Annotated in this window: 60 protein-coding genes and 1 pseudogene (2 of these 61 only partly in view); 9 read left to right on the forward strand and 52 right to left on the reverse strand. The window is 51.7% G+C overall.

Annotated elements, in window-relative coordinates; genetic code table 11:
* The 16 genes from fliJ to sucC all read right to left on the reverse strand — a co-directional run.
* On the reverse strand, positions 1–445 hold the 5' portion of the coding sequence (gene fliJ, locus NNL21_RS04275; RefSeq protein WP_204816186.1) for a flagellar export protein FliJ. Its footprint begins 2 nt before the window's first position; the window shows 445 of its 447 coding nt (coding positions 1–445); the start codon lies at positions 443–445; its stop codon straddles the left edge of the window (only 1 of its three bases is visible, at position 1).
* A gap of 8 nt (positions 446–453) precedes the next feature.
* Positions 454–1,779 carry a flagellar protein export ATPase FliI gene (gene fliI / locus NNL21_RS04280; RefSeq protein ID WP_204816187.1) on the reverse strand — a complete coding sequence of 442 codons (1,326 nt, stop codon included), beginning with the start codon at positions 1,777–1,779 and terminating at the stop codon, positions 454–456.
* Positions 1,766–2,590 (reverse strand): FliH/SctL family protein, encoded by an 825-nt coding sequence (locus NNL21_RS04285; protein WP_204816188.1) that lies wholly within the window; start codon positions 2,588–2,590, stop codon positions 1,766–1,768. The genes fliI and NNL21_RS04285 overlap by 14 nt, the downstream gene beginning before the upstream one ends.
* A complete protein-coding gene (gene fliG / locus NNL21_RS04290) occupies positions 2,583–3,596 on the reverse strand; it encodes a flagellar motor switch protein FliG (RefSeq protein WP_204816189.1) in 1,014 nt (337 codons plus the stop codon). Before fliG ends, NNL21_RS04285 begins: the two co-directional genes overlap by 8 nt.
* Positions 3,597–3,607: 11 nt before the next feature.
* Positions 3,608–5,176 (reverse strand): flagellar basal-body MS-ring/collar protein FliF, encoded by a 1,569-nt coding sequence (fliF, locus tag NNL21_RS04295; RefSeq protein WP_204816190.1) that lies wholly within the window; start codon positions 5,174–5,176, stop codon positions 3,608–3,610.
* 43 nt (positions 5,177–5,219) lie between these two features.
* Positions 5,220–5,525 (reverse strand): flagellar hook-basal body complex protein FliE, encoded by a 306-nt coding sequence (fliE, locus tag NNL21_RS04300; RefSeq protein ID WP_204816191.1) that lies wholly within the window; start codon positions 5,523–5,525, stop codon positions 5,220–5,222.
* 23 nt (positions 5,526–5,548) lie between these two features.
* On the reverse strand, positions 5,549–5,998 hold the full coding sequence (flgC, locus tag NNL21_RS04305) for a flagellar basal body rod protein FlgC (RefSeq protein ID WP_204816192.1): 450 nt from the start codon (positions 5,996–5,998) through the stop codon (positions 5,549–5,551).
* A 3-nt stretch (positions 5,999–6,001) separates the two neighbouring features.
* Complete coding sequence (gene flgB / locus NNL21_RS04310; protein WP_204816193.1) at positions 6,002–6,412, reverse strand: flagellar basal body rod protein FlgB; 411 nt, start codon at positions 6,410–6,412, stop codon at positions 6,002–6,004.
* A 224-nt stretch (positions 6,413–6,636) separates the two neighbouring features.
* Positions 6,637–7,407, reverse strand: a complete 771-nt coding sequence (gene codY, locus NNL21_RS04315) for a GTP-sensing pleiotropic transcriptional regulator CodY (protein WP_204816194.1) — start codon at positions 7,405–7,407, stop codon at positions 6,637–6,639.
* A gap of 31 nt (positions 7,408–7,438) precedes the next feature.
* Positions 7,439–8,842: an ATP-dependent protease ATPase subunit HslU gene (hslU, locus tag NNL21_RS04320; protein ID WP_204816195.1), complete on the reverse strand. Its 1,404-nt coding sequence runs from the start codon at positions 8,840–8,842 to the stop codon at positions 7,439–7,441.
* Between the two features lie 29 nt (positions 8,843–8,871).
* Entirely contained in the window at positions 8,872–9,417 is a 546-nt protein-coding gene (hslV, locus tag NNL21_RS04325; protein WP_204816196.1) for an ATP-dependent protease subunit HslV, read from the reverse strand.
* A gap of 100 nt (positions 9,418–9,517) precedes the next feature.
* Positions 9,518–10,858 carry an FADH(2)-oxidizing methylenetetrahydrofolate--tRNA-(uracil(54)-C(5))-methyltransferase TrmFO gene (trmFO, locus tag NNL21_RS04330; protein WP_204816766.1) on the reverse strand — a complete coding sequence of 447 codons (1,341 nt, stop codon included), beginning with the start codon at positions 10,856–10,858 and terminating at the stop codon, positions 9,518–9,520.
* 38 nt (positions 10,859–10,896) lie between these two features.
* Positions 10,897–12,999: a type I DNA topoisomerase gene (gene topA, locus NNL21_RS04335; RefSeq protein WP_204816197.1), complete on the reverse strand. Its 2,103-nt coding sequence runs from the start codon at positions 12,997–12,999 to the stop codon at positions 10,897–10,899.
* Between the two features lie 28 nt (positions 13,000–13,027).
* On the reverse strand, positions 13,028–14,140 hold the full coding sequence (gene dprA / locus NNL21_RS04340; protein WP_204816198.1) for a DNA-processing protein DprA: 1,113 nt from the start codon (positions 14,138–14,140) through the stop codon (positions 13,028–13,030).
* Positions 14,141–14,326: 186 nt separating this feature from the next.
* A complete protein-coding gene (sucD, locus tag NNL21_RS04345; RefSeq protein ID WP_204816199.1) occupies positions 14,327–15,256 on the reverse strand; it encodes a succinate--CoA ligase subunit alpha in 930 nt (309 codons plus the stop codon).
* A 69-nt stretch (positions 15,257–15,325) separates the two neighbouring features.
* Complete coding sequence (gene sucC, locus NNL21_RS04350; RefSeq protein ID WP_204816200.1) at positions 15,326–16,486, reverse strand: ADP-forming succinate--CoA ligase subunit beta; 1,161 nt, start codon at positions 16,484–16,486, stop codon at positions 15,326–15,328.
* Positions 16,487–16,865: 379 nt separating this feature from the next.
* Between sucC and NNL21_RS04355 the strand changes: the two genes are divergently transcribed.
* Entirely contained in the window at positions 16,866–18,425 is a 1,560-nt protein-coding gene (locus NNL21_RS04355; RefSeq protein WP_204816201.1) for a YifB family Mg chelatase-like AAA ATPase, read from the forward strand.
* A 191-nt stretch (positions 18,426–18,616) separates the two neighbouring features.
* Here NNL21_RS04355 and NNL21_RS36735 read toward each other — a convergent pair whose 3' ends face one another.
* The 27 genes from NNL21_RS36735 to NNL21_RS04485 all read right to left on the reverse strand — a co-directional run bounded on the left by NNL21_RS36735 (position 18,617) and on the right by NNL21_RS04485 (position 42,780).
* Positions 18,617–18,823, reverse strand: coding sequence for a cysteine-rich CWC family protein (locus NNL21_RS36735; protein WP_373567520.1), 207 nt, complete (start codon positions 18,821–18,823; stop codon positions 18,617–18,619).
* Positions 18,824–19,109: 286 nt separating this feature from the next.
* On the reverse strand, positions 19,110–19,502 hold the full coding sequence (locus tag NNL21_RS04360; RefSeq protein ID WP_204816203.1) for a YraN family protein: 393 nt from the start codon (positions 19,500–19,502) through the stop codon (positions 19,110–19,112).
* Positions 19,499–19,816: an EscU/YscU/HrcU family type III secretion system export apparatus switch protein gene (locus tag NNL21_RS04365; protein WP_204816204.1), complete on the reverse strand. Its 318-nt coding sequence runs from the start codon at positions 19,814–19,816 to the stop codon at positions 19,499–19,501. Before NNL21_RS04365 ends, NNL21_RS04360 begins: the two co-directional genes overlap by 4 nt.
* Positions 19,813–21,768 (reverse strand): TP0910 N-terminal domain-containing protein, encoded by a 1,956-nt coding sequence (locus NNL21_RS04370; RefSeq protein ID WP_204816205.1) that lies wholly within the window; start codon positions 21,766–21,768, stop codon positions 19,813–19,815. The genes NNL21_RS04365 and NNL21_RS04370 overlap by 4 nt, the downstream gene beginning before the upstream one ends.
* 309 nt (positions 21,769–22,077) lie before the next feature.
* A complete protein-coding gene (gene rnhB / locus NNL21_RS04375; protein ID WP_204816206.1) occupies positions 22,078–22,689 on the reverse strand; it encodes a ribonuclease HII in 612 nt (203 codons plus the stop codon).
* Positions 22,690–22,745: 56 nt separating this feature from the next.
* Positions 22,746–23,618, reverse strand: coding sequence for a ribosome biogenesis GTPase YlqF (gene ylqF / locus NNL21_RS04380; RefSeq protein WP_204816207.1), 873 nt, complete (start codon positions 23,616–23,618; stop codon positions 22,746–22,748).
* A gap of 13 nt (positions 23,619–23,631) precedes the next feature.
* Entirely contained in the window at positions 23,632–24,330 is a 699-nt protein-coding gene (gene lepB, locus NNL21_RS04385) for a signal peptidase I (protein ID WP_204816208.1), read from the reverse strand.
* A gap of 85 nt (positions 24,331–24,415) precedes the next feature.
* On the reverse strand, positions 24,416–24,760 hold the full coding sequence (gene rplS, locus NNL21_RS04390) for a 50S ribosomal protein L19 (RefSeq protein WP_204816209.1): 345 nt from the start codon (positions 24,758–24,760) through the stop codon (positions 24,416–24,418).
* Between the two features lie 177 nt (positions 24,761–24,937).
* Complete coding sequence (gene trmD / locus NNL21_RS04395; RefSeq protein WP_204816210.1) at positions 24,938–25,681, reverse strand: tRNA (guanosine(37)-N1)-methyltransferase TrmD; 744 nt, start codon at positions 25,679–25,681, stop codon at positions 24,938–24,940.
* A 3-nt stretch (positions 25,682–25,684) separates the two neighbouring features.
* On the reverse strand, positions 25,685–26,203 hold the full coding sequence (gene rimM, locus NNL21_RS04400) for a ribosome maturation factor RimM (protein ID WP_204816211.1): 519 nt from the start codon (positions 26,201–26,203) through the stop codon (positions 25,685–25,687).
* Positions 26,204–26,288: 85 nt separating this feature from the next.
* A complete protein-coding gene (locus NNL21_RS04405; protein ID WP_204816212.1) occupies positions 26,289–26,519 on the reverse strand; it encodes a KH domain-containing protein in 231 nt (76 codons plus the stop codon).
* Between the two features lie 26 nt (positions 26,520–26,545).
* The gene (gene rpsP / locus NNL21_RS04410) at positions 26,546–26,818 is read right to left on the reverse strand and encodes a 30S ribosomal protein S16 (protein ID WP_204816213.1); all 273 of its coding nucleotides are present in this window, start codon (positions 26,816–26,818) and stop codon (positions 26,546–26,548) included.
* A gap of 75 nt (positions 26,819–26,893) precedes the next feature.
* A complete protein-coding gene (ffh, locus tag NNL21_RS04415) occupies positions 26,894–28,267 on the reverse strand; it encodes a signal recognition particle protein (RefSeq protein ID WP_204816214.1) in 1,374 nt (457 codons plus the stop codon).
* A 41-nt stretch (positions 28,268–28,308) separates the two neighbouring features.
* The gene (gene ylxM / locus NNL21_RS04420; protein ID WP_373567533.1) at positions 28,309–28,644 is read right to left on the reverse strand and encodes a YlxM family DNA-binding protein; all 336 of its coding nucleotides are present in this window, start codon (positions 28,642–28,644) and stop codon (positions 28,309–28,311) included.
* Positions 28,645–28,800: 156 nt separating this feature from the next.
* Positions 28,801–29,802, reverse strand: a complete 1,002-nt coding sequence (gene ftsY, locus NNL21_RS04425) for a signal recognition particle-docking protein FtsY (protein WP_204816216.1) — start codon at positions 29,800–29,802, stop codon at positions 28,801–28,803.
* A gap of 95 nt (positions 29,803–29,897) precedes the next feature.
* The gene (gene smc, locus NNL21_RS04430; protein ID WP_204816217.1) at positions 29,898–33,473 is read right to left on the reverse strand and encodes a chromosome segregation protein SMC; all 3,576 of its coding nucleotides are present in this window, start codon (positions 33,471–33,473) and stop codon (positions 29,898–29,900) included.
* Positions 33,474–33,656: 183 nt separating this feature from the next.
* The gene (gene rnc, locus NNL21_RS04435) at positions 33,657–34,364 is read right to left on the reverse strand and encodes a ribonuclease III (protein ID WP_204816218.1); all 708 of its coding nucleotides are present in this window, start codon (positions 34,362–34,364) and stop codon (positions 33,657–33,659) included.
* On the reverse strand, positions 34,354–35,595 hold the full coding sequence (gene fabF / locus NNL21_RS04440) for a beta-ketoacyl-ACP synthase II (protein WP_204816219.1): 1,242 nt from the start codon (positions 35,593–35,595) through the stop codon (positions 34,354–34,356). Before fabF ends, rnc begins: the two co-directional genes overlap by 11 nt.
* 142 nt (positions 35,596–35,737) lie before the next feature.
* Complete coding sequence (gene acpP, locus NNL21_RS04445) at positions 35,738–35,971, reverse strand: acyl carrier protein (protein WP_204816220.1); 234 nt, start codon at positions 35,969–35,971, stop codon at positions 35,738–35,740.
* 127 nt (positions 35,972–36,098) lie between these two features.
* Positions 36,099–36,848 carry a 3-oxoacyl-[acyl-carrier-protein] reductase gene (gene fabG, locus NNL21_RS04450; protein WP_204816221.1) on the reverse strand — a complete coding sequence of 250 codons (750 nt, stop codon included), beginning with the start codon at positions 36,846–36,848 and terminating at the stop codon, positions 36,099–36,101.
* A gap of 90 nt (positions 36,849–36,938) precedes the next feature.
* Complete coding sequence (fabD, locus tag NNL21_RS04455; protein WP_204816222.1) at positions 36,939–37,868, reverse strand: ACP S-malonyltransferase; 930 nt, start codon at positions 37,866–37,868, stop codon at positions 36,939–36,941.
* Between the two features lie 33 nt (positions 37,869–37,901).
* Positions 37,902–38,888, reverse strand: coding sequence for a beta-ketoacyl-ACP synthase III (locus NNL21_RS04460; RefSeq protein ID WP_204816223.1), 987 nt, complete (start codon positions 38,886–38,888; stop codon positions 37,902–37,904).
* A gap of 9 nt (positions 38,889–38,897) precedes the next feature.
* Positions 38,898–39,887 (reverse strand): phosphate acyltransferase PlsX, encoded by a 990-nt coding sequence (gene plsX, locus NNL21_RS04465; protein ID WP_204816224.1) that lies wholly within the window; start codon positions 39,885–39,887, stop codon positions 38,898–38,900.
* Positions 39,871–40,497, reverse strand: a complete 627-nt coding sequence (gene fapR / locus NNL21_RS04470; RefSeq protein WP_204816225.1) for a transcription factor FapR — start codon at positions 40,495–40,497, stop codon at positions 39,871–39,873. The genes plsX and fapR overlap by 17 nt, the downstream gene beginning before the upstream one ends.
* A gap of 266 nt (positions 40,498–40,763) precedes the next feature.
* A complete protein-coding gene (gene rpmF, locus NNL21_RS04475; protein WP_204816226.1) occupies positions 40,764–40,937 on the reverse strand; it encodes a 50S ribosomal protein L32 in 174 nt (57 codons plus the stop codon).
* A gap of 41 nt (positions 40,938–40,978) precedes the next feature.
* Positions 40,979–41,494 (reverse strand): YceD family protein, encoded by a 516-nt coding sequence (locus NNL21_RS04480; RefSeq protein ID WP_204816227.1) that lies wholly within the window; start codon positions 41,492–41,494, stop codon positions 40,979–40,981.
* A 224-nt stretch (positions 41,495–41,718) separates the two neighbouring features.
* Positions 41,719–42,780 carry a YlbL family protein gene (locus NNL21_RS04485; protein ID WP_204816228.1) on the reverse strand — a complete coding sequence of 354 codons (1,062 nt, stop codon included), beginning with the start codon at positions 42,778–42,780 and terminating at the stop codon, positions 41,719–41,721.
* A 108-nt stretch (positions 42,781–42,888) separates the two neighbouring features.
* On the opposite strand from NNL21_RS04485, the gene NNL21_RS04490 reads away from it, so the two are divergent.
* Positions 42,889–44,073, forward strand: a complete 1,185-nt coding sequence (locus NNL21_RS04490) for a nucleoside recognition domain-containing protein (protein WP_204816229.1) — start codon at positions 42,889–42,891, stop codon at positions 44,071–44,073.
* Between the two features lie 7 nt (positions 44,074–44,080).
* On the opposite strand, the gene coaD is transcribed toward NNL21_RS04490, so the two are convergent.
* Together coaD and rsmD are read right to left on the reverse strand one after the other, a co-directional pair.
* The gene (gene coaD, locus NNL21_RS04495; protein WP_204816230.1) at positions 44,081–44,593 is read right to left on the reverse strand and encodes a pantetheine-phosphate adenylyltransferase; all 513 of its coding nucleotides are present in this window, start codon (positions 44,591–44,593) and stop codon (positions 44,081–44,083) included.
* Positions 44,594–44,596: 3 nt separating this feature from the next.
* Positions 44,597–45,184: a 16S rRNA (guanine(966)-N(2))-methyltransferase RsmD gene (gene rsmD / locus NNL21_RS04500; protein WP_204816231.1), complete on the reverse strand. Its 588-nt coding sequence runs from the start codon at positions 45,182–45,184 to the stop codon at positions 44,597–44,599.
* 269 nt (positions 45,185–45,453) lie between these two features.
* Between rsmD and NNL21_RS04505 the strand changes: the two genes are divergently transcribed.
* A complete protein-coding gene (locus NNL21_RS04505) occupies positions 45,454–46,386 on the forward strand; it encodes a proline dehydrogenase family protein (RefSeq protein ID WP_204816232.1) in 933 nt (310 codons plus the stop codon).
* Between the two features lie 77 nt (positions 46,387–46,463).
* On the opposite strand, the gene NNL21_RS04510 is transcribed toward NNL21_RS04505, so the two are convergent.
* From NNL21_RS04510 to NNL21_RS04535, 6 genes are all read right to left on the reverse strand, one after another.
* Entirely contained in the window at positions 46,464–47,681 is a 1,218-nt protein-coding gene (locus tag NNL21_RS04510) for a peptidylprolyl isomerase (protein WP_256555045.1), read from the reverse strand.
* 110 nt (positions 47,682–47,791) lie between these two features.
* Positions 47,792–48,484, reverse strand: a complete 693-nt coding sequence (locus NNL21_RS04515) for an LrgB family protein (RefSeq protein WP_204816233.1) — start codon at positions 48,482–48,484, stop codon at positions 47,792–47,794.
* Positions 48,459–48,836: a CidA/LrgA family protein gene (locus NNL21_RS04520; protein ID WP_204816234.1), complete on the reverse strand. Its 378-nt coding sequence runs from the start codon at positions 48,834–48,836 to the stop codon at positions 48,459–48,461. Before NNL21_RS04520 ends, NNL21_RS04515 begins: the two co-directional genes overlap by 26 nt.
* Positions 48,837–48,886: 50 nt before the next feature.
* Entirely contained in the window at positions 48,887–49,843 is a 957-nt protein-coding gene (locus NNL21_RS04525; RefSeq protein WP_204816235.1) for a D-2-hydroxyacid dehydrogenase, read from the reverse strand.
* Positions 49,844–49,873: 30 nt separating this feature from the next.
* Positions 49,874–50,092, reverse strand: coding sequence for a hypothetical protein (locus tag NNL21_RS04530; protein ID WP_204816835.1), 219 nt, complete (start codon positions 50,090–50,092; stop codon positions 49,874–49,876).
* 192 nt (positions 50,093–50,284) lie between these two features.
* Positions 50,285–50,839: a helix-turn-helix domain-containing protein gene (locus NNL21_RS04535; RefSeq protein ID WP_204816236.1), complete on the reverse strand. Its 555-nt coding sequence runs from the start codon at positions 50,837–50,839 to the stop codon at positions 50,285–50,287.
* A gap of 107 nt (positions 50,840–50,946) precedes the next feature.
* Here NNL21_RS04535 and NNL21_RS04540 point away from each other — a divergent pair, with 107 nt between their 5' ends.
* The 5 genes and pseudogenes from NNL21_RS04540 (at position 50,947) to NNL21_RS04560 (ending at position 55,409) form a co-directional block, all read left to right on the forward strand.
* Positions 50,947–51,543, forward strand: a complete 597-nt coding sequence (locus NNL21_RS04540) for a LysE family transporter (RefSeq protein WP_204816237.1) — start codon at positions 50,947–50,949, stop codon at positions 51,541–51,543.
* Positions 51,544–52,295: 752 nt separating this feature from the next.
* Entirely contained in the window at positions 52,296–52,610 is a 315-nt protein-coding gene (locus tag NNL21_RS04545) for an ArsR/SmtB family transcription factor (RefSeq protein ID WP_204816238.1), read from the forward strand.
* A 12-nt stretch (positions 52,611–52,622) separates the two neighbouring features.
* Positions 52,623–54,027 (forward strand): annotated as a pseudogene (locus tag NNL21_RS04550) (arsenic transporter).
* A 44-nt stretch (positions 54,028–54,071) separates the two neighbouring features.
* The gene (locus NNL21_RS04555) at positions 54,072–54,503 is read left to right on the forward strand and encodes a protein-tyrosine phosphatase family protein (RefSeq protein ID WP_204816239.1); all 432 of its coding nucleotides are present in this window, start codon (positions 54,072–54,074) and stop codon (positions 54,501–54,503) included.
* Positions 54,504–54,803: 300 nt separating this feature from the next.
* Complete coding sequence (locus NNL21_RS04560; protein ID WP_309145303.1) at positions 54,804–55,409, forward strand: C40 family peptidase; 606 nt, start codon at positions 54,804–54,806, stop codon at positions 55,407–55,409.
* A gap of 172 nt (positions 55,410–55,581) precedes the next feature.
* Here NNL21_RS04560 and NNL21_RS04565 read toward each other — a convergent pair whose 3' ends face one another.
* Entirely contained in the window at positions 55,582–56,661 is a 1,080-nt protein-coding gene (locus tag NNL21_RS04565) for a glycoside hydrolase family 172 protein (RefSeq protein ID WP_204816240.1), read from the reverse strand.
* 259 nt (positions 56,662–56,920) lie between these two features.
* On the opposite strand from NNL21_RS04565, the gene NNL21_RS04570 reads away from it, so the two are divergent.
* A protein-coding gene (locus NNL21_RS04570) for an AraC family transcriptional regulator (RefSeq protein ID WP_204816241.1) crosses the window boundary here: on the forward strand, positions 56,921–57,671 show its 5' portion. It continues 131 nt past the right edge of the window; 751 of the gene's 882 nt are visible here — the first part of the coding sequence; the start codon lies at positions 56,921–56,923; its stop codon lies beyond the right edge, outside the window.

Genomic DNA, 57,671 nt, shown 5'->3' on the forward strand with positions numbered 1-57,671 from the left:
ACCGTGCCGGAGCGACGAAACGAACAGTTGCCATTTCATCCAGCTCATTCTGTTCCTTCGCCAGCGCGACGAAGCGGAATCGGTCCCGAGCATGATCCTTCGCTTTCAACCAGACCTTCTCATCCATCATCCGGTCCGTTAAGTGAGATCTGCTGGACTCGACTTCCTGCTTCGCCAGCCTTACATCGGAACGTTTCTGCGCAATGCTGCTCTCGATAAATTCCAAATACAGCTGTACGACGCGAATGCTTGAAAGCGAGACAACCTTCTCAGAGGCTTCCTGAAGCTTCTCCAGCCAATCGGATCGTTCCTTCAACAAATTTTCCAGCGTCATCTCTTCGGCATTCAACTTGCTTACCGCCGAGGATAGCAGCCATTCGGCTTGCGTCTTCTCGCTGGACTTCAAATCTACGATTTTTTGATAGGTATACTGAAACTTGGCCACGAGTGGAATCAACTCCAATGAAAATCGTTAACGAGCTTTTCTTGCGCTTCCTGATAATCAACCTTTTCTGACGTCTTTTGCCTTGTAAATGCTCGAATATGATCGATTTGTTCGATAGCGCGATCAATTTCTGTATTTGAACCCCGTTGATACGCCCCTATATTTATCAAGTCTTCCGAATCTTTATAAATAGCAAGCAATCGTTTCAATTCGTTAGCCGCATCCTGCTGTTCTTCGGAAACAATTTCTTTCATAACCCGGCTAACCGAAGAAAGAACATCAATCGCTGGAAAATGGCCTTTGTGCGCTAAATCGCGACTAAGCACAATATGTCCGTCCAAGATTCCGCGAACGGCGTCCGCGATGGGCTCGTTCATATCGTCTCCGTCGACGAGCACCGTGTAGAATGCGGTGATGGAGCCTCTGAGCCCCGTGCCTGCTCGCTCGAGCAGCTTGGGCAAATTGGCGAATACAGATGGTGTGTAGCCTCGTGTAGCCGGCGGCTCTCCAATCGCGAGTCCTACTTCGCGGAGTGCCATGGCGTACCTCGTTACCGAGTCCATCATGAGCATGACATTCAAGCCGCGATCACGAAAATATTCAGCAATCGTCGTGGCGATCAGGGCACCCTTCATTCGGATAAGAGCCGGCTGATCGGATGTTGCGACGATCACAACGGAACGGGCAAGTCCTTCCGGACCGAGATCCTTCTCGATGAATTCGAGAACTTCGCGTCCCCGTTCACCAATGAGTGCGATCACATTCACATCGGCTGATGTGTTCCGGGCCACCATGCCAAGCAGTGTACTCTTGCCGACGCCAGAGCCTGCAAAGATGCCGACGCGTTGGCCTTGACCGACTGTGAGCAGACCGTCTATGGCACGTACGCCTATGCTTAACGGCTCCGTAACCCTAGGTCTCATCAGTGGATTGCTCGGTGCGCTTTGAGTTGAATAGTGCGGCATGCGGCTTGGAATGAAGGAACCGTCCAACGGTTGGCCAAGCCCATCAAGCACTTTACCGAGCAGCTCGGATCCGACCTGTACCGTGAGCGGTTTGCCTGTCCCGACAACGTCGCATCCCGGACCGATCGAGGTCAGCTCGCCAAGAGGCATTAGTATGACTTTGTTATTTCGAAATCCGACAACTTCCGCCTTTAACGGCTTGGACGCTTTTACCGGATAGATATAGCAAAGGTCTCCAATGCTGGCATCCGGTCCTTCGGATTCGACGGTCAATCCGATGACCTGCGTCACTTTTCCGTTCACACGAACGGGATCGATCGGGCGAAGATGCTCGATATATTTTTGAGCATCCAGCTTATTGACTGTCATCGGTTTTCCCTCGCTCTTCAGCTTGCAGCGCTAGTTGAATCAGTTCCCGTTTGATTTCGGAGAGCTGTGTGTCAATTCGAGCATCAATGCTCCCGAAGACCGAGCGGATGACACAACCGCTATCCTTGACGGACACATCGGGTACGATCTGCAGTTCAGCCTGTGAATCGATCGCGAGGCTTAGTTCCTCTCGGGCTGCCTGTACGAATGTTAGCTGCTGAGGAGCGACGCATAGTGTAATGACACCCTGCTCGCGTCTGCGTTCAAGCGATTTGCGTATCAGATCAAGCGACCACTCTGGTGAAACATTCAGCTGCTTGCCAATTATTTTCTCAGCTATTGCGGCACTGAGCTCAACCAGAAACGGTTCCGCTTCTTGGATGATTTGTTCTTTCGTTTGATAGGCCGAATCGAGAATCGCTTTGGCTTCGGTTAACGCCGATTCCCATTGCTGCCATACTTCCTGCTCGGATTCGGTCTTTCCTTCCGTATATCCCTGCTGGTAGCCTTCGCTTCGGATTTGCTCGAAATGCTGCAGATCCTGCTCGCGACGCTCCTGCCACCATAGATTGATTTGCTCGTTCGCATCTGCGATCATCGCTTCGATCTGCTGACCGGTTTCTTCTAATCGCTGTTTAGCGACCAGCTCGGCGTCATTCAGTATCTGCTGCTGCAGCGAAATCGTCTCTTCATCCGGGCCGGCAGGCTCCGGTTCAGGCGCTGCGGTTTGAAAAGCGTGCTGGTTATACCATTCCAGCCGTTTCAAATCCTGTGCAGAGATTACTTCAGAAGACTTGTACAGTCTAGACAATGATATCGTCACCTCCACCACGTGCGATAATGATCTCTCCAGACTCTTCGAGTCTGCGGATCGTCGCTACGATGCGTGTCTGAGCTTCCTCAACATCACGCAGGCGGACAGGTCCCATGTATTCCATTTCTTCCTTGAAGGTCTCTGCCATCCGTTTGGACATATTGCGGAAGATCGCTTCTCGGACTTCTTCGCTTGCCACCTTAAGCGCAAGCTGCAAATCGGCATTCTCGATATCGCGGATAATGCGCTGTATGGAACGGTTGTCGATGTTGACGATATCTTCGAAAACGAACATCCGTTTCTTGATTTCTTCGGCCAATTCAGGATCCTGAATTTCCAAAGCGTCGAGGATCGTACGTTCGGTTCCACGGTCAACACCATTTAATATTTGAACAATTGATTCAATACCACCCGCACTGGTGTAATCTTGAGTAACGGTAGCAGAAAGCTTCTGTTCAAGTATACGTTCTACCTGTGAAATAACTTCAGGTGACGTGCTATCCATCAGTGCAACACGACGAGCGACATCCGCCTGCTTTTCCTGTGGCAGGGAAGATAAGATTTGAGCGGATTGCTCGGCTTGCAAGTAAGATAGCACGAGTGCAATCGTTTGTGAGTTCTCATTCTGGATAAAGTTCAGAATCTGACTGGCATCCGCTTTGCGGGCAAAGTCGAATGGACGCACTTGTAAGGTAGCTGTCAAGCGGTTGATGACTTCAACTGCTTTCTGCTCACCGAGTGCTTTCTCCAAAATTTCTTTAGCGTAAGCTATACCGCCCTGCGAAATATATTCTTGGGCGAGACATATTTGATGGAATTCGCTTAAAATCATTTCCTTGTCGGTGTTTTCCACTTTACGCACATTGGCGATCTCAAGCGTCAATTGCTCGATTTCTTCTTCTCTCAAATGTTTGAAGATTTGAGCGGAAACTTCGGGACCAAGCGAAATCAACAATATGGCTGCTTTCTGACGTCCGCTGTAACCTTGAGCACCTTTTGCCATTCGCTTCTCCTCTATTCATCGACAAGCCATGTGCGAAGAAGATTAACGAATTCTTCTGGCTTGCGTTTAGCTAGTGTTTCGAGCTGTTTACGCACTTGGCTTTCGTTATTTGCACTGTCGAGGTCGATCGTCGGATATTCCAGTTTTCCTGGTACGGCAAGCTCTTCCTCTTGTTTCGCTTGTTTGCGTCTGCGAAGCACGACAAAACCGAGGCCGCCGATCAGAGCGAGTGCCGCAAGTCCGATTCCGATTAGCCATGGAGTGGACAATCCTGAAACTGCGGTTGCTCCGCTTCCTTCTGCGAAAGTTTGCGCGATGATCGCAACTTTTTTGGCTACTGCTGCGTCATCATTAACATTCTGGCCTGATTCGACTAACTGCGAACGTACGAGAGAAGTCAAGTAAGCGTTAATGTCATTCTTAGCTTCATCGCTTAACCTGGACTTTTCGACCGCGACGCTAATGGACAAATCTTTAATGACATATGGACCGGATTGAATCTGGTTCTTGATTCGATTTACGTCATAATTCGTAGTACGCGAATTCTCTTCGGTATTCGTGTTACCGCTGCCGTCTGCTGCCTGATAGCCAGGCACGTCCGTCTCGCCGGTTCCCACTACACCGCCAGCGCCGCTCGAACCGGTTGCGGTTTTGGAATTCGTCTGTTCGCTGATGATAATACCGTTGTTGTTGTTGTCGGTGAGGGGTGCTACTAAGTTCTCGTCAGTCACTTTCTTGTCAAAATTAATGGCGCTTGAGACGCTGACGACCAAGTTGTTCATGCCGACCATCGGGCTTAGAAACTGTTGAATATTCCGTTTCAGGTCGTTTTCGTATTTGCGTTGGATTTGAAAATGCGTTTCTAACGCCATTGCGCTGCCGGCACCGTTACCGCCGACTTCGTTCGAAGCGATGAGCTCGCCTTCCGCGCTAGAAATGGTAATATTGTCCACGCTCAGCTTAGGAACGGCCGTCTTAACTAGGTTGTAATACCCATCTACTTCTTTTTGCGTAGGCCGATATCCCGGTTTGAACGTAATCATGATCGAGGCAGAAGCTTGTTCTTGCTCCTCTGTGGATAGAAAGACGCTTTCTTCAGGCAGTGTAACAAGAACGTTAGATTTTTGTACGCCCTGCATACCGTTCAGCAATTGTTGAATTTCACCGTTGAGCGCACTGCGGTATTTAACATCGAATTCCCGGTCGGTTGCGCCAAAGGGCGATGAACCTTCATTGAAGACTGAAAATCCCATTGAACCATTCTGGACAAGGCCTTGTGATCCAGCTTCGACCTTTGCTTTGGCGGCGTCCGCAGCCGGGACCGATATGCTCGTGCCCGCTTCCGATAACTTGTAAGGAATTCCACTGCTATCCAGGTAACCCATGACTGCTGCAGCATCGGTACTATCCAAATCGCGAAACGCTAGTTCGTATTCCGTTTTGGAGAAGATTACTGTTAGCAAGATGACAGACAATAGTAATACGCCTGCCGTTGCCGCAAGCCATATTCTTTGTTTCTTTCCTACTCCGCTCCAATACTGAGATAATCTTCCTCTGTATTGGTTTAATTTCTCGTTCACGATTTCACCTCACTTTATAGCTTTGCTGTGTCTAGGAGTATAATTACAGCTGCATCCGCATGATTTCATGATACGCATCGATCACTTTGTTGCGGATTTGTGAGGTTAACTGCAGACTCAGTTGTGCTTGCTCAGAGGCGATCATAACCTTCGTAACGTCAACCTGCCCTAGAAAAAATTGATCGGTCAGCGCATGTACGTTTTTTTCTTGGGCATCAACACTGTTCAGCGCCTTATTTAAATAATCGCCGAAACTTTGTGTCAATTCCGCTGGCGTTTTGTCGGCAGGCTTTCCTAGTTCAATGGACCGTAACGCCTGTACCGGATTTATCGTGGTTTGCTGTATCACTCGTATCCCTCCGCGTAAGTTAACTACCTTCCGATCTCAAGCGCCTTTACAAACATGGCTTTGGTCGCATTCAAGGCTGTTACATTAGCCTCATACGACCGTGTAGCAGATATCATATCCACCATTTCTTTCATGACGTCAACATTAGGTAATTTGACATAGCCTGCTTCATCCGCATCCGGGTGTGTGGGGTTATAGAGCAGCTTGGATGGCGAGCTATCTTCGATAATCCGCGTCGCTTTTACGCCGGAGGCTCTCTCTGAACCGTTGATTTGATTGTTTAGAACGTCAGAAAAAGAAGGCTGCATCGGTTCGATGACAACCATCTTCCGTTTGTAAGGTTCATATTTTCCATCAACGAATTTGGCTCGAGTCGTATCGGCGTTGGCAATGTTGGATGAGATGACATCCATTCTGAGACGCTGTGCCGTCAAAGCCGATGCGCTGACATTAAATCCGTTTGTAAGCTTCACTATTTAAGCTCTCCCTTCTATCGCTGTGCGCATCATTTTCATCTCATGATTGACCTGTTGGATGTAATAATTGTAAGTCAATTGATTCTTGGCAAGAAGCGTCATTTCTCGCTCAATATCGACATTGTTCGAGTTGTTATTCATGACTGTATTTTCATCCGTAACGATCTCCGCCCCTGGAACCGATCCGGACTGTCCGATAACGAAATGTCTAGTATCCGTTCGTTTTCCATTGATTTGGGAAGCATTATTTCCCATTTGCTGTTCCAAAAGCTGTTCAAAAATGACTTCAGACCGCTTGAAATTCGGCGTGTCGACGTTAGCCACATTGTTAGATGCGACCTTCTGACGCAACTCCGCAGCACTGATGGCTCCCTCCAGTCGTTTAAATACCGGGCCATTCAGCAGGTTCATTGAAATCCCCACCTTCGTTCTTGATCCATCTAGTTATTCAACAGAATTTTCCTCATTCCTTCTTTGTTCGACAAAAGATTATTAAAAAAATGAGAGAACTGTGTCGAAATTCACTTAGTTTTATAATCCGCAACTTACTAATATATTACAATAAGAAAAAAGCCCTATCTTTTGGTCAGATAGGACTAGTAAAGAGGAAAATGGTACTGTTTTTGTATCATTTATTAAATTTTTTTCTTATTAAGCTCCATAATCAGCTGTGAATTTAAAATTTTGATATATGTCCCCTTCATGCCCAGAGAACGTGTTTCGATGACTCCCGCACTCTCAAGTTTGCGGAGCGCATTCACGATGACGGACCTCGTAATCCCGACACGATCGGCAATTTTCGAAGCAATCAATAAACCTTCCTTACCATCCAGCTCATCAAAGATATGCTCAACCGCTTCCTGCTCGCTGAAAGAGAGTGATCCTACCGCAACGGCCACTACAGCGCGGCTTCTCGCTTCCTGCTCGATCTCATCCGTACGTTCCCGCAGGATCTCCATCCCGACGATTGTAGAGCCGTATTCGGCCAAAATGAGATCATCGTCACCAAACGGATCCTCGCTGCGAAGAAGGACTAAAGTCCCTAATCGGTCTCGGCCTCCGACGATCGGCACGACCGTCATCATTTCTTGTTCGGCCATCGACGGAAACGCATCATGAATGCCTGAATCAGGCTTCACATTGGTAACCGTTTCCTGCATGTTCATAAAACGTTCATTGCATTCCACCGAAAAGCGCAGTTCGTCACCGGACATAGCCCGGAGCTGTTCATGCTGAAAAGGGCCTACGGCTGCACAACCAAGCACCTTTCCCCGACGGCTGACGACAAAGATATCCGCTTGTATCGTTGTGCACAGCACCTCCGCCATATCCCTAAAATTGAGCGCTCCCCCGGCTGCACGCTGCAGCAGCCGATTAAGCGTTCTTGTCTTTGCAAGTAAAATCATTTTTAAGCCTCCTACTTTCCACTCCATACCTCTACAAGATATATTGACTTAAATCTCGGTTCTTAGCAATATTGCCGAGTTTATCCCTAACATATTCCGGTGTGATCGTCATCCGTTCAAGCGATAATTCCGGTGCTTCAAACGATAAATCCTCAAGCAGCTTTTCCAAAATGGTATGGAGACGTCTAGCTCCGATATTTTCGGTGTTTTTGTTCACATCAGCTGCTATAGAAGCGAGCTCGCGTATCGCGTCCTCGGTAAAGTCGATTTCAATGCCTTCTGTCTCCAGCAGTGCCGTATATTGCTTCGTCAGCGCGTTTTTCGGTTCCGTTAATATTTTGACAAAGTCGTCTAAACTGAGATTCGTCAATTCGACCCGAATTGGAAACCTGCCCTGCAGCTCCGGAATCAGGTCGGACGGCTTTGCCACATGGAACGCTCCCGCGGCAATAAACAAGGTGTAGTCTGTTTTGACAGGACCGTATTTGGTCATGACAACCGAGCCTTCCACAATCGGAAGAATATCGCGCTGTACGCCCTCACGCGAAACATCAGGTCCAGAGCCGCGCGAAGGACTCGCGATCTTGTCGATTTCGTCGATGAAGATAATGCCCGATTGTTCAGCGCGGCTGACAGACTCCGATATGACATCGTCCATATCGATTAGTTTATTCGCTTCCTCCTGCGTCAGCACCTTGCGCGCTTCTTTCACGGGAAGCTTGCGCTTCTTCGCACGTTTTGGCATCAGTTGGCCGAACATCTCCTGCATGTTCATCCCCATGCCCATTCCTTCGCCGCCTTGACCCGATAACATATCCAGCATGTTCGGCGAAGTATCCTCAACCTCAATCTCGATCAAGTCCTGCTCCAGCTTACCGGTTTCAAGCTGCTCCTTGACCTGCTTCCGGCGATCGACGATAGAAGCATCCGGTTCCGGCTCTTCCTCTGCCTCTTTCGTGTTTTGGCCGCCAAACAGCATTTCCAACGGATTTTTACCTGTTTTGGGTTTAGCAGCTGACGGTACCAGAATCGCAACAATGCGATCATTCGCCATTTTCTCGGCTTTATCCTTTACCTTCTCGGTCCGTTCAGCCTTGACCATCCGGATCGCAGTCTCCACCAAATCCCTTACCATCGATTCAACATCACGGCCGACATAGCCGACTTCTGTAAATTTCGTCGCTTCCACTTTTACGAAAGGCGCATTGACCAGCTTGGCAAGACGGCGGGCAATTTCGGTTTTTCCGACACCGGTCGGTCCGATCATGAGAATGTTCTTCGGTACGATCTCGTCCCGCAGCGTCTCATCTAAACGGCTTCGGCGGTAACGATTGCGAAGCGCAATCGCTACCGAGCGCTTCGCTTGCTTCTGGCCTACGATATATTTATCCAATTCCGTGACGATCTGCCGCGGTGTCAAATCTTCATTCTTCATCGTATATCCCTCCACTCATGTAAGAGACGTTATTCAATTTCTTCCACAATGATGTTGTGGTTGGTAAACACGCAAATATCGGCAGCGATTTCAAGCGACGACCTTGCCATTTCTTTTGCTTCCAAACCGGTAGCATGCTGTTTCAGCGCCCTTGCCGCGGCCAATGCGAAGCTGCCGCCAGAGCCGATCGCAAGCACGCCGTCATCCGGCTCGATAATTTCGCCGCCCCCTGAGATAAGCAGCATTCCACTGCTATCCATAACGATCATCATGGCTTCCAGCTTGCGGAGAACGCGGTCTGAACGCCAGTCCTTAGCCAGCTCGACTGCGGCACGCTGCAAATTGCCGTGATGCTCCTCCAGCTTGTTTTCAAACTTCTCGAACAAGGATATCGCATCAGCTACCGAGCCCGCAAAGCCAGCTACGACTTGCCCCCGATATAACCGGCGAACCTTCTTGGCTTGATGCTTCATCACCATACTATTGCCGAAGGTCACTTGACCGTCACCTGCGATCGCCCCCTTGCCATTATGGCGGATGGCACAAATCGTCGTGGCGTGAAATTGCATTTCCATGAACGCGTCCTCCTTCATATCCTTCATACGTTGCTATGTAAAAAAGGAAACAGCGGCCGTATATCTAATGCCGCCGCACCTGTTGTGTCCTTAACTAGCGTTACTTGGTCGTGGAATCCAGCACCGCACCGTATTCCGCACGGAATCGGTCCAATTGATCCAACGAGCGGTTTGCAATCGCCTCATTCTTGTCCTTCTTGCTCCGAAAGCGGTTCTCGAAAGGCGGGAACAAACCGAAGTTTGCATTCATCGGTTGGAAATGCTTGAAATCTGCGGTCGTAATATACTGCGCCATACTCCCAAGCGTCGTGTCAGGCGGAAAGATGAGCGGATCAAGCCCACGAGCGAGTCTACCTGCATTCATCCCCGCAATTAATCCAGATGCCGCAGACTCCACGTACCCTTCCACGCCAGTCATCTGCCCGGCAAAGAATAGCGTATCGCGATTAGCGGACTGATAGGTTGATTTAAGCAGCTTCGGTGAATTGATGAACGTATTGCGGTGCATAACGCCATAACGGACAAACTCCGCTTGTTCCAGGCCCGGGATGAGGGAAAACACCCGTTTCTGCTCGCCCCATTTGAGATGAGTCTGGAAGCCCACGAGATTGTACAAGGTTCCGGCAGCGTTATCCTGTCGTAGCTGGACAACGGCATAAGGCAGCTTGCCGGTATGCGGATTAATCAGCCCTACTGGTTTCATCGGTCCGAACAAGGCCGTTTGTTTGCCGCGCTGCATCATAACCTCGATTGGCATACAGCCCTCGAAGTATTGTTCCTTCTCGAAATCCTTCATGGCCGCTGTCTCTGCCGTAATGATGGCGTCATAGAAAATATTAAATTCCTCTTCGGTCATCGGGCAGTTCAAATAAGCGGCCTCTCCCTTGTCATAGCGGGATGCAAGATAGACCTTATTCATATCGATCGAGTCTTTCTCTACGATCGGTGCCGCCGCATCATAGAAGTAGAAATACTCCTGGCCTAGCAGTGACTGGATCTGCTGGGAAAGCCTCGGTGCAGTCAATGGACCTGTTGCAATAATGACAATGCCGTCCTCCGGAATGTCGGTAACTTCCTCGCACCGGATCTCTACAAGCGGGTGTTCCTTCAGCAAACGAGTTACATCGCCAGAAAAGCCATCACGATCGACGGCTAAGGCTCCTCCCGCCGGCACAGCGTTGCGGTCCGCGCAATCCAGGATAATGGAATTCAACCTTCTCATCTCTTCTTTCAAGACACCTACTGCGTTCGTCAGGCCATTGGCCCGGAGGCTGTTGCTGCATACGAGCTCAGCGAATTGATTCGTATGATGCGCAGGTGTTTTGGTCTCAGGGCGCATCTCGTATAATGTTACGGGCACACCCTGCGACGCGATTTGCCATGCCGCCTCACTGCCGGCCAAGCCGGCGCCGATAACGGTCACTCGTTGTTGATCGGACAATGTCATTCCCTACCTTTCCCCATAAAGCGAATACGCCGTTAAATATCTGCCTGTTCCGGTTCTTCAATCACTTCTTCACTGAAATCGCACTGCGTGCATTGATGGCGAACCCCATTGCGATTGCGCTTCTCGACAAGCATGCTGCTGCACTCCGGACAAGGCTTTCCTGTCGGTTTATCCCATGATACATAATCACAGCCGGGATATTGGTCACAGCCGTAGAATACGCGCCCTTTCTTGCTGCGCCGCTCGATGATCTTGCCTTCCGCACACTTCGGACATGGAACGCCGATATCTTTGACGATCGGCTTCGTGTTGCGGCAATCAGGGAACCCGGAGCAAGCAAGAAACTTACCGAAGCGACCCATCTTGTACACCATATGACTGCCGCACTTCTCACATGTCTCATCGGAGATTTCATCTTGAATTTCGATCTCCTTCATTTCTTCCTCGGCCACTTCAAGGCGTTTCTCGAACGACTCGTAGAAGTTCCCGAGTACGCGAACCCAATCTTCCTTGCCATCCTCGACATGGTCAAGATCGGCCTCCATATGGGCGGTGAACTCCGTATCGAGAATCTCCGGGAAAAATTCCTCCATCAGCTGCACGACAAGCTCGCCCAGCTCCGTTGGGAAAAATTTCTTCTCCTCTATGGCCACGTAGCCGCGCTTCTGGATGGTCTCCAGCGTAGGCGCATACGTACTTGGACGGCCAATTCCGACTTCCTCCATCGTACGAACCAAGCGCGCTTCCGTAAATCGGGGAGGCGGCTGCGTGAAATGCTGCTTCGGCTCGACGGACTCCGGTTTGGCGATATTCCCGACCGCAAGAGGCGGCAAAAACTTCTCGTCCTCCGTCGTTCCGTCATCATTGCCTTCCACATAAATTTTCATGAAGCCATGAAATTTCACTTTAGAGCCGACTGCCCGGAACGTAGCCGTTCCGACTGTCAGATCCACCGTCATCGTATCGAGAACAGCCGAGGACATTTGACTTGCCACAAACCGCTCCCATACAAGCTTATATAGCCGGAATTGATCCCGACTCAAAAAGGATTTCATCGATTCCGGATCCCTCAGGACGGACGTTGGGCGAATCGCTTCATGCGCATCCTGCGCATTGCTGTTCTTCTTCGCATATACGCGCGGCTGCTCGGGAACGAATGCCGCTCCGTATTTCTCCTCGATGTAACCTTTAGCCTCATCCTGCGCGACTTGAGAAATCCGTGTGGAATCCGTACGCATATAGGTAATGAGACCGACCGTTCCTTCTTTACCGAGATCCACACCCTCATAGAGCTGCTGGGCCACGGACATCGTCTTGGAAGCACGATAACCAAGCTTACGCGCAGCTTCCTGCTGCAAAGAGCTCGTAATGAACGGTGCGGCCGGATTGCGAAGGCGCTCTTTCTCCCTAACGTCGGCAACGGTGAAGGAGTCTGAGCCCATTCCCTTCAGCACTTCCTGTACGTCCTGCTCGGTGCCGAGGTCCCGCTTCTCGCCGTTCATCCCGTAAAACTTCGCTTCGAACGATGCGTTTTCATGCTTCAGCTGCGCGGTGATGGTCCAGTATTCCTCCGGAATAAACGCATCGATCTCATTCTCGCGATCCATGATCAGCTTAACGGCAACCGACTGAACGCGTCCTGCGGATAAGCCCTTCTTAACCTTCTTCCACAAGAGGGGACTTATCTTATACCCGACGAGCCGGTCCAGAATTCGCCGCGCTTGCTGGGCGTTGACCAGATCCGCATTGATCGGGCGCGGAGATTTGAACGCATCCTTCACGGCTTGCTTCGTTATTTCATTGAATACGACTCGGCAGGGCTCTGTTTCATCGATTTCCAAGTAATGAGCAAGATGCCACGCAATCGCTTCCCCTTCGCGATCCGGGTCAGCCGCGAGGTACACTTTTTTCACTTTCTTGCTCGCATCCTTCAATTCCTTCAGAACGCTGCCTTTACCTCGAATGGTTATATATTTAGGTTGAAAATTGTTTTCAACCTCGACGCCAATTTGACTTTTCGGTAAATCGCGAATATGACCCATCGATGCCTTGACAATAAACTTGCTGCCTAGGTATTTCCCGATCGTCTTCGCCTTTGCCGGTGATTCTACGATGACTAATGAATCCGCCGCCATATATGCGTCCTCCTCTCTGTTGCTATGCTTACGTTACGCTGTATATAGAACCCGGGTGCTGTTCAATCTTCCGTTTTATAGTTAAATTTATCAGAACGGAATGCAAAAGTCCAAACGGAAGCGACGAGAGCTCGTGAAGTTCGTCGGTCGACCGCGGTTGATCCAGCAGCAGCCGGTACAAAAGCTCCTCATCCTGGGTAAGCGGATCCTCAGTTGACGGCTTCTTTTCTTGCTTGTTCTCCAGCAAGCTGGACAGCCACATAAATTCTTCCATAATATGCTCCACATCGGATATAAGCTTCGCACCGCTCTCCCGAATAAGTTTATTCGTTCCTGCGCTCTTCGGGGAGGACACCGGGCCGGGAACGGCGAATACCTCGCGGTTCATCTCCAGCGCCTGATCCGCCGTTATTAACGAACCGCTGCGCTCCGCCGCCTCCACTACAACCGTACCAATCGAGAGCCCCGCAATAATCCGGTTTCGCAGGGGAAACAGTCCGGGATGGAACGCGGTGCCAAGCGGCACTTCCGAGAGAATCAAGCCCTGCTCGGAAAGCGTTCTGTACAACCCGCGGTTCTCAGGGGGGTAGACGACGTTAATCGGCGTACCCAAGACTGCTACAGTCCCTCCCTCGCCGCGCAGCGCGCCTTCGTGAGCAACGCTGTCAATCCCTCTCGCTAATCCGCTCACAACAGTGATACATCGCTTAGAGAGCCCTTCTGACAAGTCTGAAGTGATCTTCCGGCCATAGGCAGTAGGTCCTCTTGTACCTACGATGGCCATACAGATACCAGAGAGCAGCTCTATGCGTCCGATCGCATAAAGCACCCAAGGCGGCTGAGGTATATAGCGAAGCATCTCCGGGTACGTGGAATCATACCGGGTAATAACCGTTATTCCAAGCTTATTCATCTTCTCATCGCGTTTCCCGATATCCATGAATCGCAGAGACTGCGCAGCAGCTGCCGCCTGTTCCGGCCGAAAGCCGACCAAGCGCCATTCGTTAGGCTCGTAGCGAAGATAAGAAGACCAATCGCCATAATCAACCGCTTTGTTAATGGCATGCCAACCGATTCCGGCTGTCTCATGCAGGGTAATCAATATTTCGCGAATCAAGCTTTCTTGGATGTGTTTCTTCATTATATTAGACACGTCCCCTCGATGGGCGCACCTGATATCCTTCTCCTATTGTGCTTGACAAGGATTCAGAATGCAAGCCGCACTCAAAATGTTGATAAAAAAAAGCAACCTCTCGGCCCCAATAAGTTGGGAAACGAAAGGTTGCTTACCTTTAGTGAAGAGCTATTCAATTGAATCCGGCGAAGCTCAGTGCGTTTTGCACTTTTCGAGCAGGCCTTGCTTCTCAAGAACACGAACAAGTGTCGAGCCCATTTCGGAAGGCGTCGGCGCTACTTCAATGCCGCATGATTCCAGCGTCGCGATTTTCTCAGCAGCTGTTCCTTTACCGCCTGAGATAATAGCGCCCGCATGGCCCATACGCTTGCCCGGAGGCGCCGTTGCGCCGCCGATAAAGCCGACAACCGGCTTCTTCATGTTTGCTTTGACCCACTCCGCTGCTTCTTCCTCTGCGGAGCCGCCAATTTCGCCGATCATGATAACCGCGTAGGTATCCGGATCTTCATTGAACATATTCAAGATGTCGATGAACTCGGAGCCTTTAACAGGGTCGCCGCCGATACCGACAGCAGACGATTGTCCGATGCCGCGTGTAGACAGCTGATGAACGGCTTCATACGTCAGCGTACCGCTGCGGGAAACAACGCCCACATGGCCCTTCGTATGAATATAGCCCGGCATGATGCCGATTTTGCATTCGCCTGGCGTAATAACGCCTGGGCAGTTCGGACCGATCAGGCGAGTTTTACGGCCTTCCAGATAACGGCTGACCTTCACCATATCCAGAACGGGAATGCCTTCCGTGATACAGATCGCGAGCTCAAGCTCGGCATCGACCGCTTCCATAATCGCGTCTGCAGCGAATGCCGGCGGTACGTAGATGACAGAAGCCGTGGCGCCTGTTGCTTTTACCGCTTCAGCAACCGTATTGAAGACCGGCAGAGAAACCGTTTCGCCATTCTCGAGCACGATATCCACGTTCGTACCGCCTTTGCCCGGCGACGTTCCTCCGACCATCTGAGTACCGTAATCCAAGGCTCCTTTGGCGTGGAACAGAGCTGTTTTACCCGTAATGCCTTGTGTGATGACTTTAGTATCTTTTCCTACCAAAATACTCATCTCAGAAACTCACATCCCCTATATGAATTCGTGTGCCGCTAAGCGTATGTTCGTTGATATGTGAAGAAGTTACTTCACGAGCGCGACGATTTTTTGTGCACCGTCTGCCATGGAGTCAGCGGCCACGATGTTCAATCCGGATTCGTTAAGCATCTTCTTGCCTAGCTCAACATTCGTGCCTTCCAGGCGCACGACGAGCGGACGGTCAAGGCCCAGCTCTTTCGCAGCTGCGATGACACCATCGGCAATAACGTCACAACGCATAATGCCGCCGAAAATATTGACGAAAATCCCTTTAACCTTCTCATCGGAGAGAATGATTTTGAAGGCTTCCGTAACCTTCTCTTTCGTAGCACCGCCCCCTACGTCGAGGAAGTTAGCCGGGTCGCCGCCATAATATTTGATAATATCCATCGTCGCCATCGCCAGACCGGCTCCGTTAACCATACAGCCAATATTACCGTCAAGGGCGATGTAGCTCAGGTCGAACTTCGACGCTTGGATTTCTTTATCGTCTTCTTCATCGAGGTCGCGCAGCGCTACGATGTCTTTATGACGATAGAGCGCATTGGAATCGAAGTTCAGCTTGGCGTCAAGCGCCATAACTTGTCCATCGCCGGTTACGACGAGCGGATTGATTTCGGCAATAGAGCAATCCTTCTCCACGAAAGCCGTATACAGGGAAACCATGAAGCTTGCCGCTTTGTTTACCAGCTCATTCGGGATTTTGATTGCAAATGCCAATTTTCTAGCTTGAAACGGAAGAAGACCTACTACCGGATCAATAACTTCTTTGAAGATTTTTTCCGGCGAATGCTCGGCAACCTCTTCAATTTCCGTTCCGCCCTCTTCCGAAGCCATCATAACAACACGGCCTGTTACACGGTCAACGACGATACCGATGTAGTACTCTTTCTTAATGTCGCAGCCTTGCTCGATCAGCAGGCGCTTCACTTCTTTGCCTTCCGGACCCGTTTGGTGGGTGACGAGTGTCTTACCGAGAATTTCTTCGGCGTATGTACGCACCTCGTCCAAATTTTTAGCGATTTTCACGCCGCCCGCTTTACCGCGGCCGCCTGCATGAATTTGCGCTTTAACGACGACAACCTTCGTGCCCAGTGTTTGAGCCGCTTCTACTGCTTCGTCAACAGTAAAGGCTACTTTCCCTTCGGGAACAATAACACCATACTGCTTGAGCACTTCTTTGCCTTGATACTCATGGATATTCATGAACGAAAATCCTCCTATCCGCAGTCAAATCCTACGTGTGTGAACACAAACCGTAACCATTGTAACATACTTGTGCTACTTTTCCGCAGAAATACTTCTTCCTTTTTGATATGGGTTTCATCTCAATTTGAGATTGAATTTTGCTAATCCATCTCTTTACAGTGAACTATCAACCTATTGTTATCGAAAGGGCTTCAAGCCAACATGTAGTATATCCAAACATTAGAAATTTATTGCTTCTTGGCATCGGCGCGTGATTGAATCGTCCCTAAGCAAGCATTGACAGACTCTCCAAGGCCGTACTATGATGACATTAATTAGTAATAAACGGATCTGTGAGGAAGCACCTTCATCCGAATGACGATGGAGGTGTTTTTTGTTGTATACGCGTCTTTGCAGCGGTAGTGTCTATGGCGTCGAAGGAAGATTGATTGCAGTGGAAGCCGATATCGCCAGTGGGCTGCCCCAGGTGAATGTGGTTGGGTTACCTGATCCGGCGGTGAGGGAGTCTGTCGAACGGGTCCGCGCTGCAGTTAAAAATTGCGGATTCGCGTTTCCACTGGAACGAATTACGATCAATCTGGCTCCTGCGGATTTGCGCAAGGAAGGAACGGCCTTCGATCTTGCGATTGCATCGGCCATTCTTGCGGCCAGCGGGCAGCTCAAGCCGGATCCGTTTCAAGATACGCTCGTGCTCGGCGAGCTAGCTCTGAATGGGGAAATTCGGTCGATACCAGGCGTACTGGCTATGGTGGAGCAGGCCAAGCTGACGGGAATGAAGCGCGTGCTGCTGCCGCAAGGCAATGCCGTGGAGGCTTCCTTCATCGATAACATGGAGCTGTACGCCGTATCGCATCTTCGTCAGCTAGCTGATTGCAATCAATCGGATTCGGGATGGGATTCCTTGCGGTATTGCCCAGGATCAGACCCGCTTCTCGCGGAAGGAAGCGACAGCTCCTTCCCTCATGGTGATTACGGCGACGTGCTCGGACAGCATCATGCCAAGCGGGCGCTGCTCATTGCAGCCGCCGGTAATCATAATGTGCTGCTTTCCGGTCCTCCCGGCACAGGAAAAACCATGCTTGCCCGCCGTCTTCCGGGCATCATGCCTCTCCTCGACGAGGAGGAAGCGCTCCAGGTTACGAAAATATACAGCTCCGCCGGCAAGCTCCCCTACGGCGTCGCATCGCTCATGAAGGAACGTCCTTTCCGGACACCCCATCACACGATATCGCCCGCAGGACTTATCGGCGGCGGCTCTATACCGCGCCCCGGCGAAGTCACGTTAGCGCATCGGGGGGTGCTGTTTCTCGACGAGTTCCCCGAATTTTCTCGTGCGGCTCTTGAAGTGCTCCGACAGCCCCTGGAGGATCGTGAAGTAACGATCGCCCGCTCCCGGGCCGTTTTTCGCTTCCCCGCTCATTTTGTACTCGCCGCATCCATGAATCCCTGCATGTGCGGTTATTTGGGTCATGATACGCCTGATCAACGCTGCCAATGCAGCTCATCTCAAATTGCACGATACCGTGCCAAAATATCGGGCCCTCTGCTGGACCGGATCGACATGCACATCGAGGTTCCCCGCCCCGGCTCCATCGCCGGTCTCAAGCCTGGCTTGAACTCTGCGGAGATGCGCACGATCGTCAAGGCCGCCCATCAGCGGCAGCGGGCTCGTCATCATGATAACGGCGGCAGCCCTATCGCCGATTTGGCAGGCGCATCCCTAAGGCGGGCAGTCTCGCTGACGTCCGAAGCGGAGTTACTGCTGCGGACGGCGTTCGATTCCCTTGGGGTCAGCTTGCGCGCCCATGACCGGATTCTTAAGCTGGCGCGGACGATAGCCGACATTGAACAGGTTGACCCGGTCGAAGCGCATCACATCGCCGAGGCGATCGGGTACCGTAGTCTGGACCGGCAGCTTCATACGATTAACGGTTAAGCAATATTTCGAGCCATTCGACATTAAGGCTGTTCAGAATCTATTACGGGACCTAACGTATTTAATCTGATAAAGAACCTTCTTTTCCACACGATTGTGGGTTGGAAGGTTCTCATGAAATTTCCATACGCTTGGTTTTCTCGCTCGGGTCTGCATTCCTGGACAGCTCTTGTTATTACCGTTTCCATTGGTCAGTTTTCTTCAGACGCTATGACACACGTTCTGCAAATACAAACCTTGCCTCGCATCTCTTCTGGAATTCGTTTAATGAGTTCTGCCGGGATCTTTGTGTGAAAACACCAGCAATCGCCTGTCTTGCCGCTGCATGCATTCTTCAAACCGCACAAGGGGCAATGCTGTTCGTCAATGTAAATGGTCTTTGTCATCAACCTATACATCCTCCCAACCTTCGAAGATGCCCGCCGCTGCCAAAGTGATTATTACCGAAGGCGTCGTCACTTCGATTGATACTAAACATCTTGGAACTAATTTCATAAACTGTTGTCACGCCATCAGCGATCTTATCTCCATCGTTTAGCAGCATTTGGATCACCATGTACATCGAAGCTCCCCTCCCCTCCATTGCGGTCTCGAGCCTGGCATGAACTCTACTTATTGTCAGCACCGAGGTAAAAAAGCCGATCACTCGATAAATGAACGAGGATCGGCTTTACAAGCCATTCGCTAAAAAGCACCTTGAATATGGTGATAGTCTACGATTTCACTAGACATGCGCTCGATCGTGATTGCAATGACGTCGAATCGGACGGATGCTCCCCGATACTTGAACGCTTGCAAATAAACCTCTGCCGTCGCACGGACCTGCCGCTGTTTTCGCGGGTCGACCGACTCAAGAGCCGTCCCGAAGCGCCCCCCTGAAGTTCGGGTACGCACTTCAATGAATACAAGGATTCCTTGCCCTTCCGCAATAATATCGAGCTCTCCCGACCGGCAGCGCCAATTGCGCTGCAGAATAACGTAGCCTTCATCTTCCAGCTTCTGGGCGGCGTACGCCTCGCCCAACAAACCCGTGGCACGCCGGAGATCCGACTTGCCGGATGACGATGATGGATTCACGATTCTATGCCACCCGCCTTCTTGTCCGAACGGTAGACGAAGCTTAGTATTTCTGCGACAAGCAAGTACAGCTCCTGTGGTATTTCCTGGTCAACATCCAGCTTGGATAGTACTTCGACCAGCGAGCTGTCCTGTTGAATAGGGACACCGTTCTCTGCCGCTTTCTCCAGAATCGCTTCAGCCAATCTGCCGCGGCCTTTGGCAACGACGACGGGAGCGCTTTGCTCGCCAGGCTCATATTTTAGAGCAACGGCCTTTTTCTGCGGATAACCAGCCTTTGCTGCGTTTTCTTGGCTGCCATGCTGATCATTCATACGCGGAAATCGACTCCTTTATACGGCTTAGCGGACCATTCCGCCGGTGCCCCGCCATGGACGGCCGTTTGTGCAGCCGTTGATCCTGCTGCCTCCCGATCAGGCAGCGGAGTCGAACGAAGCGTCAGAAGCTGATAGCCCGCTTGACGAAGCGCTTCGGTCATCTCCACTCGTGATGACTCCATCAGCTCAGGCATCGCCGGGTGGTTGTTCCACAAATTCAAACTGACAATTTTATCAACAACCTGGACATCGACGATAGTGCTCCCCAGTGACTTCATCGTCAAATCGAACAGCAAACGGCAGTTATCGGGATCCAGCTCGCCCTTGCTGCCACGACGGGTCTGAATATGAACAGAAGCCGTTTGCCCGCCATCCGGGCCTTGCATAGGGATAAACATCGTTACATGGGTAAACGGCGAACCATTCCGCTCCTGCGAGAGCATCAGCTGCTGTCCCGTTATTTGCTGCACGAGCTGCTGTGCCGTCTCCTTGAGTGAGGGCGGTATATCATCGCTTGCGGCCAAGGACATTAGAACGCTTTTCAACGTATCTGCACTCACTTTTGCCGGATCGGGCATAGAGCTGTTCTCCAGCGCGACGCCAACTTGCGGAATAGGAGCGGACATCACGGTATGCGCTTGAATACGTTCGCCCTGCGCTCCGCCCCCGGCACCTCTATCACTTGATGCAGTGGAATTCGACGTCCCTGCAGGAAACTGCGCTTGCGTTCTCGACTCTGCCGCATTCGTTTTCCCGCTATCCGCATCGCTTGATTTATCGGCTTGTGTTCCGGAGCTTAGAACGGATTGAGCCAACAAGCGCTCATGGTCGACGCCTAGCCATTTCATAAGGCCGTTGATCCAATTAGACGAACCATTAGCAGTTCTGCTGGCTCCTCCGCCCGATGATGGAGTGTCTGAGCTTGCGGCCGCTGCTCCGGCGGCCGCAGCAACTGAGGCCGTGTTCGACGATTGTGCTGCGAATGGGCGTGTAGACTCTCCGACAGCCGGTGCTCCATTCCCTTGCTTGGCTGCGGCGCTTGCAATCCCGGCTGCTGAATTTGCGGCTGCACTAGGCCCGGCAGCGGTCGTTAGAGACGCCCCTGCACTGCCTACAGCTGCTCCAGCACCAGAAGTGGGAGCTGCCCCCAGAGAAGCTCCAGCGCCTTGCCCTGAGACTATTCCTCCCGTCTGGGCAGACGCCGGGCTCCCTGCTGTTCCGGTAACCGGTACAGCCTGGCCAGACGCTGCATTACGCATGATTGCAGCTCCCTCGCCAAATAGTGCTAAGGCACGCGACACCAATGCCTGTGAAGCGGTATTCGTTCCGCCCGTAGAACCCCCGCCGCCATCGGAAGTAGAACCACGCCATGCGCTAAGCCCTTGCTCTAACGATTCCATCAGCTTATGGGCCGGTGGACCTGACAGAGCCTGACGGATCGCGCCAATGACTGCTTCCGTCATCGGCAAGCCTCGTTTCACCGCAACCGCGGCAGCCTGCATATACGTCTGCGCATCAACGCCTGGCGGCTTTGCTGCAACCGCTTGTTGAAACTGCGTGCTCAGCTCGCGCGTCAAAGTCAGGCCTTCCCGTCGAAGCTCGCGGACAAGATCGCCGGCCCACTTCTGATCGGGAAGCCCGAGAGCCTTTAACCATTCCATCAAGCGTTCCGGCGGCATAGCGCCAGCCTGCTGATCCACCATCTTTAAAACCAGCTGCCCGCCCGCGGATTGCGGCTGGACCTGCAGAAGGGTAGACTGGCCTGCCTGCAGGAGCGTTTCCAGTTTAGCCCGGACCTGTGTTCCATTGATTTGAACGATCGCCTCTTGATTATCCATCATCTGCACGATCGTACCCCGAACGATTTGCCCGACCTTCAGTTCCAACGCCTTTCCGTCCGCCGCCTGTGCATCCCCGAGCAAACCGCGCATCAGCTGTCCGATATTCATTACGCCGTCGCTCCCTTCCTCAACCTGACTGCTGGAAATACAATAATTTAGTTCGTGTTCATGTCCCGAACGATCCACTGACTATAGCTTTATTATCGGCTTGAAGCCCGATTCCGTTAACCTTTAATCGCCGTCCACTTGAGCAGCCTTCTCTTATGAACAAAAAAGCCGGTTAAGCCTCCCGCGCATATCCCTCGCAGTTCCGCTTAACCGGCCATTCGTCTCGTTCACATTCACAATCGCTAACCTAGTCGAAACGGCTTGCGCTGCCCTGCGGCTGCAGGATTGTGATGTATTAATTTCATATGATTAAAATAATAGCTGCTGCTCTATCTGCAGCTTACCAAGAAACGATTGCCGATGCATCGGGCTTGGCCCGTATTCAAGCAGCTTCTCCCGGTGCAGCTTCGTTGCATACCCTTTATGTATAGCAATACCGTATTCGGGATATAGAGCATCCCACTCGCCTGCGCACAGCCAATCCCTCGTTACCTTGGCGACGATGGAAGCCGCAGCGATGGACTGGCTCAGCGCATCGCCCTTAATGATCGCTAGCTGCGGGATCGGGCTGTCTACCTTCTCCGCATCGACCAATAAATAATCGGGCTGAACTGCAAGCGATAAGACAGCCTGCTTCATGGCTAACCGAGCGGCTTGCTTGATGTTAATTTCATCGACCTTCCTGGCATCAACTCGGGCAGCGGACCATGCTGTTGCCTCGGATAAGATGACCTCGTACAGCAGCTCCCGCTTTTTCTCCGATAGCTTCTTCGAGTCGTTAATGCCCTCGATCTCCAGACCTTCCGGCAAAATAACAGCTGCCGCCACCACGTCACCGAACAGGCAGCCGCGCCCGACCTCATCGATACCCGCGATCAGGCGGCAGCCCTGCTCCCATAACGGTCTTTCATAGGATAGCATTCCGCGTCTCCCCCATTCCCGCGGTCACTAGATACCACTTCTGCTTACTTGACTGACTATATCATCATATCCGGCGTCTCTAACGTAATTCGGCCCAGCTTACCGGCACGCAGCTCACGCAGAATAATGCCTGACGCCTTCTCCAGATCCACGCGTCCACCGCTGACCAAGCATCCCCGCTTGCGTCCGATATCTTCCATGATACGTACAATTTCGTCCGCATCCTCCAGATCGCTAGGCGGCTTGTCCAAGCCAAATCGCTCAGCTATGGTTGGCCAGTAGCGATGGGCCAGCTCTTTGACTGCGAAGAACGCAATATCCTCAACGTTCAGGATCTGCTCCTTTATCGCACCTGTCATAGCAAGCCGGTGCCCCACAAGCTGGTCCTCGAATTTCGGCCAGAGTATGCCTGGTGTGTCGAGAAGCTCCATGTCCTTACCGACCTTAATCCACTGCTGTCCCTTCGTGACGCCGGGCCGGTCTCCGGTCTCCGCTATGCTGCGGCCTGCAAGCCGGTTAATAAGTGTGGATTTGCCGACATTCGGTATCCCGACAATGAGGCCCCGAATCGCCCGGGGATTCATCCCCTTCGCGATTTGACGAGCGATTTTCTCATGTAAAATCTGTTTCGCCATAACCGGAATTTCATTCACCTTAGTTCCTGTAGAGGAATCAACAGCTACGCTGACATGTCCGGCAGCTTTGAAGGCGGCTATCCACTGTTCCGTTGTTTTGGAATCCGCCAAATCGGCCTTATTCAAAACAATGAGCCGCGGCTTGTCCAGTAAAATCTCGTCAACCATCGGGTTACGGCTTGAAAGCGGGATCCGGGCATCCAGAAGCTCGATCGCAATATCGATCAGTTTCAGCTTCTCCTGAATTTGCCGCCTTGCTCTGGTCATATGACCAGGAAACCATTGAATGCTCATGCTGCGTTCCACCTCATCCGTGTTTGACCAATTTAACCTGATTCAACGGCCAGAAAATAACGTCCGCCCGGCCAATGATCCGGTCGAAAGGCACATAACCAATATCTCGTCCGTCCCTGCTGTTCCGGCGATTATCCCCAAAGGCGAGGACCATGCCCTCCGGAACGACATCCGACTGCACCTTCGCGTTCGGGAAATTTTTATCATAACCGCCGCTGTTGAAGATTTCGCCGCGGGCTTTGGCCGCCTCGATCGATTCCTTCAAGTAAGGCTCCTCGACCTTCTTGCCGTTTATGTATAAATTATCCCCTTCATATTTTACTTTATCACCGGGAACACCGATAACCCGTTTGATGAAGTCGCGCCCTTCCTCCGGCACTTCGAAGACGATCACTTCACCATGCTTCGGATCGCGGAAGTCGAAGAGCAGCTTGTTCACAATGAGACGTTCACCTGTATAAAAATTCGGCTCCATCGAGGGCCCGTCGACAATAAACGGAGCAAACAATAACCACCGAATAACAAATACGAGCAGCGCTGCAATCGCAAGCGCCTTCACCCATTCGAAAACTTCTTTCTGCGCTTTGCCCCCGCCCGGCTTTGCTGGTCCGCCCTGCTTCTCCGGCAAATCGCCGCCTTCCGTTTGCGGATCGGTCTCTATTGTCAGTTCCGAGTGATTCTTCGGTTCATCCTTACGACCTTGCTGATCCATCAATTCCACCCTTTTCTATACCGTATGAATAACCCGTATAAAAAACGAAAAGGGACTTGTTTGCGCAAGCCCCTCTTGTCGTTCATTAGCGACGAATCTCTTTAATTCTAGCTGCCTTACCGCGAAGATTGCGAAGATAGTACAGTTTCGCACGACGGACTTTACCGCGGCGAGTCACTTCAATCTTCTCCAGCTTAGGCGAATGTAACGGGAACGTTCTTTCCACGCCAACACCGTACGAAATTTTACGAACTGTAAAAGTTTCGCTGATGCCGCCGCCGCGACGCTTGATCACAACGCCTTCGAAAAGCTGAATCCGTTCGCGGGTACCCTCGATAACTTTAACGTGTACCTTGAGCGTGTCCCCTGGACGGAAGTTCGGCAAACCTGTGCGCAGCTGTTCTCGCGTAATCGTTTGTAGTAAATTCATCTTTGACTCACTCCTTCCACACAGGCGTTCATATCAACTCACCGGCTCCCTATTGAACCGGGTCATAGTGGTATAGCGGACCGCCCGACTTTACAAAAGCAACACCAGCAATTTTACCACACGGAGAGACATAATACAATCCTAAATTGCTGGATTACTGATAATCTAGCAGATAGATTACTCGGATTTGGTCTTGTCCCTCATCTGCTCCAGCCAAGCCCGTTCTTTGGCTGTCAGCTCGGCGGATTCCAGAAGATCCGGACGGCGGTTCAAGGTACGAAGCAGCGATTGTTCACGCCGCCATGCTGCGACGTGAGCATGATGGCCGGACAGGAGCACCTCCGGCACCTCCCAATCGCGAAATACAGCCGGGCGCGTATAATGCGGATGCTCCAACAGTCCCGTGCTGTAGGAGTCCGTGATCGCCGACGTTTCATTGCCCAGCACGCCGGGCAGCAGCCGTACGACGCTGTCAATGACGGTCATGGCAGGCAGCTCCCCGCCAGTGAGTACATAGTCACCGATAGACAGCTCATCCGTCACGAGATGTTCCCGTATCCGCTCGTCATACCCTTCATAATGCCCGCACAAAAACACGAGATGCTCCTCACCGGCGAGCTCCTCCGCTTTACGCTGGCTGTACGTCTCCCCTTGCGGACACATCAGGATAACCCTCGGGGGAGCTCCATCCTCCGGCACCAAGTCCTCCACCGCGGCAAACAGCGGCTCCGGCTTAAGCACCATACCGCCGCCTCCGCCATAGGGATAGTCATCGACCGTATTATGCTTATTATTCGCAAATTCACGAAAATTAACCGCATTCAGTTGGACGATTCCTTTGTCGCGTGCTTTTCCGAGAATGCTTGAACGGAAAACGCCGTCGAACATCTCCGGAAACAGCGTTAATACATCGATTCTCATCGGTTAGATCAGCCCTTCCATCAACCGGACCGTAACCATCTTCTCCTCGACATCCACATGCAGAACAACCTCATCGATAACGGGAATAAGCACCTGCTTACCCTTCTTGGCTTCCACAACCCATACATCATTCGCGCCAGGACTCAATATTTCTGTGATCGTCCCAAGCTCTGCGCCTTCGTCCGTGACGACGCGGCAGCCGATAATTTCGAAGTAATAGTACTCGCCTTCGTCCAATTCCACGCGATTATCCTTCGAAACCTTGAGCATCCAGCCCTTGTACTTTTCGACATCATTAATGTTGTCGAAGCCTTTGAGCTTAAGGATATACATGTTTTTATGTTCGCGTGCGCTCTGTACCTCAACCTCAAGCTGCTGCTTCAGCTCCTCATTCTCCATCAGCAGGGTGTTCCCGGCTACGAAGCGTTCTTCCGGAAAATCGGTCTGCGACACCACCTTCAGCTCGCCGCGTATTCCGTGTGTATTCACAACCTTGCCGACTTTAAGCCACTCGTGCTCCATGTATGATTAACCCCCTTCTATATGCTTTTCTTCCATCGAAAAAGGGCTAGGACACATATCCTAGCCCTGCTTCGATGTACGATCGCTACGAAATAATGTCGACCATGACGCGTTTATCCGATTTAACAGCCGCCGAAGAGACGACCGTCCGGAGTGCTTTCGCAATCCGACCCTGCTTGCCGATCACCTTGCCGACATCGGTTTGGTGAACGGTAAGCTGGTAAACGGTGCCGCGATCGTCTTCTTTCACGTCGACGCGCACATCCTCGGGGTGATCCACTAAAGCCTTAGCTATGACAAGAATCAATTCTTTCATTTCAAGGCCCTCCGCTAAAGAAATTGTTATTTCTGAAGCTTCAGTTCATGGAACTTCGTCATGATGCCTGCTTGGGAAAGCAGGTTGCGAACAGTGTCGGAAGCTTGAGCTCCATCTTGAAGCCATTTCAATGCTTTCTCTTCATCGATGTTCACTAGAGCCGGTTGAGCAACCGGGTTATAAGTGCCGATTTCTTCGATGAACCGACCGTCACGCGGGGAACGGGAGTCAGATACAACAACGCGGTAGAACGGCGCTTTGTGTGCACCCATCCGTTTCAAACGAATACGTACTGCCATGATAATTCACCTCCTTCAAAATTTACTCAACGAATAGCAATATCGTCCCTGCAAACGAATTTATGCTTATGCCGGTCAAAACGGGAATTTCATTCCCTTGCCGAGCATGCCCTTCAAGCCCTTCATACCGCCCTTGGGACCCTTCGGACCCATCATCGAAGAGAACTGCTTCATCATCTTGCGCATATCGTCAAACTGCTTGATGAGCCGGTTCACTTCCGCGACAGAGGTTCCGCTGCCGGTTGCAATCCGTTTGCGGCGGCTATGGTTCAGAATTTCAGGCTTCCGCTTCTCATCCTTCGTCATCGATTTCACAATCGCTTCGACGCGGGTGATCTGCTTTTCGTCCACCTTCATATTCTTCATGTCCTTCATCTTGCCCATGCCCGGGAGCATATCCATCAGCTGATCGATCGGGCCGAGCTTGCGCACCTGCTCCATCTGCTCGAGGAAATCCTCGAACGTAAACTCTGCCGTGCGCATCTTGCGCTCCATCTCTGCCGCCTTGTCCGCATCAATGCTCGACTGTGCTTTCTCGATCAGCGAGAGCATATCGCCCATACCGAGAATACGCGAAGCCATGCGTTCCGGATGGAATGGCTCCAGCGGTTCGATCTTCTCGCCCGTAGCAGCAAATTTAATCGGACAGCCGGTTACGGCCTTGACCGATAACGCTGCGCCGCCGCGCGTGTCGCCATCCAGCTTCGTCAAGACGACGCCGGTCAGCTCCAGCTGGCCGTGGAAGCTTTCGGCCACGTTAACCGCCTCTTGACCCGTCATCGCATCAACAACAAGCAGCACTTCATCGGGCTTCGCCACATCATGGATTTGCCGCAGCTCTTCCATAAGCGCCTCATCGATGTGAAGCCGTCCCGCTGTATCAATAATGACGTAATCGTTACCGTTCTCCTTCGCATGCTGGAGACCGCTGCGTGCGATATCGACCGGTGAGGTCTGGTCGCCTAGCGTAAAGACTGGCGCGCCGATCTGCTCGCCAAGCACCTGAAGCTGCTTAATGGCGGCTGGCCGGTAGATATCGCAAGCCACGAGCAGTGGACGGTGGTTATCCTTGAGCAGCATCTTGGCCAGCTTGCCGGAAGATGTCGTCTTACCTGCGCCCTGCAAGCCCGCCATCAGAATGACGGTCGGAGGCTTGTTCGACTTGGCAAGCTTGCTCTGCGTGCCGCCCATCAGCTCCGTCAGCTCTTTATTGACGATATCGATGATGACCATGCCCGGCGTAAAGCTCTTCATCGTTTCTTGGCCGATCGCACGTTCTTTCACCTTGGCGATGAAATCCTTAACGACTTTAAAGTTGACGTCGGCTTCCAGCAATGCAAGCCGAACCTCGCGCATCGCTTCGTTAACGTCGTCCTCCGACACCTTGCCTTTGCCTCTCAGCTTGCCGAATACGTTCTGCAGCCGGTTTGTCAATCCTTCAAACGCCATGATCGTCACCTCCTATGAAACTCAACCTAATTTGCTTGTTTCTAAGATTCCGTGCGGAAGCCGATCGCTTCCATATCCCGCAGACCCTGCGCGATCTCATTCAGCTTAGGGCCGAATGATTCGTTATGGGCTGCTGCAGCGCATGCTTCGAGCTCTCCGATCCACTTCGCGGCTGCTTCGTGCTTCGCAAGCAGCCTAAGCTTCGCCTCATAGCCTTCTAGCATGGAATCCGCCCGTTTAATATGTTCGTATACCGCCTGTCGGCTAACCTCGAATTCAGCAGCAATTTCCCCAAGCGAATAATCATCGTGAAAATAATATTTAAAGAACGTCCGCTGCTTCTCAGTGAGCAGCGATTCGTAAAAATCGAACAGCATGTTAATTCGGTTCGTCTTCGCTAGGGCATCGGATTCATGTACTGTCACCGCGCAACCCCTTCCGTCAAGGGAAATCCCTTTACACCTTAACCACTTCGTCTATAATAGCTCAGCGGATATCCCCTGTCAAGTTATTTCCCTTGTCACCGAAACAAGCTACTCTTCCGCTGCTTCCGACTCTTCGGAAGATTGGATTAGTCCTGCGAATAGAGCATGAACAAATTGCTCGGAATCGAATTCCTGGAGATCATCCATCTTTTCGCCCAGACCTACGAATTTGACGGGCAAGTTCAGCTCATTGCGGATCGCAATGACAATGCCGCCCTTGGCGGTCCCGTCCAGCTTCGTCAATACAAGTCCGGTCACGCCGCTCTTCTCGCCGAACAGCTTGGCCTGGCTGAGTGCATTCTGGCCCGTCGTCGCATCAAGTACAAGCAGCACCTCATGCGGTGCGCTTGGCACTTCGCGCTGAATGACACGGAAAATCTTGTTCAGCTCTTCCATCAAATTCGCTTTATTCTGCAGGCGGCCCGCCGTGTCGCACAGCAGAACGTCGACATTTCGCTGCTTGGCTGCTTGCACGGCATCGAACATAACGGCTGCCGGATCTGCACCCGTCCCCTGCTTGATGACCTCTACGCCAACCCGCTGCCCCCAAACCTCGAGCTGCTCGACCGCGCCAGCCCGGAATGTATCGCCCGCAGCCAGCATAACCTTCTTGCCTTCGCTTTTGAATTTATGGGCGAGCTTCCCGATCGTCGTGGTTTTCCCGACGCCGTTCACGCCGACAAAGAGAATAACCGTCATGCCGCTATCAGCCATACGAAGCTGCTTGTCCCCTTCACCCTTCAGCAAGCCGACCAGCTTCTCAGATAGAATCGGCTGCAGTTCCGCAGCGCTTTCGATTTTACGCTTCTTCACTTCAGCGCGAAGCTCATCGATAAGGTTCATCACCGTATTCACGCCTACATCGGCGCCGATTAGAATCTCCTCCAGCTCCTCGAAGAACGCTTCATCAATTTTTTTGCGGCGCGTGATCAGCTCCTCGACCTTCTCGACGAACGCCGTCCGGGTTTTGGTAAGCCCCTCTTTAAACTTGTTGGTAACCGCCTCGGTCTTCTGTGAAATGCTTTCCTTCAACTTCTTGAAAAAACTCAAGCGCTATCCCTCCATCCCTCTATTCGCAAAAGCCGGAGGCGAGCGGAAAACAGCTCGGCACCGGCTTTCTTGTGCGATTCTCTACCGGCATCGCCTTAAGCGGATACCTGGTCTTCTTCTTCAAGCCGCACGGACACCAGCTTGGAAACGCCGCCTTCTTCCATGGTGACCCCATACAGGACGTCCGCTTCCTCCATCGTGCCCTTGCGGTGTGTAACGACGATGAACTGCGTAAGCTCCGAAAACTCACGGAGGTATTGTGCAAATCGGGCGACGTTCGCTTCGTCCAGCGCCGCTTCAACTTCATCGAGAACGCAGAACGGAACCGGCTTTACCTGCAGTATGGCAAACAACAAGGCGATTGCGGTCAGCGCCCGCTCCCCGCCGGACAGAAGCTGAAGGTTCTGCAGCTTCTTGCCTGGCGGTTGTGCGACGATATCAATTCCGCTCTCAAGCACGCGATCGGGTTCGACCATCACAAGATCAGCGCGGCCGCCTCCGAACAGCTTGGAGAAGACGACGGCGAAGTGGCCGCGTATCGATTCGAAGGTGGAGCTGAAGCGCTTGGACATCTCATCGTCCATCTCACGAATGACTTGATACAGCGTCGTCTTCGCGTCAATCAGATCATTCTTCTGTTCACTCAGGAAGTTGTAACGTTCCTTGACCCGCTCATACTCTTCGATCGCTCCAAGGTTGACCTCGCCAAGCGAGGAGATGCTTCGTTTCAAATCACGAACTTCATTCTGCGTTGCCAGCACATCCTCTGGAACCGGATAGCGCTCCTTGGCCAGCTCGAAGCTCAGCTCATATTCTTCGCTCAGCTTGCGGAGCAGGTTGTCCAGCTCCACGTCGAGACGGTTCGCGGCGATTTCAGTCTGGCGAAGCTGGTCTTCCACAGCCCGCAGCTGCGCCCGCTGTTCCTTCGTCTCGCTCTCCCCATGCTCCAGATCCCGTATCATATCCGCGCGCTCCGACCGCTTAAGGTCAGTTTGCTCCGAGCAGGCCGACTTCTGCAGCCGCAGCTGGTTGAGCTGTTCGATCTGTCGCACGCTTTCTTCCGCATGCTGGGAAGCGTCTTCCTCCTGCCTCGCCAGCATATCACGCAGACCGGCTAATTCCTGCTTGGCGCGGCCAACGTCGGAGCGTACGCGAGAAGCCTGGTCCTCGAATGATTGCTTCTCCTGATCGGTCTTGGCGACCGCGATTTTCAAATCGGTTAATTGCTCTTGAAGCTGTTCCTTTGCCGTTTCACTTGCTTTACGGTGATCTTCAGCGCCCCGTATCGCTTCTTGCAGCTTGGCCTCTTCATATGTCTTCTCATCCAGCCGCTTTGCAGCGTCTGCTGCCGCAGCCTTCAACTGCTCGCGCTCCGCCTTTTGGCCTTCATGATCCAGCTCGTACACCTGACGCTGCTCATCCAGATGCCTCCGCTCATTATCGAGCTGCTGCAGTTCCGCGCGGAGATGCTGCTCTTCGATCCGGAATTGTTCCCCTTGGCTGCGAAGTTCATCTATATTCTGGCTTCGGATCGACTGTTCTTTGCGAAGATCTCCGATTTTGTCGCGCAGCGTGACGAGCTGCATGTCGGTCGATTTAATATCGCCGTCCAGCTGCTCGATTTGGCGCTGCCTCCCCAGCAGGTTTGCCCCTTTCTTCTGAAGGCTGCCCCCGGTCATCGAACCGCCCGCGTTGACGACATCGCCTTCCAGCGTTACGATGCGGAAGCGATATTGACATTTGGCCGCGATCCGGTTCGCCTGCTCCAGATTCTCCGCAATCAGCACGTTGCCAAGAAGGTTATCGACGATCGAGCTGTACCTGGACTCACTCGAGACAAGCTCGGCTGCCACACCGACGAAGCCTTCAATAGATGCGATCGTGCGTTTGTCATGCTCGGGAATGCTGCGTCCGCGAATAACATCCAGCGGCAGGAACGTTGCCCGGCCGAGCTGGCGCTGCTTCAGGAACGCGATGGCTGTTCGAGCGCTTCTCTCATCATTCATCACGATATGCTGCAGCGCACCGCCAAGCGCGGTTTCAACCGCGAGCTCCAGTCGCTCAGGAACGCGAATGAGCTCTGCTACGGCCCCATGAACCCCTTCTAGACCGCCGGAAGAACGGCGCGATGCCTTCAGCACCTCGCGTACCCCCTGCATAAACCCGTCCAGATCATCCTGCATTTCTTTCATCGTATCGCGGCGGGAACGAAGCGCTTCTAGCTTCTGCTCCCATTTGCGCGCAGCGGCTTGCGCTTCTTCAAGCAGCTTCTGACCCGCCTGCTGACGCTCGCCTTCGCTTATGTATTTGTTGCGCGCCGCGGTAATCGCATCCAACGTCTCGTTCAGTCGCTGCTGAAGCTCTGCGCGTCTTGCGCTCAGCTTCGCGTGCTGCTCCTGCCACTTCGTCTGTTCATCGCCGAGGCGTTCCATACGACGTTGAATTGCTTCTTCCTGCTGGTTGGCGTACCGAATTTCATTGCGCAGCTGCGCCATGGCGCTCAGCACATCAAGCAGCTCACTCTTCAATGACTCCACAGCATCGCCCGATACCGAAGCAGTCGTACCGAGCAGCTGCGCTTCCTCTTGGAGAAGGCGATCCCGCAGCTTAGATAATTCACCTTCCAACGTGGCCGCTTTGACGCGAAACTCGGCCTCTTCTTTGGCCAGAGCAGTGATGCGTTCCGTCTGAGCAGCCAGAGAAGCCTCCAGCTGTGCGCGATTCTGCTCCAAATTACGCTTTCGTTCCTTGAGGACTTCACCGTAGCCTTCGCATTTCTCATATTCTTCACTGTACTGAAGCATCGCTTCATGAAGACGGTCCAGCGACTCCTCCAGCTCCCTCAGCCTCAACCGGTCTTTCTCGAGCAATGCATCATGCTTGCTGACAACCGTAGTCAGTGCGAGCTGGTCCTCATTCAGCTTCTTCAATTTCTCGCTAGCTTCGGTCCAAGAGGCGTGTACACTTTGAATATTGTGCACGTACATCGAAATTTCCGACGTTTTCAACCGTTCCTTCAGCTGCTTGAAATGGATGGCCTTCTCCGACTGCACGCGAAGCGGCTCTACTTGATCTTCCAGCTCCGATACCAAATCGTGAATCCGAAGCAAATTTTGTTCCGTCTCCTCGAGCTTCTTCTGCGCCTCACGCTTACGCGACTTGTACTTCACAATGCCGGAAGCTTCCTCGAAAATACCGCGGCGATCTTCTGAACGCGTACTTAAAATCTCTTCAATCCGGCCTTGTCCAATAATGGAATAGGCTTCTTTCCCGATGCCCGTATCCATGAACAGCTCCGTTATATCTCTCAGCCTGCACGGCTGCTTATTAATCATATACTCGCTGTCGCCGCTGCGATGTACGCGACGGGTAACCGTGACCTCGTTATACTCTAACGGAAGGGCATTGTCGCTATTATCCAGGGTCAGCGAAACTTCACCGATATTGACCGCTTTGCGCCCGTCGCTTCCGGCGAATATAATATCCTCCATCTTGCCGCCGCGCAGGCTCTTCGCACTCTGCTCACCGAGCACCCAGCGGATACTGTCGCTAATATTGCTCTTTCCACTGCCGTTCGGACCTACGACCGCCGTTATTCCACGGACGAATTCAAGCTCCGTCTTATCGGCGAAAGATTTGAAACCTGCAAGTTCTATCCTTTTCAGGAACATAAATTAACCTTCACCTCAACGCTTATTGTACCATACTTAACCGAAAAGGACATGTCGAAATCTCTTCAATCCCTTGCTCCGACAGCGTTAATCCGCCCTTCTCCCTTCCTGGACAGATGAATTCTCCAACCTGTTCACGACGCAAAAAATCCCGGTCTGCAAACCGCATACCAGGATTCATCATTAATGCTTTCCGCGCTCGTCCAGTAACTTACGCCAGGCCTCCGCAGCTGCTTGCTGCTCTGCTTCCTTCTTCGTCCGGCCGACTCCGGTACCATAGATGCGATCACCGATCTGTACTTCCGCAACGAACTCACGGTCATGCGCTGGACCGCGTTCCTCGGCAATCCGATATTCGATGACGCCAAGATTATTGTGCTGTGCGCGCTCTTGAAGCGTCGATTTGAAATCCTTCACAAGCAGTCCGCCGTCACTATCGATATGCGGAAACATGTGCTGGCCCAAAAAAGTTCGCACGGTTTCAAGGCCCTGATCCAAATAGATCGCCCCGACGAAGGATTCGAAGAGGTCAGCTAGCAGAGCTTGGCGCTGCCGGCCTCCCAATTGTTCTTCGCCGCGGCCCAGCAATACATGTGCACCGAGATCGATAATTTCCGCAAAACGCGCAAGAGATGGTTCACAGACGATGGATGCTCTCATTCGGGTCAACTGGCCTTCCGGCCGTTCAGGGAACGTACGATACAGAAATTCTGAAACCGTCAGCTGCAGAACGGCATCGCCGAGAAATTCAAGTCGTTCGTTATGCTCGGCGTTGCTCTGCCGGTGTTCATTCACATATGAGGTGTGAGTGAACGCTTGCCGGAGCAGACGCGGCTTCCGGAAGCGGAGCTGCAGACGCTGCTGAAGCTCCTCAAACCGTTCATGCTTCATATTTCTTCATCACGATCGTCGCGTTGTGACCGCCGAAACCGAACGAATTGGATAGCGCGATGCGAACATCGCTTGGACGTGCTTTGTTCGGTACATAGTCTAGATCGCATTCCGGATCTTGATTATCCAAGTTAATCGTCGGCGGAATGATGCCGTTCTGGAGCGTCAGGCCAATAATGACCCCTTCTACGCCGCCGGCTGCGCCAAGCAGATGACCTGTCATCGATTTGGTCGAGCTGACCGCAAGCTTATAGGCATGGTCGCCGAAGGCTTTCTTGATGGCGGACGTTTCGGACTTGTCGCCAATTCCAGTCGAGGTGCCATGTGCGTTAATATAATCAATCGCCGTCGGCTCGAGTCCGGCATCCTTCAAGGCGCGCGTCATGCAGCGTGCAGCACCGTCCGGATCGGGGTCGGTCATATGGAAGGCATCCCCGCTCATTCCATAACCGATCACTTCGGCATAGATATGGGCGCCACGCTTCTGAGCATGCTCAAGCGACTCAAGAATGAGAACGCCAGAGCCCTCGCCCATGACGAAGCCATCGCGCTCCGTATCATACGGGCGGCTCGCTTTCTCAGGGGCATCATTGCGTGTCGACATCGCGCGCATCGCGCAGAATCCAGCAAGGCCGGTAGGGCGTATCGTAGCCTCTGCACCGCCGCAGATCATCACATCGGCATCGCCGCGTTGAATCAATTTGTATGAATCACCTATGGAGTGCGTACCAGTCGCACATGCTGTAACAGCCGTGCTGTTCGGGCCTTTAGCACCGGTTAACATCGACACTTGGCCGGAGCCCATATTCGCGATCATCATGGGTATAAAGAAAGGACTCACACGCTTAGGACCTCGATCGAGCAAGATATTATGCTGGTCCTCCCACGTACCCAAGCCGCCGATCCCCGAACCGATCATGACGCCGACGCGTTCTGCGTCTACATCCTTTCCGATTTCGAGCTTGGCATCCTTGACAGCAGCTAGGCTTGCCACGGAGGCAAACTGAACGAAACGGTCCATACGGCGCGCTTCCTTCTTGTCAATGCCGTAATCCTCAAGATTGAAATTTTTGATCTCTGCTGCGATCTGCGTCGGATATTCCGACACATCGAACGCTTCTATGCGAGACACACCTGATTTACCTGCCATCAAGTTGCCCCAAAACTGGTCGATCTCGGAGCCAAGCGAAGTCATGACCCCCATGCCTGTTACAACGACTCTTTGCTTCATTCTCTTCACCTCTGATGGACAACTTTTATAACCTAATAATCATCTATAAAAACGCGAATGCGTCTGCTTCATTCATAAAAAAATGTGTCTATGCGCAAGACAGATGGAGAGAAGTCCCGTCGATTAACGGGACTCATCATCCTTAGGTATGAGATTGTATGTAGTTTACTACTTCTCCCACACTTGTAATTTTCTCTGCATCTTCATCAGAGATCTCCAAATCGAATTCGTCTTCAAGCTCCATGACGAGTTCGACGACATCGAGAGAATCTGCACCAAGGTCGTCTTTAAACGACGCTTCGATCGTGACCTCAGATTCTTCCACGCCAAGGCGGTCCACAACGATGCGCTTAACACGTTCCAAAACATCGGACATCCGGTTCACCTCCTCCTATGGTATTATACGAGAATCGCGGACAAATTGCCACATATCCGCAACGTTCGTAATCTATAGACAATAAGCCCATAAATACAAGTGGATCGAGCACAGGCCGAGCCTGCAATTACATGTACATACCGCCGTCGACGTGAACCGTCTGCCCTGTCATATAGGACGAAACATCGGATGCGAGAAATCGAACGATATTGGCAATATCTTCGGGTGAGCCCAGACGTTCAAGCGGTATGCCCTCGACAAGCTTAGCCTTCATATCTTCTGGCAGCTTATCGGTCATATCGGTTTCAATGAATCCAGGCGCGACACAGTTAACGGTAATATTCCGCGAAGCGAGTTCACGGGCGGCTGCTTTCGTCAAGCCGATTACGCCAGCTTTCGCCGCAACGTAATTCGCTTGACCGGGGTTACCCAGAGCCCCTACAACGGATGAAATATTAATAATGCGGCCGGAGCGCTGCTTCATCATTGATCGAGTGACGGCTTTGATTCCATTGAATACGCCCTTCAAATTCGTCTCAATGACTTGATCGAACTCATCTTCCTTCATTCGCATGATTAGATTATCACGCGTAATGCCGGCGTTATTCACCAGAATGTCGATTGATCCGAACGCATCAACCACCTGCTTCACCATTGACTCGAACTCATCAAGCTTGCCGACATTCGCTTGGAGCACGAGCGCGCGGCGACCGAGCGCCTCGACAGCTTGCGCGGTTTCGGCTGCAGCAGCCTGGCTTCCCGCGTAATTGATCGCGACATCTGCACCGGCTTCTGCCAGCGCAACAGCAATTGCACGTCCGATTCCCCGGGACGCCCCCGTCACAAGCGCTGTTTTCCCTTCTAATGATCCAAACACGTGTACTCCCCCTCTCGTTAATCCCTAATGGAACCGAGGATCTGCACCCTACGGTAATCTTAACCGCCCATGAAAGACTTTTCCGATTCGTTAGCCCGCTGAGACCGCCTCAAGAGCGGACACGCTGTTAATGGAGATAACGGTTGCTCCTTTGTCAATCTTCTTAATCAGCCCTGCAAGTACGGTACCAGAGCCGATTTCCACGAAGGTGTCTACTCCCTCTCCGATCAGATAGCGAATACTATCTTCCCACAGAACGGGGGAGTATACCTGCTCGGCTAACAGCCGGCGGATATCGTCCGCGTCCGTAACGGGCTTTGCCGTAACGTTGGCTATCACCTTCACGGCAGCATCGGACAGCGGAAGCTCGGCAAGAACATCGTCCAGACGGTCCGCCGCCGGCTTCATAAGCGAAGAATGAAAAGGTCCGCTTACTTCAAGCGGGATTACGCGCTTTGCTCCGGCTTCTTTGCCGCGCTCCACAACGCCTTGCACCCCTTGGGCGGTTCCGGATACGACAATCTGTCCCGGACAGTTTACGTTCGCCAGCTCAACCACACCAATTTCCGATGTGACCGATGCACATAGCGAGGCCAGCGCTTCACGCTCTAATCCGAGAACCGCTGCCATCGCGCCTTCACCGCCCGGCACCGCCTGTTCCATGAATTCACCGCGGGCACGAACTGTACGCACCGCATCCTCGAACGATAGCACGCCAGCCGCTACAAGGGCGCTGTATTCACCAAGACTGTGTCCCGCTACGTAATCGGGCTTCATGCCGCGGCTGCGGAAAGCCTCCAGCAGCGCAACGCTGACGGTAAGAAGCGCCGGCTGTGTGTAGGCGGTCTGTTTCAGCTTCTCTTCCGGTCCTTCGAAAATGATATCGCTCAGCTTGAAACCGAGCGCTTCATCGGCACGCATGAACACATCGCGCGCTGCATCTATTGAATCATATGCGTCTTTCCCCATCCCGACCGCCTGCGCGCCTTGACCAGGAAAAACAAATGCTACTTTACCCATTATCGTACAACCTCCAACCCATGTGCATTTCCTTTACCAGACAAGCACGGCTGCGCCCCAAGTCAAGCCGCCGCCGAAACCGACAAGCACGACCCGGTCGCCTTCGTTCACGCGGCCCTGTTCTACGGCCTCGGCAAGCGCAATCGGAATAGAACCGGCGGAAACGTTGCCGTATCGATCCAAATTGATCATGCACTTTTCTTCCGGAAGATCGAGCCGATTAAGCGCGGATTGTATAATTCGAATGTTCGCTTGGTGCGGAACCAGTAAATCAATCTCGCTTTTATCCATACCGGCTTTGCGCAGCGCATCCTCAGCTGCTCCACCCATAATTCGAACCGCGAATTTGAATACCTCGCTGCCAGCCATGTGAATATAATGCTTCTTCTCCGTGACGCTTTGCTCCGTGGACGGCAAGCGCGAGCCTCCGCCGTTAATGCACAGCAGATCGCCGCCTGCACCGTCTGCGCCGAGCTCGAACGATTTGAACCCGCGGCCTTCGGGCACACGGCCAAGCACGACCGCTCCTGCGCCGTCTCCGAACAGAATGCATGTGTTGCGATCGGTATAGTCCGTCACGCGCGATAAGCACTCCGCTCCGACCACGAGCACATGGTTGTACATGCCGGACGCAATCATGCTGGAAGCTGTGGCAAGACCATAGATGAACCCGGAACAGGCCGCCGACAGGTCGAACGCCGCCGCTTTCTTCGCGCCTAATTTATCCTGCAGGAGGCATGCGGTAGATGGAAAGAACTTATCTGGCGTAATCGTTGCTACAATAATTAAATCCAAATCTTCGGCCGCTACATTGGCTGCCTGAAGCGCCTTCTGGCTTGCAAGAAAGGCAAGATCAGACGTCGCTTGCTCGCTGGATGCAATCCGGCGCTCACGAATACCGGTCCGGGTGACGATCCATTCGTCATTCGTCTCGACCATCTGCTCAAGCTCGCGGTTTGTTAAGATGCGGTCCGGAACGTATTTACCGGTTCCGAGTATACCTACGGGATGTAATTGCATGTGACACTCTCACTTCCTGCTGAATTCCGTTGCAATTGACTCAACAAGACGGTTTTGCACGGCCGTTCTGGCTCTGCCGATCGCATTCTTGACCGCCTTGCTGTCCGAGGAACCGTGACATTTGAGCACGAGTCCGTTAACACCGAGCAGCGGGGCAGCCCCGTGCTCCTTATAATCCATCTTGGCGCGCAGCTCTTGCAGCTTAGGGCGCACGGTCAGCGCTGCAAGCTTCGTGATCCAGCTGCTCGTCAGCGCATTGCGCACCTCTCGCATCAGAGCACTTGCCGTGCCCTCCATCGCCTTCAGCATAATGTTGCCTGCGAAGCCGTCGCACACCAGAACGTCGCAGTTGCGGATGAGCACATCGCGCGCTTCGACATTACCGATAAAATGGACGGGAGCGGACTGCATCAGCTCGAAGGCAGCCTTGGTCAGCTCATTACCCTTCATCGCTTCGGTTCCGACATTCAGCAGCCCGACTCGCGGTTGTTCCAATCCATGTACCTTGGAGCGATAAATGCTCCCCATAATAGCATATTGAAGCAAATGCTCCGGCTTGGCGTCCATATTGGCACCAAGGTCCAAAGCCAGGACGCCGATATCGTCCATCGTCGGCAGCATAGGAGCCAACGCCGGACGTTCGATGCCGTTAATGCGTCCAACGACGAGAAGCCCCGTCGTCATAAGCGCACCGGTATTGCCGGCGGAGATCATGGCCTCTGCCTCTCCGTCGTGTACGAGCTGGCCGGCAACAACCATGGATGCGCCCTTTTTCCGTCTTACCGCCTTAACCGGTTCATCGTCAGGACCGATAACGTCATCCGCATGGACGATCGTCAAGTTAGCGGGTTTCTTTCCACTCAGAAAGGATTCGATTTGCGCCGTGTCCCCGACGAGCAGCAGCTGTGTATCCGACCACTCCGCCGCCGCCTCCAGAACACCGTGAACAATCTGTTCGGGAGCATGATCGCCACCCATGGCGTCAATTGCGATCCGCACGTTCGTTTCCTCCCTCGATGATAGGCTCTCCCGCGGATCGGTAAATGATGAAATGCCCTTGAAAAACCATCTCGTCGCCAACGTATGAGAAGACTTCCACCTTCGCTTTGCTGCGTTCGCCGGAGATCGATCTCAGATAAGCTTTGGCAATACACTTCTCGCCAAGCTTGACGGAGCGAACGAAACGAATGTCCGCTGCAGCGGTAAGCGCAATTTCGTCATTGATCACCGCTACGGCAAGCGAATTCGCTTGCGCGAATACATGGTGTCCGCGGGCAATGCCGGTTCTTGAAAATACATGCTCTTCTTTAATTTCAAATACGGAAATACCGCTGCGGTCAAGCTGCAGATCGACGATATCTCCGATCACCTCATGCAGCGGCAAAGAACGGACCGAGTCGTACGACCGTTCCGCCATCAGCTTCAGCCGCTCCCTCAGTTCGGGAATACCGAGCTCCAACCGATCCAACCTAACTGTTTGTATGCTTACTTTAAGCTGCCGTGTGAGCTCCCGGTCCGTCATGAACGGATTCTCTTCGATTAACCGGGAAAGCTGCTGATGCCGCTGACGTTTTGGAACGCGTTCGATGGTCCGCACAACCTTTGTCATTTAATCTTTGTTATAACCGCGGCTGCCATTCATCTCGCTCATGCCCAAAACCAAGAAGTCGCAAAAGGTCTGGGGATGAGCCAGCTGACAACGGCCGTAAAAAACCGATTCCTTTACAAGCAGCTATTATAACCAGGTACTAACAGTATATAAGAGAACACAACCGGAATCAATGATTAGCGCGATTTTACTCTCAGAAGCCCCGCGGTTCCGGATAAAAAAACAACGCTCCACCATGAGGTGAAGCGCTGCTCAAGAAAAGAAAACTATTGTTTAATGATCTCTCTTGTTTTATAAACTCCGCATACTTTGCAAACGCGGTGACTCAATTTCAACTCTCCGCATTGCTCGCATTTCACCATACCCGGCACCGCCAGTTTGAAGTGCGTGCGGCGTTTGTCACGACGGGTTTTGGATGTTCTTCGTTGTGGTACTGCCATATTTCCCACCTCCTTCACAGAATTCGAACCAACGCTGCTTTTTACGATTCCTTGAATAAATCTTTTAACGCGGCAAGCCTTGGATCGATACGATCCTTCGAGCAGCCGCAATCCGCTTCGTTTAAGTTGGCGCCGCAAGTATGGCACAGCCCCTTGCAGCCTTCATCGCAAAGTGGAACAAATGGCAAGGAAAGCATCATCGTCTCTTCGACGAGCGGTTCCAAATCTAACTTGTCCTCATCGATAACGATCACATCTTCGTCTGCTCCGCCATTATCGCCATTCTTGGCGTTGGCAGGCTTGAAGCGTTCATGAAACGGGACGACAATTTGTTGTTTAACGGGCTCCAGACAACGCGAGCAGGCCATCTCAATGTCGAGCGACAGCTCCCCGTCAAGATGAACGACGCCGAACTTCCCCGATGCATCGAGCTTCACTTCCAATGGACTTACATGCAGAATGTCCTTGCGGACCTCACGCAGCCACTCGGCGTTCAGACTCTCGCGGATCGGAATTTCCGTTCCCTTGGATGCCAGTTCTTGAATATGAATCTCCATAAGATCACTCCAAACAAACAAAGTTTATTATATCGACGTTTGAATCGTTTTGTCAACATTTTCACGCTGTAATATCAAGAACTCATGCAAAACCCGCCAAAAAAAACGTTTATGCCGTTTTTGTTACAAAAAACCGCGTACAAACCAGGGTCCAGCGCCCTATTATATCATTTGCAATGATCGATGAAAATAACGTGAAAGAGCCGAATTTGTTGAATGTATGTTTACGGGTTCTTTAACGCCTGCACCCCGTCGCTGAGCGTGGCGACAGGAATGACCTTGATCCCGCTGCCTATTTGGCGAGCCTTGTCGGCTGCCTCGGCGGCATTCCGTTCAGGCACCAGAAACAGCTGCGCCCCTGCCCGGTCAGCCGCTACCACCTTGTGGCCAACGCCCCCGATCGCCCCCACGGTGCCTTCCGGCTTGATTGTCCCGGTACCGGCTACCTTGAAACCGCCCGTCAAATCTCCCGGCGTCAATTCATCCAGAGCTTGCAGGGCAAACATCAGCCCTGCCGATGGCCCGCCGATACCTTCAGCGTCGATCGCAACCGACCTCGTAGAATCGTCAGGCACAACGTGGCGCAGCTCAGTTAGCTGCTTCACACCGAGCGCCGCTGCCGCTTTCTCGACAGCGCTGCCCGCTTCGCCCTGCACCTGATGCAGCCGAATCCGCACCGTGATCTGCTTGTCGTTCCTTATAACTGTAAACTCGGACTCCTCCCCGGGCGGCATTCCCTCTATCGCCGCAGCGAGCTCTGACAGGCTGTTCACCGCCAGGCCATCGACCTCGATCAGTTCGTCACCGGTGAGGAGCCTCCCGCTCCCCCCGGACTTCGCTTCGGTCCCCGCTTCGCTGACAACCAGCGCGTAAGGCGCAATTTTGTATACGATACCGGCAGCACGGTAGGCGGCTTCCAGCGCGTCGGTCTGCGATCCCAGCATGATGACAGACAACCGCTGCTGGTACTCGCCTGTCGTCTTCCCTTTCAGTAAATCCTTTTTCATAAATAGCTCGATGTTGCGATCCCAAGCGGATCGGAGCGCCATCCAGAAATTAGCGTAGGTCAGCTTGACTGTCGTCAGGAAGAATGCTCCCTCTCCGGGTGAATCGGGAGATACCGCCCGTACAAGCGGCTTCGTCGATATGGCGATCCCTGGTTCATAAGCAGCAAAGGGAGTCGGCACATAGAGCAGCAGCGTCATTACTAACGCTGCGCAAAACGGCCATCTCCACCATCCGCTCTTCATACTGAGCAGCCTTGTCCGCTGCCGATGCTTGCCCATGCCGGTCACCGCCTTTGTAAATAGTGGTCTATCCCAGTCAAGACAAGCGTACAATGTAGTGCTGAAGCGGCATCGCCCCATTAACCAGCACTGGAGTTGATAATACTTATGCTGCGTACGATAACGTTCGCCAGTTTGTCCCTCATACTCGTGGCTGCCATCATATACCGCCCTGCAGAGGCGTTTCAAGCATCGCTGCAGGGGCTCACCGTCTGGTGGAACATTGTCTTCCCGGGCCTGCTTCCGTTTCTGTCCCTGCTTGAGCTGATGCTCGCGTTCGGAGCGGTGCATGCCTTCGGCACCCTCCTAGACCCCTTGATGAAGCGGTTGTTCCGCTTGCCGGGTGAAGCCGGCTTTGCCATGGTCCTGGGATGGACAGGCGGTTTCCCGGCTGGTGCGGAATCAGCTGCCGCCCTTCGGAAGGCAGGCGTCCTTACACAGGGTGAAGGTCAACGGTTGCTTGCGCTTGCTCATATGCCCAGCCCGCTCTTTATCCTGGTCGTCGTCGGGGTTGGATTTCTGCACCGGCCCGACCTGGGTATTGCCATAGCATGCACCGTGTGGCTGACCGGACTGCTTGCTTCTCTCCTCCACGCACGCTTCAGCCGCGAACGGACGCCCGCCGCTGCCGAGCCGCTCCGGCACGACGGAATATTACGGCGGGCCGCTGCCGCTATGGCAGAAGCACGGAATCGCGACGGGCGCTCCTTCGGCAAAACGTTGGGGGACGCCGTTACAGTTTCGGTTGCGAAGCTGATGGCGATCGGCGGGTTTATGATGATGTGCGCAGTCATTGCGGGATTATTCGAATCCCTGCTGCCTAACGCCTTGCCAGCCCCGCTTCTTAATGGGCTTCTCGAAAGTCATATCGGCGCCTTCTCTGCCGCTACTTCGCAGCTGCCAGGCGGTCTCGCATGGAATGTAGGCGCTGTAGCCGCCATTATGAGCTGGGGGGGATTAAGCGCGCTGCTGCAAGCCGGCAGCGCCTTAGCCGGCACAGACCTTTCAGTATGGAAGCTTGGCGTGCATCGGCTGCTGCAGGCTGTACTGGCCTTCTTGATGTCGTTAGCCATTACGAACCTGATTGCCAACCTGGCCATGCGATTTATACCAGCCTCATCGCCTGCCATGCTGCAGGACGGATCCTATGGATTCATAACGGGTCCGCTGCGTGTAAACGAATTACCGCATATCTGGCCATATCTGCCTGTTATGCTGCTATATTTTGCGGGAACACTCGCCTTGCTCTGCCTTATATCGTACGGCGCAGTAAAACGAGCACACTCCGAATGATTGTGAGCTAGCTCTTCGTATATTTCAACGACATCGCGCGATCCACCTCTGGCGGCACCAGGTCCTTCACATTCCCTTGGAAACGTGCGATCTCTTTGACGATGCTCGAGCTCAAATACGAATAGCGCGGGTTCGTCATCATGAAGATCGTTTCGATCTCGCCGTCGAGCTGATGATTCGTTGAAGCGAGCTGCAGCTCATATTCGAAATCCGTTACGGAACGAATCCCTCTGACGATGACTTGAGCATTGCGGGACCGCATAAAGCGGACCAGCAAATCGCGGAAGCTGTCGATCGCCACGTTCGGCATATCGCGCGTGACTTCCCTAAGCAGCTCCTTGCGTTCTTCGACCGAGAACAACGGATTCTTACTCGAATTGTTCAATACGGCGACAATCAAATGATCAAACTGCTTGGCGGCACGATGGATAATATCAAGATGGCCGAACGTGACTGGGTCAAAGCTGCCTGGGTAGACGGCGATTCGCTCCCCTGGGCGCTGGTTGTCCGTAAATTGCATGTGTTACTCCTCCGTTTGCGTCCTGCCGCCTTCTTCAATGGGACGGTAACGATAGATCGTTACCGCTGTATCCCCGTAAAGGGCGTGCTTTGTTTGTTCGAATGCTCCTGTTGTTTCTGGATACTGATGATCAGCGTCATGCTCGACGACGACTGTTCCTCCGGCTTCAAGAAGCCCCCGGTCAGCAAGCTCCTGCATCAAAATATCCATTTCTTTCATCTTGTATGGAGGATCGAGAAAGATAAGTGAAAACGTCGCTGCCCGCTTCTCCAGAACCTTCAACGCCCGACCAGCCTCGTTCCGGTATATTTCTGCGCGTTCAGCAACCCTCGCAGCTTCAACATTCCGCTTAATAACCTCTATACTCTGGCGCTCCAGATCCACAAATACCGCATGCTCCATACCGCGGCTCAGCGCTTCTATTCCCAAACCGCCGGTTCCGGCAAATAAATCAAGCGCCCGTCCGCCGTCAAAATAAGGACCGATCATACTGAAAATCGCTTCCTTCACCTTGTCCGTCGTCGGCCGCGTATTCATGCCTGGAACTGCTTTTAGAGCACGGCCTTTAGCCGTCCCTGCAATGACTCTCAACGTGCTGACCCCTCTCTAGCATTCAACTGCTGATATAGTACCACACTTTTCCGCCCTTGTTAAAGCATCGGCGGCTTCCCCGGGTCTGCCGTTGTCCGCCCCTCCGATACGGCAGACCGAGGAAGCGTCCTCCAATTCAAAGCTTGTTTGACCGCGTTCTTAGTCATGAGTCTTGATGAGCGTGCCTATATATAAGGATGATGGCGGTTTTTGCCTTACGCTTGTTCGCCTGGCCTCAGGCATGACTGCAGCTGAAGGAGTGTGATCGTATGGATATCGGAACGCGGCTGTTCCGGTCTGCTCTGCTTGGCTTGGCAGGTAATCGCGTGGCCAAAAAATTCTCGGAGCGTTATGGTATGAAGCTTGGCGCCAGCCGGTTTGTAGCCGGCGAAACGATGGAAGCAGCCATTGAGCAAGCGAGGCGGTTGAATCAATCCGGCGTCATGGTAACGCTCGATTATTTGGGTGAAAGCGTGACAAGCATCGAGGAAGCCGAAGCCTGCGAGCGTGCTTACATCGATCTCCTTCAAGCGATCCGCACCGCTAATATTGAAGGGAATATCTCGCTGAAGCCCACCCAATTCGGTCTGGCTCTCAATGAAGACCTTTGTCTGGCCGGTATTCGGAGGGTGACCCGTGAGGCCGCTGAACGAGGCATTTTCGTTAGGCTGGATATGGAGGATAGTCCATGGACGGATGCAACGCTCCGAATTGTACGCACGCTAAAGGCAGAAGGCTGCGGCAATATCGGAACGGTCATTCAAGCCTGCTTATATCGAAGCCGCCAGGATGTCAGAGCTTTATCCGCCGAAGGCATCAATCTGCGGTTAGTCAAGGGGGCTTATAAGGAACCGCCAAGCATCGCTATAGCTTCGAAAAGAAAAGTCGACGCCAATATGCGGCATCTGATCAAAACACGGCTGGACAGCGGTGTTTATACAGCCATCGCCACCCACGACGAAGAAATTATTCAGTGGGTCAAATCGTATACGAGGACCCATAACGTATCCCGCTCGGCCTTTGAATTTCAGATGCTGTACGGAATACGAACGCCGCTGCAGGTGTCACTCGCCCGCCAGGGATATACCGTCAGGAGCTACGTTCCGTTCGGAAGCAGCTGGTATCCTTATTTCGTCCGGAGACTGGCAGAACGGCCGGCCAACGTCCTGTTTATCGCACGAAGCCTGTTTAAAAAAGGCTGAATCGCAAGCTGGGCACGGGGCAAGGCCAAAGCAAAAAGAACCGGCCAGGAGGCTTACCCGGCCGGTTCTTGCTTGCATTACCCTGCTTCCGGAGCAGCTGGCGCGCCGCTTTCCGTACTAGCATCAGGTTCTTTTTTTAGATGATTCGTAATTTTCGCATTCGCCTTCAGATCCGTGATCCAGGTTTGAGATAGCTCGCTTATCTTGGTGCTGATCAGCGACTCTTGGATCTCCGCTTTATGATCCTCAAAATTCGCGGTCGTGGCCGCCTTATGCTCGGTAAACTTAATGATGTGATAGCCGTGGCTGGTTTGAACGATCGGGCTAAGCTCGCCTGGTGTCTTCAAGGCGAAGGCGGCCTTCTCGAATGGCTCCTCCATCTGGCCTTTCCCGAAGAAATCAAGATCGCCCCCAGCATCCTTCGATCCGGGATCGGTTGATTTTTCCTGTGCCAGCTTGGCGAAGTCCGCACCATCTTTGAGCTGTGTCATTATGGCTTCTGCTTCTTCCTTCGTCCCCACCAGGATGTGCGATGCCCGAACCTGTTCAGGCGTATCATACGTGGTCTTGTTCTCGTCAAAATATTGCTTCACCTGCTCGTCGGTTACGCTCTCCTTAGCCTTAGGCTCCAGCAGCTTGCGCATCTGGACTTGGCGTGGAATCTGCTTCTTCAGATCGTCAAGCGTCATGTTCGACTGCTGAAGCGCTGCGTTAAAATCTTCCTCGGACGGGAAGTTCTTCTTTACTTCTTCGATTTCTTTGTTCACATCTTCATCCGTAACCGTGATTCCGGCTTTCTTCGCTTCTTGGTCAAGCAGTTCTTCGTTGATCAGATTGTCCAGAATCGAATCGCCGCCCAGCTCAATCATCGAATCGTACAGCTGATCCTGCTTGATATCGACACCGTTCACCGTGGCAACGACTTCATTGCTTCCGCCACCGAACGGCGGCTTTATAAGTGCAATCGCCAGCAGGACTACCAGGCCGATGGATACGAACATCCACCCTTTATTGTTTTTGCCGCCTGCAGCTGCTGTTTCACCGGCTTCGGTTCCGGAATGGATATCGCTTGGTTTATCATCCATATCCGTTCCATCGGCAGCTGTATGCTCCCGCTCGATGTCTGAATTTACGAATGTCGAGGGATCCGAGCCCTCATCGCTTCCAGGAACCTCTTCTTTGGATGCCGCAATTTCGCGGACCGCACCTTCCGGTTGATCGGCTGCACGTGTTTCTTCTTTACCCCCTGCTTGATTGCGTTCTAATTCCTTCTGCTGCTCATCTTTCTCGTTCAACTAAAAAACTCCCTTCCGAAATGTGGTTGCCAGTAAGCTTGTCTGTATGCAGTCACTATATCAGAAGCAAGTTAGCGAAACCTTAAGAGAAGATAAAAAAGCCCGTATTCCTACAAAATAAACCAATTTACTGGTATAAGCAGCAGTGGCGTGAAGATGGCGCAGGCAGCCATCGAGAAGCTGCTAATCCCGCCCTTTTCCTCTGAATCCGCAAGCAGCTTCGCCGAACCGATCCCATGCGATGAAGCTCCGATCGCAATGGAGGCTGAAACGTAATCATGCACCCGGGCCAGCCGCAGCAGCGGAGGACCTGCGATGCTGCCAAACAATCCGGTGACAACCGTAAGCGCTGCAGCAAGCTCGGGAGAACCGCCAAGCCAGCTGGCCAAATCAGCCGCTACAGGAGCCGTGACGGATTTGGGCAGGACCGCATACAGCAGCTCCTTAGAGCCGCCGAGCAGGATGACGCAAAGAGCATTGACCGTAATACCCAGGACGCTGCCGATAAACGCACCCATCAGAAGTTTGGGCAGCATCGGCCTAAGCCGCATGGCTTGTTTGTACAGCGGCACCGCCAATGCCACCGTGGCGGGTCCAAGAAAGAAAGAGACAATGCTGCCTCCCGCATTATAAGTCTTATAGTCAATCGATCCGGCTAGCAGAACAAGATAAACGATGAGCGGCGCAGACAACAAAGGATGCAGCCACCGGACCTTAGCATAAATCGCAAGTGCCGCTCCGTAAGCAAGCACGGTGACCGTCGTACCGAACAGCGGATTAGAAAACAGAGTGCTGCTGCTCATGCGCAGGCTTTACCCCCTTCTTACGGTCGACGAGCAGCCGCATTACAAGACCCGAAAGCAGCGTTACCGCAGACGTGCCCGCAATAATACTGACCGCTATAACCGGCCAAGCTTCGCTCAACATGGGAATAAATACGGATACTCCTGCCAGGAGCGGCACGAAAAACAGCATCATATGCCGCGTCAGCAGCGTGGCGGCCGATTCCACCCACTCCAGCTTGATCAAACGCGTGAACAGGGCCAATGTCAGCAATAACAGCCCCAAAACATGCGAAGGGAGCGGTACGCCCGCCCCTTCATGCAGCAACCACCCCAAGCCGTCAAAACCAATGATAATGATGAATCCTTTCATTCTTTGCCGTCTCCTCCGATTATGGATGCCGGGTACCGGCAGCTGCCGGCTCAATTCACCCGATTTATGTCCTTGCCTCCTTGAAACGCTTGTAGATTGGAAGCAGCTATCCCCATCAGCCGTTGGCGGGCTTCAACCGTCTCCCAGGCGATATGCGGAGTGATATAACAATTCGATACCCCGATCAGCGGGTTATCCACCGCCGGCGGCTCCACGGACAAGACATCAAGTCCAGCGCCGGCAATCTTTCCTTCCTGCAGCGCCTCAGCCAATTCCTGCTCGACAACATGACCGCCCCGTGCGGTATTAATGAAGAAGGACGTCGGCTTCATTAGCCCCAGCGTACGTTTATTAATCATGCCGGAGGTCTCTTTCGTCAGAGGACAGTGGAGCGTGACTACATCCGATTCAGCGAACAGCTCCTCCTCGGAAACGAACCGAACCTCCTCGAGGCCATCGATGCGCTTCACCGTACGGGTATGAACGATGACCTTCATACCGAAGGCAAGGGCCACTCTGGCTACCTGTTGGCCGATTTGACCAAACCCGAAGATACCCATCGTCTTATCCGCCAGCTCGAGGAGCGGATGGAGCGTGAAGGTGAAATCCGGCCCAGCTGACCAGCGTCCGTCATGAACCGCCGCATTGTGGGCAGCGACAGCGTTACAGCTTTCCAGTAGAAGCGCGAATACCAGCTGAGCGACCGAATGCGTGCTGTAATCCGGAACGTTCGTTACCACGATGCCCTGCTCTGCGGCAGCTTGTATATCTACAATGTTATAGCCTGTTGCAAGAACACCGATATATTTTAAATTCGGCAGCTGCCGGATTACTTCGGCGTTGAGCGGTGTTTTGTTCGTGAGCACGACTTCGGCGGAAGCAGATCTTTCCAGAATCTCGTCACCAGACGACCGGTCATGCACGGTTACGTTTCCAAGCTTGGTAAGCGGCTCCCATGACAAATCCCCAGGGTTGAGCGTATAACCATCCAATATGACTATGTTCATGCTTCATCAGCTCCTATTGTGTTCCGTAGTTTACTTCAATGATAGTCCTGTATGGGCTTGCATGTCCAGCATGAGGAACGCATCTTTAACCGTCCGGAAGAAATTGAACGAGGTTCTTTTAAGCTTCGATGTATATTTCTCTGGGCTTCCGGTAATCCTTATCATATCGGCATCGCGAGGTGCCGTAGACAACCGCGGAGAAGACTTACGTTTCCCCATAAGCTCTTCGTCCGGTTTCTCCTCTCCCATGAAAAGGGGCCCCCGAAAGGGGGCCCCGGTTTTTTTATAATCATGAGTAATGTTACGGATTTACATGCGTCACTTTGTAAAGGAAATTCGTTTAACACCATAAATGATAAACCAAGAAGCAGTCTGCCGCGGCAGACTGCTTCTTGGTTTATTACCTATCACATGAACATGGCTTATTGATTATCGCGCTGGCTAATACGGATAGTAAATCACCATACTGATTCTTACCAATGAATGACCAGAATTATGATAAGCATGGGGCCTGTCTGCCCTAAAACGTATGGAATCGCCAGCTATCACGGTGTATTCTTCATTATTTACGCGGACAGTCAGTTCACCGTCAAATACAGTTAAAAATTCCTGAGTGCCTTCTCTGTGTGGTTCAGAACTCAAAAAAGCTCCTTTTTTCATCTCAATCGAATACATTTCAAACCGTCTCCCTTCTTCGTAAGGGAAAAACGGATAAAGCACAAATCTTTCGTTATCTTCCTTTAGTGTTTGGATTTCGTTCTTATAAACCATAACTGTATCTGATTGTGGCTCGTTAATCAGGGTCGTGAAGGAAACTTTTAAACCATTTGCTATTTTCCAAACCGTTCCAATCGAAGGATTGGATTCGCCGCGTTCTATTTGACCAAGCATGGTTTTACTTACCCCTGTCATCTCAGCTACCTTATCCAGACTAAGTCTCTGCAGCTCACGCAGCTTCTTTAAGTTATTGGCGAGTACAAAATTTATATCCTGCACATAACTTCCCCCTCTTGTGCTTTATAACGGCCATATTGTATAATCATAACGCACATACGTTATGACGCACATATGTACAATTATAGCACACGAGAGGCAGATGCCAAATGTCGGTAATACCTTTTTTGTTGTATGTTATTGTAACCTCAATCACACCCGGTCCCAATAACATCATGGCCATGGCCATAGCTAACAAATATGGTTTCAAAAGGTCACTCAACTTTGTTTATGGTGTCGCAACTGGTTTTTTGCTTCTAATGCTGCTCTGCTCTTATTTCACTTTCTCCCTGTACAGCTATATACCCAAGATTAAGTTTGCTATGAGTATCTTAGGAAGCCTGTACATGCTTTATCTTTCATTTAAAATAATGAAGAGTGCTCTTCATAAAAACGATAAAGATGATAAAGACAATAATGACGGTCGGTGGAACTCATTCTTTTCCGGCATGATGCTGCAGTTCATTAATTTCAAGGTGATTTTATATGGGATTACAGCGATCTCCTCTTTCATAATTCCATTTTATACTTCTCATATTAGTTTGATTTTATTTTCGTTTTTTCTAGCTTTTGTTGGACTGGCGGCAACTTCTTGTTGGGCGGTCTTCGGTGCGTTGTTTCAAAAATTTCTATTTAAATATGAAAAACATTTCAATATTTTCATGGGGATCTTATTAATTTATAGCGCAATTTCTTTACATTTATAGGATTCGGTCTAATGAACAAGTAAATCTGCAGCGTTATTGTTATTACCACTGCAACTGTCTGCTATTGCACTCCTTTTTTGTACGAATTGAAAATACGGATAACCCCTCCCGGCATATGAATGATGTAATCCGTTTCTGAAGGGGTTCGTGACGCATGATATTTATGAAGAACATCCTTGCCGTAATTACACTTTTCCTATTTACTTATCTGTTCATTTATCCCGCTATAATCTTCGCTATTCTAATACTGGGATTTACAACTTCGTGGAGCTCCGGCATATCCATGCTAGCTGCAGCCATCATACTGAAAATTATCGTACATCTATATTCGACTGATAGACATTCTGCGCAAAGAAAAAGTCAACGGGACATCGTTTATGTCGAACCATTCTTGATCAATAAGACACCTCCTCCATTGAATGAAATTGATTATGAGGTCCGTTCTTTGCAATGGGAGGAAGATCTAATATTAGAGATATTGCAAGCATGCGGACCCGAGGATAACTATTATGAACAGTATCCTTATAATAGACAGTGTCATTACTGCAAAGAAACCATGGCCAGAAACAAATAAAAACTCCCTCTATTACGGAGTAAAGGGCTGCCGCAAGGCAGCCCCTTTGCTGTCGGGAAGCCTCAACAAGTATTATACAATAACCAAATAATCAAACAGTTATATAATCGTTTACTTATAATAATTAGCTGTATATAATACAGTTACAGTTAGCCTTTACATGGAAGGAGACGTTGAAATGGAGAAGATCGATGAGTTAGCGGAGTGCATGAAGCTCCTCTCGGACAAGACGAGGTTAACGATATTAGCCTTGTTGAAAGAACGAGAAATGTGCGTATGCGATATCGTCGATATATTGGATACAACCCAGCCCAACATCAGCCAGCATCTAAAAAAGCTAAAACTAGGCGGCCTCGTCAATGAAACCCGGCGCAGCCAATGGATTTATTATTCCTTGAATATGGACAACAAACCGCATCTACAAAGCGTTATGAAGCAGCTTCCTTCCATGAAGGAAAGACTGGAATCACGAACGGCTTTGCGATGCGAATAATCAGGAGGCAGCATGCTCGCTATCGCTTCTATAATATTTTTGGCGACGTTGGTGCTCGTCATCTGGCAGCCCAAAGGGTTGAGTATTGGCTGGTCCGCTGCCGGCGGGGCTGCCATTGCCCTTTGTTTGGGCGTTTTTGTGGGATGTCACCCAGATGGTGTGGAATGCGACGCTCACATTCGTTGCCATAATTTTCATTTCATTAATTTTAGATGAGATTGGATTTTTCGAATGGGCTGCGCTGCATATGGCACGCTTCGCCGGAGGAAACGGCCGTCTCATGTATGTGTATGTCATTCTGCTGGGTGCAGCAGTTGCGGCCTTCTTCGCGAACGATGGGGCTGCCCTCATCTTAACGCCAATCGTTCTTGCGATGGTCAGAGCGTTAAAGTTCGATGACCGCATGATTTTCCCGTATATCATGGCCAGCGGTTTTATTTCGGATACCGCATCCCTGCCGCTGACCGTAAGCAACCTCGTGAACATTGTATCGGCAGACTTCTTCTCCATTACATTCGTGGAATATGCCAGCCGGATGATTGTTCCGACGTTGTTCTCGGTTGCGGCCAGTTTGCTTGTATTGTTCTTCTACTTCCGAAAGAGCATTCCTGCACATTACGATTCGCAACAGCTTAAGAAGCCTGCCGATGCGATAAGAGACATGCGGCTGTTCCGCCTTTCCTGGGTTATTCTGAGTGTACTCCTGGTCGCGTACATGCTAAGCGAATCCATCCATGTCCCGGTATCTATTGTCGCCGGAGCTGCAGCCATCATATTTCTGTTTTTCGCAAAACGGAGTCCTGCCATACATACCTGGAAGCTGGTAAAAGGTGCCCCCTGGGCTGTTGTCATATTCTCGATCGGTATGTATGTTGTCGTATATGGATTGCGTAACGTTGGCCTGACTGACGAGCTCGGCAAGATTTTTCAATGGTTCAGCGAGCAGGGATTATTCGTTTCAACGGTGGGTTCCGGCTTCATCGCAGCCATCTTGTCGTCCATCATGAATAACCTGCCAACGGTTATGATTAATGCTCTAGCGATTAAGGGGACGGTAACAGAAGGTGTTATACGAGAATCCTTGATCTATGCCAATGTTATCGGCTCGGATTTAGGCCCCAAAATCACGCCGATCGGATCACTTGCTACCCTGCTCTGGCTTCATGTCTTATCCAAGAAAGGGATTAAGATCAGCTGGGGGTACTACTTTAAAGTGGGCCTGATTCTGACTGTTCCCACCCTTCTTATAACGCTCGTTGGGCTTTACCTCTGGTTATGGATTATCGGTTCCGCGGGTATCAACGTCTGGATCATCATCGCCGCCATCGGGCTCGCCTCCGCTCTTGCTATGATCGTACTGAGCGGCATTCAATCGGCAGCCAAACAAAATGCAGCGCGCATCGTAAAGGAAAAATAACGTATGACCTTCCATTCACACAAATAATAAGGAGGACTATTATCATGCAGAAGAATTACCAGAACCTCATTGATGACAAAATCTTCTTTGGCGGCGCTGCCGACGTCGAGGATATGTTTAACAACGAAGGGATTGAAGTCGTCGTGGATTTGCGCGGCGAAGCAACCGAGTGTGCGTTTCCAAACAATGGCCTGGAGTGGATTCAGGTACCTCTTGGCGATAACGCTAACGGACCTCAGGACAAGCTATTCAAGGATGCCATTCACCACGTAATTGAGGCGTATAACAGCGGCAAGAAAGTTGGATTCCATTGTGGCGGCGGTGGCGGCCGAGCGGGTACAGTGGCGGTTGGCACACTGATTGAGCTGGGCAAATGCCAAACGATTGAAGAAGCCGAGGCATTGGCAAAGTCCATTCGTCCGAAGGTAAATATCAAGCCTCCACAGCGTGAGGCTCTTGATAAGATTTACGGTTAATTATAATACAGGGATGAGCCGGGCTATTGATGCCCTCCTCATCCCCGTTTTTATTTTCTACACCAAATAAGTCTGCCTGCTCATCGTTTACACCGCCGCCGAACGTCTCGGCACCGCAATGCTGTCAAGTTAAAAAAAACCGCATAATTCTAATCTTCTTCTAATAATCGCACTGAAGGGCATGCCTAGCCAGGGATCACTTCTTCTATAGTAAGTTCTGGGCTGTTTGATATGTGTTATATTGATTCCGGGTAATCGCCATAACCAATTCATACAACCAGATGGAGGGGACAGACCGAAATGACAAACATGAAACGAATCGGAAAACTAATTGCTGGAGTCACGATCAGTCTATCCGTTATCTTATCCGGTAACATAATACTGGCACCACAATTCGCTAAAGCTGCAGCTGCATCTTCTAATACGGTCGCGAATAGCATTCTTACAGACGGACAACAATTCTTAGGAGTTCCTTATCACTTCGGAGCAAAATCTGGGCAAACGGATCGATTCGATTGTTCATCGTTTACGCAATATATCTATAAATTAAACGGGATCGATATCCCGAGATCGTCGAAAGAGCAATCAACAATCGGAACTTATGTATCGAAAGACGAGCTGAAGCCTGGAGATTTGGTTTTCTTCTACTCACCGATTCACCATGTCGGTATTTACATGGGCAACGGTAAAGTCATTCATACGTATGGCAAACCCGGTGTAACGATAACCGATATGGATACCGGCTGGTGGAGCGATCATTATACGACAGCTCGCAGAGTCATACCCAATAACGGACAAGCAGTAACGGAATCGGCCGATAAGCAGTCAGCAGCAAAGTCTGGCAAAGCACCTTCGAATTCCGCACAAGACAATCAAGCAGACTCAGCGGACGACCTTGACGATTAGTATGGATGAAATAAATTCGATTGATCCGGTTGATGCAGAATCATTACAAAACGTGCAGCCCGGTCCTCGTTAGGGGACAGGCTGCACGTTTTCTTTTTTCCTCTATGACCCAGCGGCAACAATGTCAGATTAGGCTGCCTAGTGCAAGGCGCCATCCAAACAACTACATGCTCTATATCACTTCAAGGCCGTACGCATCAGGAAGCGCCGGATGGGCTTGATGCGGCTCCGACTGATACCAGAACGCGACAGACGCGATATCGTCCTGCAGCGGCAGATACTTACCGTGTGAACGCCATCCGAGAGCCTGTACCGTTACTCGAAGATCGGCTTCAAACCGGATCGGATCCATAATGTGCCACCGGTACATACCGAATCGCTGATTCGCTTTGTATAGACCGTCGGGTTTGATATGCTGGTGCATCCCAAGGAATGGCGTCGAATACGTAACATATTGGCCGTTCATATCCCAGTTCCAAGCTCCGCCGAAATAATCCTCCGTACCTGTTCCGCAGATCGTAGGGAACTCGCCATCCCCATCCATGAAAAATTTCACTTCGCCCTCGCCAAACCAATTATTGCTGTTTACCTGCCAAGCCAGGTAAGTGCCCACATAATGTCCTTTACCTTGAATGCCATCCACAATCGTATGAACATCCTTGTATTGAAGCGGATTGCTGCGGCGCCATTGGGCATGGAAATAGGCCATATCGCCCGGCACTTCAGTCAGTGTATAGTCAATTTGATAATAGAGTACGTGGTTATGATCGCTGACATTGTCCATTACGATTTTGGCCTTTTGACGAAATGGCATCTCCCAGTAGCTGTTGAAGCCATTCGCTGGATTCACCGATACCGGCAGTGAGTTGACCAAGCTCCGCTCGCACCATCCGTTGCAGAAGAAGTCGCCTACCGGTACGCGGACAGATGGCGTTTCTTCATCATCCCAATAGATGTTCAGAATCAGATGGCGCCAGGATTCCACCGGGCATGTCAGCCAGATGTGCTGAATGACGCCGGGACCGTCCATTTCCGCCATGGTGAAGGAGGTGTTAGCCGGCACAATAACCGAAGGCGATATTTTCCAGCCTTGACCGAGATTTCCGGAAGCAGCCAAGCCTGTCCCTTCGGTGGCCATGCCTCCCTTTCCCTTCTCGCCTGTAAAATTCTCCGGCGTTATTGAACGCGTCTTCGCATTGGATAGTCTCGCTAAATTACCAAGTCCCATTCCTAGTCCGTTAAAAGCCGTCATCTTGTAACCTCCCGCTTGTGGTAGTCCTTCCTGTAGCCAGTATAGAGGGTTTCGGTTTGTTTGGATTTAGCAATCGTTTAGATTAATTTAGCAAAAGTTCACTTTTTTCTAGACCTTTTCCCGATTCGTTTCTCCATTGTTCTTTATTTTCTCTGGTTATGCGAATACAATGAAGCCATACGGCATCAAAAACTCATTTATCAATTCTTATTGTATGCCCCGCCGATGTTCAATGTTGTCACCTGTTTGGAGAAGAGGGATGAAATTGCTGCAGCATTTATCGCCTTACGTTCGCGTTGCAATGGATCACTGGTTACCCTTGAACGCCTATATACCCGAGAGAGTTATTTGGGATTATGAACTTTTATTCGTGAAGCACGGCGAATTGGAAGTGACGGTCGAAGATACCCTGTACAATGGCACAACAGGAGATGTGTTTCTCTTCAAGCCGAAGCAGCGCCATTCGATCCGTGTCGTAGGGCAGGCGCCTGTCGAGCAGCCCCATGTCCATTTTGATTTAATCGAAGACTCCGACAGTCCATTTATTCCGGTATCCTTCAAGCCCGCTTCAGAGATGGATGAAACCGAGTTAGCGTGGTTTCGCCAGGACTTGTTATCGGGTCCTGAGCTGCTGCTGCCAAGTCGTATTCGGCTTCGCTCACCCAAGGTTTTCGAGAAGCTGCTCTTTACTATCATCCAAGAATTTCGGGCACGCGCCCCCTTCGCGGAGCTGCGGTTGAAAGGACTCATGCTCGATCTGCTCGTTACCTTGATCCGCGATTCGCATTGGCAGATACGCTATGATGAGCCCGATCGCGTAACGCAGCTAACGAGTATGAAGGATTATTTGAACCGGCATTCGGATCGTACAGTTACGCTGGATGAAATGTCAGCCCATTTTCATATGAACAAAAGGTATCTGATTGGGCTATTTCGTCAAGCCTTCGAACAAACCCCGATTCAGTACCATCAACAAATGCGCATGGAGCAAGCCAAAAACCTGTTGAAAT

The sequence above is a fragment of the Paenibacillus mendelii genome, assembly GCF_024498075.1.
GTDB lineage: Bacteria > Bacillota > Bacilli > Paenibacillales > Paenibacillaceae > Paenibacillus_Z > Paenibacillus_Z mendelii.

Coding starts and splice junctions, on each gene's coding strand:
- fliI (WP_204816187.1), bottom strand. CDS start 1,779: ATGACAGTCAATAAGCTGGATGCTCAAAAATATATCGAGCATCTTCGC.
- fliG (WP_204816189.1), bottom strand. CDS start 3,596: ATGGCAAAAGGTGCTCAAGGTTACAGCGGACGTCAGAAAGCAGCCATA.
- flgB (WP_204816193.1), bottom strand. CDS start 6,412: ATGAACCTGCTGAATGGCCCGGTATTTAAACGACTGGAGGGAGCCATC.
- codY (WP_204816194.1), bottom strand. CDS start 7,407: ATGATTTTACTTGCAAAGACAAGAACGCTTAATCGGCTGCTGCAGCGT.
- hslU (WP_204816195.1), bottom strand. CDS start 8,842: ATGAAGAATGAAGATTTGACACCGCGGCAGATCGTCACGGAATTGGAT.
- hslV (WP_204816196.1), bottom strand. CDS start 9,417: ATGGAAATGCAATTTCACGCCACGACGATTTGTGCCATCCGCCATAAT.
- topA (WP_204816197.1), bottom strand. CDS start 12,999: ATGGCGGCGGATTCATTAGTCATCGTAGAATCACCGGCAAAGGCGAAG.
- dprA (WP_204816198.1), bottom strand. CDS start 14,140: ATGAAGAAACACATCCAAGAAAGCTTGATTCGCGAAATATTGATTACC.
- sucD (WP_204816199.1), bottom strand. CDS start 15,256: ATGAGTATTTTGGTAGGAAAAGATACTAAAGTCATCACACAAGGCATT.
- sucC (WP_204816200.1), bottom strand. CDS start 16,486: ATGAATATCCATGAGTATCAAGGCAAAGAAGTGCTCAAGCAGTATGGT.
- NNL21_RS36735 (WP_373567520.1), bottom strand. CDS start 18,823: ATGTATAGGTTGATGACAAAGACCATTTACATTGACGAACAGCATTGC.
- NNL21_RS04365 (WP_204816204.1), bottom strand. CDS start 19,816: ATGAATGATCAGCATGGCAGCCAAGAAAACGCAGCAAAGGCTGGTTAT.
- NNL21_RS04370 (WP_204816205.1), bottom strand. CDS start 21,768: ATGAATATCGGACAGCTGATGCGCGGTTTGCTCGGGGATGCACAGGCG.
- rnhB (WP_204816206.1), bottom strand. CDS start 22,689: ATGCTATCCTATGAAAGACCGTTATGGGAGCAGGGCTGCCGCCTGATC.
- ylqF (WP_204816207.1), bottom strand. CDS start 23,618: ATGAGCATTCAATGGTTTCCTGGTCATATGACCAGAGCAAGGCGGCAA.
- lepB (WP_204816208.1), bottom strand. CDS start 24,330: ATGGATCAGCAAGGTCGTAAGGATGAACCGAAGAATCACTCGGAACTG.
- rplS (WP_204816209.1), bottom strand. CDS start 24,760: ATGAATTTACTACAAACGATTACGCGAGAACAGCTGCGCACAGGTTTG.
- trmD (WP_204816210.1), bottom strand. CDS start 25,681: ATGAGAATCGATGTATTAACGCTGTTTCCGGAGATGTTCGACGGCGTT.
- rimM (WP_204816211.1), bottom strand. CDS start 26,203: ATGGAGCACGAGTGGCTTAAAGTCGGCAAGGTTGTGAATACACACGGA.
- NNL21_RS04405 (WP_204816212.1), bottom strand. CDS start 26,519: ATGAAAGAATTGATTCTTGTCATAGCTAAGGCTTTAGTGGATCACCCC.
- rpsP (WP_204816213.1), bottom strand. CDS start 26,818: ATGGCAGTACGTATTCGTTTGAAACGGATGGGTGCACACAAAGCGCCG.
- ffh (WP_204816214.1), bottom strand. CDS start 28,267: ATGGCGTTTGAAGGATTGACAAACCGGCTGCAGAACGTATTCGGCAAG.
- ylxM (WP_373567533.1), bottom strand. CDS start 28,644: ATGCTGTTCGATTTTTACGAATCGCTGCTCACTGAGAAGCAGCGGACG.
- smc (WP_204816217.1), bottom strand. CDS start 33,473: ATGTTCCTGAAAAGGATAGAACTTGCAGGTTTCAAATCTTTCGCCGAT.
- rnc (WP_204816218.1), bottom strand. CDS start 34,364: ATGAAGCATGAACGGTTTGAGGAGCTTCAGCAGCGTCTGCAGCTCCGC.
- fabF (WP_204816219.1), bottom strand. CDS start 35,595: ATGAAGCAAAGAGTCGTTGTAACAGGCATGGGGGTCATGACTTCGCTT.
- acpP (WP_204816220.1), bottom strand. CDS start 35,971: ATGTCCGATGTTTTGGAACGTGTTAAGCGCATCGTTGTGGACCGCCTT.
- fabD (WP_204816222.1), bottom strand. CDS start 37,868: ATGGGTAAAGTAGCATTTGTTTTTCCTGGTCAAGGCGCGCAGGCGGTC.
- NNL21_RS04460 (WP_204816223.1), bottom strand. CDS start 38,888: ATGCAATTACATCCCGTAGGTATACTCGGAACCGGTAAATACGTTCCG.
- fapR (WP_204816225.1), bottom strand. CDS start 40,497: ATGACAAAGGTTGTGCGGACCATCGAACGCGTTCCAAAACGTCAGCGG.
- rpmF (WP_204816226.1), bottom strand. CDS start 40,937: ATGGCAGTACCACAACGAAGAACATCCAAAACCCGTCGTGACAAACGC.
- NNL21_RS04480 (WP_204816227.1), bottom strand. CDS start 41,494: ATGGAGATTCATATTCAAGAACTGGCATCCAAGGGAACGGAAATTCCG.
- NNL21_RS04485 (WP_204816228.1), bottom strand. CDS start 42,780: ATGGGCAAGCATCGGCAGCGGACAAGGCTGCTCAGTATGAAGAGCGGA.
- NNL21_RS04490 (WP_204816229.1), top strand. CDS start 42,889: ATGCTGCGTACGATAACGTTCGCCAGTTTGTCCCTCATACTCGTGGCT.
- coaD (WP_204816230.1), bottom strand. CDS start 44,593: ATGCAATTTACGGACAACCAGCGCCCAGGGGAGCGAATCGCCGTCTAC.
- NNL21_RS04505 (WP_204816232.1), top strand. CDS start 45,454: ATGGATATCGGAACGCGGCTGTTCCGGTCTGCTCTGCTTGGCTTGGCA.
- NNL21_RS04515 (WP_204816233.1), bottom strand. CDS start 48,484: ATGAGCAGCAGCACTCTGTTTTCTAATCCGCTGTTCGGTACGACGGTC.
- NNL21_RS04520 (WP_204816234.1), bottom strand. CDS start 48,836: ATGAAAGGATTCATCATTATCATTGGTTTTGACGGCTTGGGGTGGTTG.
- NNL21_RS04525 (WP_204816235.1), bottom strand. CDS start 49,843: ATGAACATAGTCATATTGGATGGTTATACGCTCAACCCTGGGGATTTG.
- NNL21_RS04530 (WP_204816835.1), bottom strand. CDS start 50,092: ATGGGAGAGGAGAAACCGGACGAAGAGCTTATGGGGAAACGTAAGTCT.
- NNL21_RS04540 (WP_204816237.1), top strand. CDS start 50,947: ATGTCGGTAATACCTTTTTTGTTGTATGTTATTGTAACCTCAATCACA.
- NNL21_RS04545 (WP_204816238.1), top strand. CDS start 52,296: ATGGAGAAGATCGATGAGTTAGCGGAGTGCATGAAGCTCCTCTCGGAC.
- NNL21_RS04555 (WP_204816239.1), top strand. CDS start 54,072: ATGCAGAAGAATTACCAGAACCTCATTGATGACAAAATCTTCTTTGGC.
- NNL21_RS04560 (WP_309145303.1), top strand. CDS start 54,804: ATGACAAACATGAAACGAATCGGAAAACTAATTGCTGGAGTCACGATC.
- NNL21_RS04565 (WP_204816240.1), bottom strand. CDS start 56,661: ATGACGGCTTTTAACGGACTAGGAATGGGACTTGGTAATTTAGCGAGA.